Origin of the sequence: Streptomyces sp. NPDC058373 (genome assembly GCF_042723275.1) — a bacterium.
Lineage (GTDB): Bacteria > Actinomycetota > Actinomycetes > Streptomycetales > Streptomycetaceae > Streptomyces.
Genome location: NZ_JBHXJE010000042.1, coordinates 1 through 56,119, shown reverse-complemented (window position 1 = coordinate 56,119; position 56,119 = coordinate 1). Strand labels below are relative to the sequence as shown.

Genomic DNA, 56,119 nt, shown 5'->3' with positions numbered 1-56,119 from the left:
ACGATCGCCACCAGGACGATGATCGTGTACATCTCGGTGGTGAGGATGCCGAGCCGCAGCCCGACCATCGCGATGATCACCTCGATCACTCCGCGGGCGTTCATCCCCGCGCCGAGCGCCAGTCCCTCCCAGTGGCCGAGCCGGCCGGCCCTGGCCCCCGCGTACGCCCCGATGTACTTGCCCGCGATGGCGACGAAGAGCACGAGCAGGGCCGATCCGGCGACCTCGGGCCGGGCCATCGCCGTCAGGTCGATGCGCAGGCCCGCGGTGGCGAAGAACAGCGGGGCGAGGACCGAGACCGCGATCACCCGCAACGGCGCCAGTCGTTCGCGGGGCATCTCCCCGCAGTTGCTGATCACCAGGCCGACGAGGAAGGCGCCGATGATCGCCTCCATGTGGATCGCGTGGCTGGCGACCGAACCCAGGACGACCAGGACGACGCACAGGGCGGGGGTCGACTCGCCGCCGCCCGACCGGGCGGACCACCGCAGCAGGCGGCGGACCAGCGGGCGGCCGACGGACCAGGCGCACAGGACGAAGGCGAGCAGGGACAGCACGGTCCAGACGATGTCCGGGCCGTACACGCCGGTGGTGGCCATCGCCGAGACGACGGAGAGCAGGAGCCAGCCCGCGATGTCGTCCATCACGGACGCGCCGACGATCAGCTGTCCGATGTTGCGGTGCAGCAGGCCCATGTCCAGCAGGGTTTTGGCGATGACCGGCAGCGCGCTGACGCAGAGAGCCACACCGGTGAAGAGGGCGAAGACGGTGCGGTCGGAGCCCTCCGCGAGGAGGGCCGCCGGGATCACCGCGGCCACGGCCACCCCGCCGGCGAACGGCACCACGAGGCCGCCGGTGCTCACCAGGACGGCGGCCTTCCCCTTGCGGCGCACCAGCCCCAGGTCGATGTTCATGCCGGTGATGCCGACCAGCAGCAGCACCCCGACCTGCCCGACCGCGTCGAGCAGGTGCATGGACTCCGGCCCCTGGGGCATCAGCCAGGCCGCGAACCCGGGGGCGAGCGGGGCCAGCAGCGAGGGCCCCAGCACCACCCCCGCGCAGAGCTCGCCGACGACCGAGGGCATGCCGAGCCGCTGCGCCAAGCGGCCGAGCAGGACGGCCGCACCCAGCAGCAGACCGACCTGGAGCAGGAACATCAGCAGTTCGTGAGAGCCCAGGGGTGCGATGGGAGCCGCGGAAAGGACCACGTCACACGTCCTCGCGGTAGTACCAGGTCTCGGGGTTGATCATTCCGAACGGGTTGACCGGCCCGAATCCGCCGAGGTCGTTGGAGACTTCGAAGAGCCGGATGGGGAAGTTCGGGGTGAAGATGACCGGCACCTCCTCGGCGATGAAGTCCTGGTACGTGTAAAGCGCCTCCAGGTCGTCGGAGGTGACGGAGGCCTCGATGAGGCGGTCGGCCCTGGGGTCGCTGTAGTGGCCGAAGTTGCCGCCCGCGCCGGTCTGGAAGAGGATCTCGCCGCTCGGGTAGTGGTAGGCCCAGCCGCCGTTCCAGCAGGTCAGTTCCCACAGGCAGTCCGGTCCCGCCGCGCAGGGCGCGTCCTCGGCGACGAGCACCGAGCCGTAGACCTCCTCCATGCGCAGCTCGATGCCGGCGGCCGCGGCGTCCTTGCGGTACTTCTCCATCAGCCGGGTCAGCGCCGGGCGTCCCTCCACGTAGCGCAGCGAGAAGCTCAGCTTGGTGCCCAGCGGGATGCCCTCCCCGGCCTGGCCGGGGCCGGTCCCGGGGTTGACGCAGACCGCGGGCGTCGTGGTGGTGTCCCAGCCGTTGGCCGCCAGCAGCTCGCGGGCCCGGTCGACGTCGAAGGGCAGCGGCCAGGCGCCCTCGCGCTGCCGCGGCGAGACGAGGTCGGTCGCCGGCACCATCGGCACGGGGCCGTTCTGCCGGTAGGCGTAGCCCTGGTAGATGTCGCGGACGGCCGAGTCCTGGTCGAGGGTGGACTGGAGCGCCTGGCGGAAGTAGGTCTGCCGGAAGATCTTCCCGGCCACCGTCGGGTTGTTGTAGTTGAGGCAGAAGTAGCGGATGCAGAAGGCGGCCTGCGGTACCAGCGTGTAGTGCTGCGCCAGCGGGTTGGGCCCGCCCACGGTGGGGTCGGCGGCCGGCTCGGAGGCGAAGCTCAGCGGCAGGTAGCCGACCTGGATGGCGCCCTCGCCGCGCGGACCGGCCTTGAGCAGTTCGTACTCCTCGGCGTCCGAGAAGGTCGGCACCTGGCGGAACTCGTCCAGGTAGGGCTTGTCGGGCCCGGAGTACCGCTCGTTGGGCACGAAGGTGACGACGCCCTCCAGCGTGTAGCTCTTCAGCCGCCAGGGGCCGCTGACCACGCTCCAGACGGGGCTGTCCGCCCACCGGGTGCGGTGCTCGTTGCCCTCGTCGATGATGTCGCCCTGCTCCGCCATCAGGTAGTCGTAGACGGCCTGCACGTCGGCCACCCCGCCCGACGCGTCGGCGGGTCCCTCCGCCGTGCGGTCCCATGCCTTGGGCAGCGGGGTGATGGTGCTGAGCTGGTTCATCAGCACCCAGTTCTTCGAGTAGCGCTTGTCGAAGGTGAAGTAGACGGTGTCCTCGGCGAGCTTGCCGTAGGAGGTCAGGTTGTCCGGGAAGTACCCGGGGACGTACTCGCCGTAGCGGTCGCCCTTGACCTTCATGAGGTTGACCCAGAACAGCACGTTGTCCGCGCACAGCGTCTCGCCGTTGGACCACTTCCACGGCTTGACCTTCACGGTGACGGTGAGCCCGTCCTCACTCCACTCCGGCGGCTCGCCGATGCTCTGGTCGTAGTCCACGTCCGGGGTGCCCCGGCTGCCGAAGTAGTACAGCGGGCGGTACATGAGCATCTGGAACTCGTAGATGTTCCGGGTGCCCATCCGCTCGGCCGGCGTGAACGGGAAGATCACCGCGGGCGGGAAGCCCGGCGCGCACGCCCAGGTGACCGTGCCGCCTTTTCGGGGGGTGCCGGACGCCATCACTTGACCTCCTTCAGGTACGAGACGCCGCGCGACCCCTGGTCGCCGAAGCGCTCCCACTCCTCGCGCAGGTCCACGCCGCCGTCCTCCCGGAGTTCCGGGGTGCTGCGGCAGCGCCCGGAGACGACCTCGCCGTCGTCCAGGACCATGGAGTACGCGAAGTCCAGCGAGCCGTCGGCGGCGCAGACCCCGGTCAGCGAGCCGCGCCGGGCCCTGCCGCCGGAGAAGCTTCCCCAGAGCAGGTCGCCTTCCTGCCGGTAGACCGCCGTACGGCCCTCGGCCTCCGCCTCGGCCGGGCGAAACCGGCGCCCGTCGTAGTCGATCACGCCTCGGCCCCCCGCTCCCGGCCGCGGATCTCCAGCGTGCAGCACTTGGAGCTGCCGCCCGACTTCAGCAGCTCGGACAGGTCCACCCCGATCGGCACGAAGCCGCGGCTCCAGAGCGCGTCGATGAGGTGGGTGGCCTGCTCGGGCAGGAGCACGTGCCGGCCGTCGGAGACCGCGTTCAGCCCGAAGACCGCCGCGTCCTCCTCGGTCGCCCGGATCGCGTCCGGGTACAGCTCGCGCAGGGTCCGGCGGCTCTCGGGGGTGAAGGCCCCCGGGTAGTACATGACCTCCTCGTGGTCGAGCACGGCCAGCGCGGTGTCGAGGTGGTAGAAGCGGGGGTCGACCAGCTCCAGCGTCGTCACCGGGAGGCCGAGGAAGCGCTCCGCCTCGGCGTGCGAGCGCCGGTCGGTGCGGAAGCCGGTGCCGGCCAGGATGCGGTCGCCGGTGACGAGGTAGTCGCCCTCGCCCTCGTTGGTGTGGACGGCGTCGTGGACCTCGTAGCCGTTCTCGCGGAACCAGGCGGCGTAGGCCGGGCCCTCGTCGGCGCGCTCCGCGTGGCGGAACCGGGCCGACAGCACCTTGCCGCCGACGACGGTGGCGCCGTTGGCCGCGAAGACCATGTCCGGCAGCCCGGGGACCGGCTCGATCAGCTCGACCTGGTGGCCGAGGCCCAGGAAGAGGCTGCGCAGCCGCTCCCACTGGGCGACGGCGAGCGCGGTGTCGGTGGGCTTCGCCGGCTCCATCCAGGGGTTGATGGAGTAGACGACGTCGAAGTGGACCGGGGAGCACATCAGGTAGTGCCGGGGCCGCACCGTCCGGGACGGGCGGCCTCCCCCGGCGGCGGAGCTGCGCTGTGCGGGCGAGGCGTCTTGCTGCACGATCGTTTCTCCTTGTACTGAAGTGGGCGTGCCCACGTGCTGGGGCGGGCGTCGGTGGCAGGTGCGGGTCAGAGGCCCGCGGCGGGGCCCGGGGCCGCCGGCGCGGGCTCGCGGAACGTCACCTCGATCCGGGCGGCGAAGTCGTTCATGGTGCGGAACGCCTCCTCCTCGGAGCCGCCGGAGGTGCCCAGGAAGCCGAGGATGGTGTTGCCGTCCGGAGGCCGCCGGATCACGTCGCCCGGCCGGGCGGTGATCTTCAGCAGGAAGGTCTCCGCCGCGTCGGCCACCTCCGGCGGCACCTCCACGCGCTCGACCACACCGGCCTCGCTGATCAGGCACATCGCGGTGACGTGCAGCCCGTTGGGCCGGAAGTGCCGTACCTCGGGGCGGACTCCGCGCCCGATGTCCACCACGGCCCTGATCGGGTCGTGGTCGGCCGTCTTGCGCGCGATGAGGTCGAGGCCGCCCCCGCCGACGCGGGCGGCGATCTCCAGCAGGTGCGGCTCGCCTTCGTGGTACCTGACCTCGGCGTGCAGCACGCTGCGCCGCAGGCCCTGGGCGTGCGCCCCGGCCAGGACGACCTGGCGTACCTTCTCGACCTCCTCGGGCGGGAGCGAGGTGGGCGCGTGGTGGACGTCGTCGTCGAAGGTGCCGCCTTCGGCGGTGATCCGGTCGACCACCGACCCGAGGTAGAGCTCGTCGTCCCAGACGACGGCCTCCATCAGGTACTCGCGGCCGTCCAGGAAGGACTCGACGAGCAGCCCGTTCGGTCCCAGGTCGACGCCGAGCGCCTCGGAGTTGACCCAGAACAGGTCGCGGATGCCCTCGGCCGCCTGCGCGTACCGTTCGGCCATCTCCTCGGGGGTGTCGACCCGGAAGACGAAGTGGCTTCCGGCGCCCAGGGTCGGCTTCAGGATGACCGGGTAGCCGAATTCGGCCGCGGCCCCCAGCGCGTCGTCCACGCTCTTGACCAGCCGGAAGGCGGGGATGGGCGCGCCCACCCGCTGGTGGCCCTGCCGCATCAGGTACTTGTTCCTGCTGCACACAGCGGCCCGTACGTCGATTCCGGGCAGTCCCAGGGCCTCGGCCACAGCGGCGACGGTGATGACGGACGACTCGGAGAAGGTGATCACCCCGTCGAAGTGCTCCTCCGCGTGCCACTTCCGGGCCGTCGCGACGATGTCGCCGATCTCCCGGGAGCCGGCCGTCCGGTAGCGGTCGGCCCGCCAGAAGTCGTCGGTCCCCTGCCCGTTGAGCACGTGGAGATCGACACCCAGCTCCTCCACCTGCCGGTAGCGGCCGTGGTAGTAGTCCAGGTACTGCACGGTCTCCAGCGTCAGCAGCTTCATGCCGCCACCTCCGTACGGCCTGCGCCGGCCTGGTCCGCCCGCGGCAGCCGCGGCAGCGCGAACGGCGTGATCTTCTCGGGCTGTACGGCGTCCAGGGCCAGCTCCACCCCGGCCGCCGCCGCCTCGGCCGCGGTGTCGACGAGCAGCGGGGCGGCGCAGGCCAGCAGCGCCCGCACCTGGAGCAGCAGGTCACCCGCGAGGTGGCCGTCGGTGCCGCCGCTCGTCTCCTGGGCCGTCGCGGCCAGCCGGCCCACCGTCACCGCCAGGTGCTCCGCGGTGCGTCCCAGGCTGAACGACTCCACCTCGTAGGTGAGGCGGAACCGCTCGACGATCCCCGCGGCCCGGGCCCGGCCCGTCGCGGTGGTCGGCAGCGGGGTGGCGGAGCCGGGCGGGGCGAGGGCGTCGAGCGCGTCGGCGAGCAGGTTCCACGGCCCGGTCAGCCGCCGGGCCGTCACCTCGGTGAGGGCGGCGGTGCTGAAGTTGGTGCGCTGGAACTCCGGCGCGGTCAGCGCCAGGTAGAAGCGCACCAGGTCCCTGGGCACCTCGGCCAGCAGGTCGGCCGTCCAGATCAGGTGATCGCGGCTGGTGGAGAACTTCTCGCCCTCCAGGTCGTAGAACTCGTTGCTGATGTTGGCCTGGGGCAGGACGTAGCGGTCGCCGTGCGCCATGAGCATGACGAGGTCCAGCAGACCCCAGTGGTAGACGTTGTCGAAGCCGTGGAAGTAGACCAGCTCCGTCCCGCTCTCCGCCCGCCACAACGCGTCGACCTGCTCGGTGGTCTCGCCGCCCTGGGCCGCCGACCACCAGGTGCTGTACATGACGGCGGGCATGGCCTCGACCCAGGGGTAGAGGATCTGCCCGGGCGTCTCGGGGAAGGGCGCCGCGACGCCCCAGTCGCCGGGGACCGTCACCGGGATCTCCGGCAGCGGGCGGGCCAGCAGTTCGCGCACCAGCTGCGCGGCGTGCGGGCGCCAGCGCGGGAGCCGCTCGGCGAAGTAGGCGGTCAGCCGCTCCCGGTACTCCTCCATCGGCAGCACCAGGATGGCGACCTCGCGCGTGGTGACCGGGGAGTCGGGGTCGAGTACCGACCGCGCGCCGAGCAGTTCGTCGGCGTTGTTGGGGTGCCCGCACCCCTCGCACACGCCTCCGCTGCTGCCCGCCAGGCAGACCGGGCAGCCGCCGGCCATCAGGCCGTCGTAGAGGTACTGGCCGGTCTTCTCCGCGTACGGCAGGCGGACGGTGCGCTCGCGCAGGCGGTCCGTCTCGTGCAGCCGGGTGAAGAAGGCCAGCACGGCCTCGCGGTAGCGGTCGTCGACGGGCGGGAGCCCCCGCATCGACAGGCCCATGGCGGAGATGGTCCGCTCGATCTGCGCGGCGGAGGTGGCGCAGAGTTCCCCGGGCGGTACGCCGAGCCGGCGGGCGGTGGTGGTGACGTAGGTCTGGCTGTCGTCGGTGCAGGTCGTGTAGATCACGTCCCGGCCGTCGGCGGCCAGGTAGCGGCTGTACACGTCGCCCGCGAGGTACGGCCCTGCCATGTGGCCGATGTGCAGGTCGCCGTTGGGGGTGGGCGTCGCCGCGACGACGACGGCACGGCGCCGGACGTGCTCGCTCATGCCGTCTCCCCCTGGTGCCGGGCGCTGAACCGCTCCGCCAGCTCGGCGTCCCACCAGACGGCGTACATCTGGAAGTCGGCGTCCCCGCCGTTGACGACCTGGTGCCTGATGCCGGGCCGGAAGTGGACGACGTCACCGGCGGTGAACGGCACCTCCTCGCCCTCGCAGACGATCGAGGCCTCGCCGGTCATGGCGATCCACACCTCGTACTCGTGGTGGCTGTGCGGGCCGGACGACGCCCCGGGCGGCACGACGCACCAGGAACCCTCGAAGGGCGCGTTCAGGGCGGGCCAGGGGAACAGGCGCTGGGCGCGCAGTCCGTTGTCAGGGGCCAGGTTGTCCCGGTCGAGCTCTCTGATGTCCATCTCTGTCTCCTCTGCCGGTGGGTGCGCTGACGGCTTCGACAGGCCCTGTGTCACAGGGCCTTGGCGAGCAGGGCCTCGTCGGACGGCACGCCGCGGCCGGCCAGCAGGTCGGTCACGATGTCCTGGGAGCGGCTGGCGAGCACGCTGAGCAGGGAGTCGGCGATGCCGTGCGTGGCCTCGTTGACGCCCTGGAGGTAGCAGCTGGCGGTGTACGACTCGGGCAGCACCATCCGGTAGGTGCGGTCGACGGTGGCCTGTCCGGCGCCGGTCGCCGTGGCGAGGTCGCGCACCATGCCCGGCATGTCCCGGACGAAGCCGGTGCCGAGCAGCACGAGGTCGCAGCGGAGCTCCTCGCGGTCACCGGTCTTGCGGTCGACGGTGGTGAGGACGACCTCGTCGTCCTCCATGCGGGCCGCGGCCACGTCGGTGAGGGTCCGCATCCGCAGGCGCTCGGTGCCCTGCAGCCGCTCCTGGTACATCTCGCGGTAGAGCGTCTCCAGCATGTTGGGGGCGAGCCCCGCGTAGTTGGTGACGTGCATCTCGCGCAGCACCTGCAGGCGGGTCTCGGGCCGCGTCGCGAAGAAGTCGTCGATGAAGGACGGGTAGAACAGCTCGTTGGTGAACTTGCTGGACTGGTAGGCGTTCAGCCCGATCGAGCGCATCAGCATCGTGCACCGCGCCTCGGGAAAGCGCTGGTAGGCGGCCCACAGCAGCTCGGCGGCGCTCTGCGCCCCGCCGATCACCACGATCCGCTCCGCCTCCTTCGGATCGACCTGCTCGATCCGCTCGGAGAAGCGGGTGCTGTGGATGACGCGGTTCTCGGGCAGCGCGGCGAACTCGGCGGGCACGTACGCGTCCCGGCCCGCGCCGATCACCAGGCTCCGGCTGGAGATGACCGCGCCGTCGGCGGTACGGGCCAGCCAGTGGGTGACCTGTCCGTCCTGGACGGGTCCGGGCTCGATCGACACGCACCTGCGGCCGTACTCGATCTGCACCTCACGCAGCGAGGAGGCCACCCACTGCAGGTATCCGGAGATCTCGGAGCGGTACGGCGTGAAGGTGCCGAGGTTGATGAACTCGTCCAGCCGGCCGATCGAGTGCAGGTAGTTCACGAAGGAGAACTCACTGCGCGGGTTGCGCAGCGTCACCAGGTCCTTGAGGAAGGAGACCTGGCTCTGGGTCCAGGGCAGCAGCATGCCGCGCTGCCACAGGGTGTTGTCGTGCTGCTCGATGATGAGGGTGCCCGCGGCCAGCTCCTTGGGAGCCATCTCCTCCAGCGCGATACCGAGCGCCAGATTCGCCGGTCCGGCGCCTATGGCGAGGACTTCGACTTCCTGGTGACGCAATTGGTGCCTCCTTGAGTTCCTTGTGTCGGCCTTTTCACTCACGCGCGGGACTGATGTCCCGCCCGGTTCTTTTCGATCAGCGCCGCCATTTCGAAGATCGTGTAGGCGGCGTGGAAAGACCGCAGATCGAGACTTACCGAGAATTGCTTCTCCAGGCGCACCAGGGCTTCCATGGAATTCATGCTGTCCCAGCCGAGTGCCGCGAGGGCCGTGTCCGCGGGAATGTCCGCGGGGTCGGCTCCCAGCACGTCGGCGATGATCTCGGTCACCGCTTCCTCGGTCGAACCCGGTTCATTCATGCGCCAGTCCCTTTCCATTCGTCGAGCGTGATCCAGTCCGGGGTGATCCCCGCGGCCGCTGCCGCGTCGAGGGTGAAGACCTGGGTGTCTTCGGCATCCGCCGCCTCCTCGGCGGCCGGGGCGAATCCGGCCCCGGTCCAGAACTCCGCGGCCACGCCGTTGCGGTCCGAGCGCCGGAAGCGCCCCTCGATGACGCGGGCCCCGGCCTTCGCCGCCTCCTCGGCGAGCCGGCCGACGGCGGCCCGCTCCACGCCGCGGCTCAGCACCCGGCAGCTCAGGACGAGGTTCAGGACCCGCCAGACGTCCGGGGTGCGCTCCACCCACAGGGCGCCGACGATGCCCTCGTCACCGAACCGGTCGGCGACCGAGACGGAGAGCACCAGATGGCCGTCGTCCTCGCTCATCCGGTGGGTGGCGGCCTCGTCGTAGCGGATACCGGTCAGGTTGAACTGGTTGGTCCGCGCGGCGAGCTGGGAGACGCGGCTGACGGTGTACTCGTTCGCGGGCGCCACCCCCACGCGCAGTTCGAGCGCCCTGAGGAACTTCTCCGAGGAGCTGAACCCGGACGAGAAGTCCTGGCGCAGCGCGCGGTTGCGGTACAGCTCGGGCCGCTTGCGGTCGGTGTCGGTGAGCGCCACCACGTCGAACCAGCCGTGCCGGACCAGGGAGTCCACCAGGTGGGCGGGGTCGCCCGCCGCGGAGACGACCGCGACCTCCGGCAGCTCGTCCGCCACCTGCGCGCGCTCGAAGTCGGAGTCGTCCATGAAGACGAACGCCTCGGTCGACAGGGAGAGCGCCTCCGCCGCACGGCGCAGGTTGCCCGCCTTGGCGGCCCAGTCGACCATCCGTACCGAGAACGCCTCGGGCCGCAGCACCACGTCCGGGTGCCCGGTCAGGACCTGGTCCACCTGGTCCTGGTCGTTCTTGCTGGCCAGGACCAGGACGACGCCCTGTTCCCGCATCCGGGCCACGGTGCGCTGCAACTCCGTGAAGCAGTTGCCCGGGTACAGGCCGCCCAGCTGGAGTCCCTGCGCCCCGGCCTCCCCGAGCACGCCGCCCCACAGGGTGTTGTCGAGGTCGAGAGCCAGCACCTTGCGGGAGAGCCCCGCCCTGGCCTGGGCGACCCGGCGCACCAGCTGGGCCAGGCGCAGCAGGGCGTCGTCGGTGTAGGGCAGGTCGCCGTAGCGGTGCAGCCGTGCGTCGCGGGCCTGGACCGGGGCCTCGGCCAGTTCGCCGACCAGGTCGACCGCGACCACCTGGGCGTGCTCCTCCGCGAGCCCGAGCAGCTCCGCGTTGAGGCGGTACCAGGCCCGGACCACCTGGGCCCGGGCGCCCACACTGATGATGCCGTTCCGCACCTGCGCGGGCAGCGGGACGGTGTGCACGACGAAGGTGGCGGTGGTGTGCTCCAGAGCGCCGGCCAGCAGGGTGCGGAACTCCTCCAGCCGCGCCTCGACATGCTTCTCCAGCACGTCCGGCTCGGCCCCGCTCCACTCCCCCGGCAGGAAGTACCCGGCGTCCATCACCGTCGCGACCAGCCCGGGGCCGGCCTCCGCGGCGAACGACCCGGTGGCCAGCGCCATGTCGAAGGTGCCGTACTCCGCGGTGCGCAGGGTGGGCAGCAGTCCGGCGCCCACCAGCTGGGCGCGGAGCAGCGGTTCGAAGGGTCCGGCGGTGCAGGTGGCCAGTACGGCCACCTCGATCTCGCGGGCCCCTCGGTCCGGCACGTCCAGGGCCTTCAGAATCCGGCCGGCCTGCCGGGCGAAGGCCGGGTCGTCGCTCTCGAGGAGCGAGCGGCGGAGCGGGTGGTCGGGCATACGTCGTTCCCGTACGGCTTCGCGCAGGGCGGCTGCCGGGTTCTCGCTCACGGTGCGGTGCCTTCCTTCTCGGCGGGGGTCAGGCCCGGATGAGGGAGCAGTACCAGCGCATCCCGATGGAGATGCCGGTCAGCGCGACGAGGTCGCCGGGGACGATCACGCCCTTCTCGACCAGCTGGCCGAGTGCCGTGAGCTGGTCGGCGGAGCCCATGTGGCCGTGGTCCTTGGCCAGCTCGGCGCTGGTCTGCTCGAGCGGAAGGCCGAGCGGGCCGGCGAGGTCGGCGATGCCGTCGGGGTCGTTGATGTAGATCAGGTGCGTCACCTCGTCGCGGCCGACCCCGGCCCGCCTGCACGCCCCGTCGATGACGTCGAGGGTGCGGGTGACCGCCGCCTGGCCGAACTCGCGGAGCTTCGCCGGTTCCTTCCGGAAGTGCTCCTGCACCCGTACGTGTCCCGGTGGGGCGGTCCGGCTCGACCAGCCCTCCGGGGGCAGGGGCGCGACGGCGCCGCCGTAGTCGGTGCGGAACCAGTCGCACAGGTCGGGGACGGTGAACTGCTCGGTGGCCAGCCAGGTGTTGCGCTCGTGCCCGCGTCGCAGGACCGCGGCCACGGCGCCGTCGCTGTGCACCGCGTTGTTGACCGTCATGCGGTTGCGGTGGAACTCGCTGACCCGGTTCACCGCGACGAACAGCACGGTGTCGACCTCCGGCTGGACCGCGAGGGTGCCGGCCACCAGCCCGAGGCCGGTGACGCCCGAGGCGCATCCCTCGTTCAGCAGCAGGGTCTGGCGGTTCTCCATGCCCAGGGCGCGGCCCAGAGCCGCGGAGCCGTCCCAGTGCAGGTACTCGGGGTGCTCGGAGGTGGCGAGGACCAGCAGGTCCACGTCGTCCACGCCGAGCGAGGTACGGGCCAGGGCGTCGCGCGCGGCCTGTTCCGCCAGGTCGGTCGTGGTGACGTCGTCGGGTGCCCGGTGAAACGTCCGGTAACCCCATCTGGCAATCCGTTCCGGATCGGGGACATAGGTTCCCGCCACTTCTTCGACATTCTGGTCAACGCCGAACGCGTAACCGAAACCAGTAATTCCGAAGCCATGCGGAGGCTGTGGCACCGCTACCCCTCTCTCGCTGCGATCCCTGCGGGCGTTCGGAATCTTCGCGGGTCCGCATCGCGGAATCAACAGCGTTTGAAGACGGTCGAGTTGAACGGAAAACACCAGCCCGGACCGCCTCTGTGAACAAGTTGAACGGGGCCGGAAAAAGAAGTGCGGGCCGGGAAATGTCCCGGCCCGCACTCAGTGCCCTGCTACGAAATCGCCGACCCGCGGCGTTCAGTCCGACAGCGCCGCCGCCGCCTTCCTGCTCGCGGCGACCACGGTCTTGGCCGCGCCGCCGCTGCCGCCCGTGAAGGTGTGCAGCCCCCCGCCGAGGGAGCGCAGCTGCAGTCCCGCCGGGTCGTGGTAGCAGTCACTGGCGGCGACGGTGCGGCCCACGGCGACCTCGGTGCCGAAGACCCGCGCCGCACTGTCGGCCAGCCGCCGTGCCAGCCCCGCGTCCGGGGAGACCCCGTCCGGGTCGACGCCCCACCGGTCGGACGGGAGCCCGAGCAGGAAGGTGCCGTCCGCCCACGGCCGCCCGTAGAGACCGGAGTTCTCATCGACGAACGACCCGAGCCCGGCCAGCCGCGTCCTGCACAGGCTGTACTGGATGTGCTTGGTCCGCAGTCCTGCGGCGGCCACTCCGCTGCGGGCCAGCAGCCCCGGCGTCCAGGCGCCCGCCGCGACGACGACCCGGTCGTAGCGCAGGGTGCGCCCGTCCGCCGTCCGGACCCCGGGGTCCCGGGTCACTGCGGCGACCGCCGGCGTACGCACGGTCGCCCCCGCCTCGGCGGCGGCCCGCAGGGCCGCGGCGCGCAGCGCGTGCGGGGAGATGTGCCCGGCGTGCCGCTCCACCACGGCCACCGCGTCCTGCGGCAGTTCGCGGAAGGGGAAGGCGCGGCTCACCCACTCCCCGCCGACGACCTCGGCAGAGCCCGGCAGGTGCGCCTCGACCACGTCGACAGGCTCCCGCACGGCGGTCTTGCCGGGCAGGACGTACAGCGCCCCGGTCTCCCGGTACCGGGACCAGGCGCGGAGGGTGTCGCTGCCCCGGATCTCGGCGAGGCTCTCCGCCGCGGGACCGGCCGAGGCCGCGGTGGGCTCGAACCCGCGGACCAGCCCGCCCGAGACCCTGGAGGCGTCGGCCCGCTCCCCGGCGCCGTCGGTGAAGAGGTCCACCGAGGCTCCGCCCTGCGAGCCGGCGGCCCGCCAGGCGAGCAGCGCGCCCGCGACCCCGCCGCCGACGACCGCCAACCGCGCGGGGCGCCCCGCCGTCCGCGTCACTCCTCCTCCCCCCACGCCGTCCGTGCCGCGACCACGCGCCGCAGGTCGTGGGTGTGGTCCGGCACCCGGCGGCGCAGGGTGACGGGAAGCCCGTCCTGGGCGAGCATCCGCTCGGCCGCCGCCAGGGTCGCGGGGGTGGCTGCGTAGCGCGGGTAGAGGAAGCGGAGCAGGAGGTCCAGCACCAAGTCACCCCGGTCGCGTGCCACGGCGGGCAGCTCCGCGAAGAACCGCTCGACGTACGGCTCGGTCAGCGCCGTCTGCTCGGGCTGCCAGAACCCCTCGGCCAGGGCCCACAGTTCGTAGTTGGACAGGTCGGAGCCGTGGACGATCGCCTCCCACGCCTGCTCCTTGGCGACCGGGTCGGGCAGCGCGGCCCGGCACTTCGCCGCGAACTGCACGGCAGCGCTGACCGGTGCGGCCCCCAGCGCCGCGTCGATCGCGGCCGCGTCCAGACCACCGAGCACGGTGAGCCGGTACCGGACGCGCCAGCTCAGGTCGGTGTCGAGGGTCAGCCCGGCGGGCAGCCCCTCACCCGCCAGCCAGCCGGCCAGCTCCTCGGTGTCCGCGGTGAAGTCGACCAGCCCCCGGAAGAGCGTGATCAGGCGCTCGTCCGCCGGGTCGGTCCGGGCGAGCCTGCGGCGCAGGGCCGCCCCCACCCGGGCCGCCGCCGCGGGCCGCTCGCGCGGCGCGAGGAAGCGGTCGGCGACGTCGTTCCGGGCCTGTTCGAGCACCTCGGCCAGGATCGACAGCTCCGTCTCCTCCTGGACCATCGCGCTCACCAGGGCCAGGTGCGCCGAGGCCGGGTAGGTGCCGTCCTGCACACCGAGGAGCAGGGCGCACCAGACCATCGCCCGGTTCAGCGGCGAGAGCCGGGGCAGGGTCTTTGGCAGCGCGGCCAGCGAGGCGGGGTCGAACGCGATCTTGGCGTAGGTGAGGTCTCCGTCGTTGAGGAGGAGGAAGGCGGGCGCCGGACGGCCCACCAGCTCCGGCAGTTCGGTGCGCTCGCCGTCGATCCGCACCCGGACCGTCGTGCTGCCGTCCGGGTGGTAGAGGCCGACGTCCATGGTGTGCGTACGCAGCACCGGATGGCTCTCGGGGGCGCTCTGCCGCACCGCGGCGGCGGTGATCCGCCCCTCGGCCACGGTGATCTCGGGCGTCAGCGTGTTCACGTTGGCCGAGTGCAGCCAGGACTCGGCCCAGCCCGTCAGATCAGTGCCGGCCGCCTCACTCATCGCCGCGACGAAGTCCGCGACGGTCGCCGTGGAGTACGCGTGCCGGTCGAAGTAGGCGCGCAGACCGGCGCGCAGCGCCTCGTCCCCCACGTGCGCGGCGAGCTGGCGGAAGGCCGAGTGCCCCTTGAAGTACGAGATCCGGTCCAGCTCCAGCTGGACCGTGCGCACGTCCCGGCCCTCGATGCTGACCGGGTGGGTGGAGGGCCTCTGGTCGGGCAGATAGGCCTGGCCCTTGCGGCGGGCGGCGAAGGTCGTGGGCGGCCCGGGGAACCGGGTCACCTCGCTGGTGACGCGGTGCGCCATGTAGTCGGCGAGCGACTGGCCGAGCCACAGGTCGTTCCACCAGCGGTTGGTCACCAGTCCGGCGAGCCACAGCAGCGAGATGCCGTGCGCGAGGACGACGGCCCTCGTCTCGCGCTCGCTGTCGGTGGCGGCCGAGCTGAACAGGTACTGCTCACGCAGCAGCACGCACCCGGGGTGGTCCAGCGAGAGCACGCTGAACTCCGGCACGAAGACCTGATCGAGCTTGGCGAACGGATGCCCCACCCCGAAGAGTTCGGTGTACGCGTCCAGGCACTCCGCGGTGACCTCGAAGACCTCGTCGACGTCGGCTTTGAGGGAGTCCGCGAGCGAGGCCCGGCAGTGCAGCCCGAGGGGCGTGCCGTGATGCTCGGTCCGGAAGGAGGCGTACGGGCCGGCGACGAGCGCGGTCAGATAGGTGGCCAGGGCCGGCGACTCGGTCAGCTTCCAGCGGCCCGGCCCGGTCCGCACCGCCTCGCTGTTGCCGAGCACCTGCCAGTCGTCGGGCACCCGCAGCTCGAACTCGTACGGGGCCTTCAGGTCGGGCTGGTCGAAACAGGCGAAGACGCGTGGCGCGTTGTCGACGTAGACGAAGGAATACACGTAAGTCGCGCCGTCGGCCGGATCCACATAGCGGTGGAGCCCTTCGCAGTCATGGGAGTAGGCCATGTCGGCGACCACGACGACTTCGTTCTCCGCGGCGAGTCCCACGAGCGGGAACCTGCCCTCCCGCAATGCCGAAAGATCCAGTTCCCGGCCGTTCAGAGTGATCGAGTGAAGCTCCTTCGGGTCAAGGTCCAAGAACGTTTCCGTGCCGGATTCGGCGGCGTCGAAACGGATCTTCGTAGTCGACCGGAATGTGTCCGGCCCAGTGGTGAGATCGAGGTCGACACCATAGGAACGGACGAGAAGCAGGGCACTGCGCCCTCCTGCTTCCTCACGGGTCAGGCTGGGCATACGGATTCCTTTCGCGAGAGGCCAAGAAATCGTCGTACGCCCCGAGTTGATCGTCAAGGAGAGCCTATGTACAGCGGCGGCCGGGTACCGACTCGGTACCCGGCCGCCGGAATTTCCCTCACCTGCCGGTCATGCCTCTTCCCGTTGGCTTTCCAGCTCTCTGGCTATGTGGAGCCACAACTCCCCGCAGGAGCGCGCCACGGCGGCGATCTCCGTGCCCCAGTGCGGCGGCACCCCTTCCACCCCCGCCGCCACGTCCTGCGCGTTGATCGCGTGCATGTCGTACCAGCGGAACAGCGTCCTCCCCGACTCCGAGTACCTGAGCACGGGGTCCTGGAGGAGCTTGGTGCGCAGCGCCGACCAGTCGGCGGCGCCGATCACCGCCAGCTGGGGTCGCTCCGGCGGCTGCTCGCCGATCGCTCGGCGGGCGGCCGGGTCCTCCGCCTTGCCCTCCTTGCCCTGTTCGCCGTTCCGCCCGGCCAGGCGCAGCTTCGGCGGGAGCGGGTCGACGCCCCGCTGGACCCGCTGGCGGACGTCGCGCGCCGTGGCGACCGAGACCCCCGCCTGCCGCGCCACCTCCCGCAGCGGCATGTCCGGGTAAGCCGTGACCACCTCGCTGGCACGGAGCCGGCCCTGGCTGTAGTTGACCGGCCGGTACCGGCCGTCCTTGCCCAGGCGCACGTTCAACTGAGCCCCGTCGTCAGTTGAACGGCCGGCGAGCCGGCAACGCAGGGCGGCCACGGTCCTCGGCGCGAGCCCGGCCACCGCGGCGACCGCCCGGTCGGACCAGAGCGGCTGCGTGGTGAGCACCCGCCGTGCGGCCGCCTCCCGGTCCGTCCGGGAAAGCGGCAGACCGTGCGTGACATTCTCCCGGACGGCGATGAGGAAGGCCCAATCCTCGGGGCCGTCGAAGAACCTGACCTCGATCTTCTCCCGGCCTTTGATCAGCGCCGCCATGAGCCGGTGCGATCCGTCGATCACCCGCATCGACTGGCGATGCACGATGATCGGTGGAAGCGGATGCTCGACATCCGCGAGCGCCTGGGCATGCGAATAATCCTCACCCTCCAAGCGAGGAGAGTAACCGGGCTTTATCGAAATTATCGGAACGCAGTCCACCGGGCTGAGTTCCACCGATAACCCGTGACGCCCCCCGAGCTGCTCACCGGAAATATCCTGACTATTCTCTCGAACCTGTTCCACAGCAGGTACGCCCCCGGAGTAATGTTTCAAGATTCCCCGTGCGAGGAACCGCCAACGCTCCCACCTGCGCTATTCCTCAGAATTCCGGCCCCCACGCCGCACCACTTCCTTTTCCCACCCGGAAGCAGAACACCGACAAAGCCGATGGACTGCGGCGAAGATTACTGCCTCCTTGGCGCACTGTCGACGTATGGCGTGAAATTACCCACGCGTGACACACACCCGCTCGACGTGCTATGGGCCACACGCGTTCGCTTTCGCAACAGCAATCACGGCCGGAGCGATCCCCCACCCGACCCGTCCCCCCTCCCCCGGAGCACGGACACCCCCTACCGCACACGCCCCCAGGGCCAGGCGCCGCCCCAGACCCTCCGCCCACCCGCCGACGCGCCCCCGCCCCGTTGGCAGGCGGAAACGTTCCCCTCCCCGCACCCGCGACGCGGCGGGGCAGGCCGGCTCCGACGGGCCGGCCCCACTCGTCATGTTTCTGGTCCGGGGCGGCAGGGTGGTTCTTCGGAAGGTCCGGCGGGTTGGCCCGCCCGACCGGGAGGCGGAGGCGTCCGGCGGTGGGCCGTGCCCGCCCCGCGTCCCGTGCGCGGCGCGGGGCGGGCACGCGGGCGGTCAGAGCGTCGTCGGGAAGCGTTCCCAGACGCGGTGGGCACCGAGCAGGCCGGTCACCTCGTCCAGCACCTGGGTGGCGCCGTCCCCGGTGATCACGCCCGGGGCCGTCAGCGGGCAGCCGGCCGCCGTGAGGACCTGCTCGCCGCCGTTCCACGCGCCGATCGCCTTGCCGTGGCGGAATGCCTCCGAGACCAGCAGGAGCAGGCGGGGATCGCTGGTGGACGAAGCGTGGGCGTCCCCGGCCTTGGCGTCCCGCGCGCCGAGCGCGTCGGCGCCTTGGGCGGGGACCCCGGCCAGCACCACGGCGTCGAACTCCACGGAACGGGCGGTGGCGAAGGTCCGCTGCACCGTGACGGCCTCCGCGCCGGTGCCGAGCTTCCCGCCCGCCGGGGCGATGACCAGCGGCACCAGACCGTTCTCCAGCAGGGACTCGCGCAGCGACCGGACGCCCGCGAGGTCGGCGTCGGCGTCGGCGACGATGCCGACGATCCGGCCGTCCAGCGGCCAGGTCTGCCCGACCTGCGACAGGGCGGGGCTGGGGGAGGGGTCGGCGAGTGGTTCCTCGGCGGCGGGGGCGGGCAGTCCGAGGCCCGTCGCCACCTGCTCGCACAGTTCGGTGTCGATGCGGGCCAGCACCTTCAGCGCGCGCTCCTTGATGGCCTGCTCGTAGCACTTGCCCAGCTCGAAGGTGTACGCGGCGACGATGTGCTCCCGCTCGACCGGCGTCATGCTCAGCCAGAACAGCCGGGGCTGGGTGAAGTGGTCGTCGAACGAGGCGGGCGCCTCGCGGACCTTGCGGCCCGCCGCCACCTCGACCGGTACCTCGACATACGCTCCCGTGTCGGCGCCCGCCATGAACGGGCAGCCGCCGTCCAGCGAGTTGGGCCGGTAAGGAGCGACGCCGCGGTGCACGGCGGTCTGGTGCATGCCGTCGCGCAGCATGTCGTTGACGGGGGCATGGGTGCGGTTGATCGGCAGCTGGGCGAAGTTCGGCCCACCGAGCCGGGTGAGTTGCGTGTCGACGTAGGAGAACATCCGGCCCTGCAGGAGCGGGTCGTTGGTCACGTCGATGCCGGGGACGAGGTGGCCGGTGTGGAAGGCGACCTGCTCGGTCTCGGCGAAGTAGTTGGACGGGTTGGCGTTGAGGGTGAGCAGGCCGATCGGCTGGACGGGCGCCAGCTCCTCGGGGACGATCTTCGTCGGGTCGAGGAGGTCGATGCCCTCGAAGGTCTGCTCGGGGTTGTCCGGGAAGGTCTGGACCCCCAGTTCCCACTGCGGGAAGGCGCCCGCCTCGATGGCGTCGGCCAGGTCGCGGCGGTGGAAGTCGGGGTCCACCCCGCCGGTGATCTGCGCCTCCTCCCATACCTGGGAGTGGACGCCGAGCTTGGGCTTCCAGTGGAACTTCACCAGCGTGGTGCCGCCCTCGGCGTCGACCAGCCGGAAGGTGTGGACGCCGAAGCCCTCCATCATCCGGTAGGACCGCGGGATGCCCCGGTCCGACATGTTCCACAGCGTGTGGTGGGTCGCCTCGGAGTGCAGGGTGACGAAGTCCCAGAAGGTGTCGTGGGCACTCTGCGCCTGTGGGATCTCACGGTCCGGGTGCGGCTTGCCCGCGTGGATGACGTCGGGGAACTTGATGGCGTCCTGGATGAAGAAGACCGGGATGTTGTTGCCGACCAGGTCGAAGACGCCCTCGGAGGTGTAGAACTTCGTCGCGAAGCCCCGGGTGTCGCGCACCGTGTCGGCCGAACCCCGCGAGCCCAGCACGGTGGAGAAGCGCACGAAGACAGGCGTCTCGACATCCTTGCCCAGGAAGGCGGCCTTGCAGATCTGGGCAGCGGTGCCGTAGCCCCGGAAGACGCCGTGCGCGGCCGCGCCCCGGGCGTGGACGACCCGCTCGGGGATGCGCTCGTGGTCGAAGTGGGTGATCTTCTCGCGCAGGTGGTGGTCCTGGAGGAGGACCGGCCCCCGCGGGCCCGCTTTCAGCGAGTGGTCGGTGTCGTGGAGCCGGGTGCCCTGGGCGTTGGTCAGGTAGGCCCCGCCCTGCGCGACATCGCTCTGGCTCGCCCCGGTGGGCTGGCCGGTGGGGCTTACCGTCGCCGGGCCCGTCTGGTCGGGCTTGGGCGGAAGGGGTTCGCGCGGTGCGGTCGGTTCGGCCTCCTGCGGACTGGCGCTCGCGGGCTTGCCGGGTACGCCCTCCTCGGGCCCCTCGCGGCCGAGAACGGCCTCGGCCGCCTTCTCGGCCGCGGCCTTCAGAGGATTCTTGCTGTCACTCATGAATTGCTCCTGACGGTCCAGGGGGTGGTCTTCACATCCGTGCCCGCCCCTGCGCGTTCCGTGGTGGGCCACTCGGGGGAGATCCCGTGGCCCGGTGTACGGCTCTGTCCGCCGCCTGCCCGGAGACCACCCGGCTACCCGGGGGGGAGCCAGCTCCTCACCCGTCGCCCCGCCCGGGACCGGCCGTCCGCCCGGCCCGGCGCCGCCGCACGGCGGGCACGACGGCGAGCGCCGCCGCCACCGCCAGCACCACGGCCGTACGCAGCCATACCGCTGCCTCGACCTGTGTGGCGAGCAGGACGCAGGAGGCCGTGCCCAGGACGGGCAGCACGGCGGGGACGCGGAAGTGCCCGGGGGTGCCCTCCTCCCGGCGCAGGACGAGGACGGCGGTGTTGACGAGGAGGAAGACGACGAGGAGGAGCAGCACCAGGGTGGAGGCGAGGGTGGCGACGCTGCCGGTGAGGGCCAGCAGCAGGGCGGGCGCGGTGGTGGCGGCGATCGCGGCCCAAGGGGTGCGGCGGCGGGGCAGCACCCGGGTCAGCACGGTGGGCAGCAGCCCGTCGCGGGCCATGCCGTAGGCCAGGCGGGAGGCCATGATGCCGGTGAGCAGCGCCCCGTTGGCCACCGCGACCAGCGCCACGGCGCTGAACAGGCGCGGGGAGACTCCGCCGGCGGCGTGGACGACTTCCAGCAGCGGCCCGCTGGACCGGGCCAGCACACCGGTCGGCACGGCGGCCGAGGCGGCAGCGCCGACCAGGACGTAGACGACGCCCGCGGTGGCCAGGGCGCCGAAGAGGGCCCGCGGATAGGAGCGCCTGGGATCGCGGGTCTCCTCGGCGACGTTGACCGACGTCTCGAAACCGACGAACGAGTAGTAGGCGAGGACGGAGCCGCTGAGTACGGCCGCCGCCGCGCCCTTCTCGGGTGTGCCGAGCTGGGTGAGCCGTCCGGGGTCGCCGTCGCCGCGCAGCAGCAGCCACGCCCCCAGCACCACGATGACGGCGAGGCCGCCGACCTCGATCAGGGTGGCCACCACGTTGGCCCGGGTCGACTCCTTGACGCCGCGGGCGTTGACGAAAGCGAGCGCGACCAGGAAGACCACCGCGACCAGGGCGACGGGCAGCGTGACGAACGCCGACAGATAATCCCCGGCGAAGCCACGGGCCAGTGCGGCCACCGACACGATCCCGGCGGCGAGCATGCAGAACCCGGCGATGAACCCGGCCGTCGGGCCGAACGCCCGGGTGGCGTAGTGGGAAGCGCCGCCCGCCTGCGGATACTTGGTCGCCAGTTCCGCGTAGGACGCCGCCGTCAGCAGGGAGAGCAGCAAGGCTGCGAACAGGGGCACCCACACGGCCCCGCCAGACGCGGCCGCGACCTCCCCCACCAGCACGTACACCCCCGCCCCCAGGACGTCTCCGAGAATGAAGAAGTAGAGCAGACGGGTGGACAGGACGCGCCGCAGCCGCGGCTGTGAGGCGTCGTTCGAGGTGTTCTCGTCGGCATACGGCACGTCGCCACGGGTTCCCCCGAGTTCCGCCCTTACGCGTGGCATCCGGGGGTTCCCCGCGGACCTGCCCCGTTCGGCGTCACTTCCCCGTGCGGCCCGTGCCGACGAGCAGGGTGGCGAAGGGGGCGCGGTCGGCGGTGCGGCCGCCCCGGACCTGAGCGAGTACGTGGCCCTTGAGCGCGCTGGTACTCCCGTCAGAAATCGTCGCCCGAGCCGGCTGTTGTCGTTCTTCCGGGCATGGTGGGGAGGGACGAGGCCGGTTTGTGGGCGAGGGAGCCCGCTCAGTGCTCGATCACCACTACTCGCCCGTCCACCGCCCCGCGCTCTCGCTGCACGCCTGTCCACCGGTTGTCCACCGGCGGCGGCGACGGCGCCACGAACGGAGCTCTCCCCCGTCACAGACCTACTTGGAAGAACACGAAGGCCCAGGTCAGAACGGATCCGACCTGGGCCTCACCCGAGCCCCCTGTCGGATTCGAACCGACGACCTACGCATTACAAGTGCGTTGCTCTGGCCATCTGAGCTAAGGAGGCGTGCCCGTGCAGTGTACCCATCGCGCCGCGGGGGGCCGGGTGGGTTTCCGGGGGTGCGCCGTGGCTGCTCGTAGGCAGGATCGTTACCGGTCGGGCCATGATCATCGGGTTCCGGGTACTGACAGGACGCCCGCCCCCGGGGTAGCTTCCAGGGGTCCGCTCCGGTGGACTACACCAATCGCCGCCGCGGGCCCGTCCCGTGGCGGTACCCCGTCGTGGGAGTCCCCGCGGCGGTCACCTTCTTTACTCGGATCGTCCGGCACGTTCCTGCCGGTGAAGGGGGCCTGTCACCATGGCCACGGTTACGTTCGACAAGGCGACGCGCATCTACCCGGGCTCGGAGAAGCCCGCGGTGGACCAGCTGGAGATCGAGATCGCCGACGGGGAGTTCCTCGTCCTGGTCGGTCCCTCCGGCTGCGGGAAGTCCACCTCGCTGCGGATGCTCGCGGGGCTGGAGGACGTCAACGGCGGCGCCATCCGCATCGGCGACCGCGACGTCACGCACCTGCCGCCCAAGGACCGGGACATCGCCATGGTGTTCCAGAACTACGCGCTCTACCCGCACATGACGGTCGCCGACAACATGGGCTTCGCCCTGAAGATCGCCGGCGTCAACAAGAGCGAGATCCGCGCCAAGGTCGAGGAGGCGGCGAAGATCCTCGACCTCACGCCGTACCTGGACCGCAAGCCCAAGGCGCTCTCCGGCGGTCAGCGGCAGCGTGTGGCGATGGGCCGCGCCATCGTGCGTGAGCCGCAGGTCTTCCTCATGGACGAGCCGCTCTCCAACCTCGACGCCAAGCTCCGCGTCTCCACCCGTACCCAGATCGCCTCGCTCCAGCGGCGCCTGGGCATCACCACGGTCTACGTCACCCACGACCAGATCGAGGCCATGACGATGGGCGACCGGGTGGCCGTCCTCAAGGACGGGCTGCTCCAGCAGGTCGACTCGCCGCGCAACATGTACGACCGCCCGGCCAACCTCTTCGTCGCCGGGTTCATCGGCTCGCCCGCGATGAACCTCATCGAGGTGCCGATCACCGACGGCGGCGTGAAGTTCGGCAACTCCGTGGTGCCGGTCGGCCGGGACGCGCTGAAGGCCGCCGCCGACCGCGGCGACACCACCGTCACCGTGGGCGTGCGGCCCGAGCACTTCGACGTGGCCGAGCAGAACAGCGCCGCCACCGAGGCCCTCTCCAAGGCGAGCTCCGACGCCCCGGCCGGCCTCGCCGTCACTGTGAACGTGGTCGAGGAGACCGGCGCCGACGCGTACGTCTTCGGCAGCGTCGACCTGGACGGCGGGTCGAAGGACCTGGTCATCCGCGTCAGCAGCCGGGCCGTCCCGGAGAAGGGCTCCACCGTGCACGTCGTCCCGCGCCCGGGCGAGCTGCACGTCTTCGCCACCTCCACCGGCGAGCGCCTCAGCGACTGACCGCACGGCGGCACCTTTTCCGGCAGGGCCCGCTCCCCCGCGTACGCGGGCGGGGCGGGCCCTGCCGCCGTTCCCCACCCAACTGGCCCCCAAACCCTGGCAACCACGCCAAACTACGCGAACCCCCGCACACCCCATGCTTTTCCCACCTCCCGTCAACTTCACACCCGGGAAAACCCGAGCGCCACAACCCGATCGAGTGACTAAATGTCGCCAAATCATCACTTGCCGCTACTCTCAGGCGCGTGAACCACACCGCTCGCCGCATCGGCCGCTCCCTCGCGCTCGTCCTCCCCGTCGTCCTGGTGCTGTCCGGGACGTTCGCGGTCTCCCACGTCAACTGGTCGGGTGATCCGGCCGACTCCGTCCTCACCGCCTCGTCCGAGGACGCCTCCGTCCCCGCCAAGCCCCGCGCCGCCCACGACGTGCTGCGCGACAAGCTGCTCCTGGAGCTCCAGGAGAAGGATCCGGGGGAGGCGCTCACCTCGCTCCAGCGCGCCGTCGACCGCAAGCCCTCCCTCGCCAAGCACTGCGTCTCGCTCGCCCGCGCCCTCGGCAAGGCAGCCGTGAAGACGTACGGCGCCACCCGTGCCCAGTCCTTCGCCCGGCCCGTCTGCGACACCTCCTTCGCCTCCGGCGTCGCCCAGTTCGGGTGACCGCGCCGTCCCCCGCCCCGGCGGCACCCGCTGCGTAGAGTGCCGCCATGACCACCCCCGCCCCGCCCCCGCGGCCGACCGCCGCCGCGCCGGAGCCCCCGCCGGAGCGGCCCACACAGGCCGTCGTCCTCGCCGGGGGGCAGGGTTCGCGGCTGCGCCCGTACACCGACGACCGCCCCAAGCCGATGGTGGAGATCCCGGGCACGGGCACGCCGATCATCGGGCACCAGCTGGCCTGGCTCGCCGCGGAGGGCGTCACCGACGCCGTGATCTCCTGCGGACACCTGGCCGGGGTACTCCAGGAGTGGCTGGACACCGCCGACCTGCCGCTGCGCACCCTCACCGTCGTCGAACCGGAGCCGCTCGGCCGGGGCGGCGGCCTCAAGTACGCCGCCGCGCGCCTCCCGGACCCCGGCGCGCCCTGGTACGCCACCAACGGCGACATCTGGACCCGCTTCCCGCTCGGCGAGATGGCCGCCTTCCACACCGAGCGGGACGCCCTCGCGACCCTCGCGCTGGCCCGGCCGCGCATCCCGTGGGGCGCCGTGGAGACCGACGCCTTCGGGCACGTCACGGACTTCGTCGAGGCGCCCCCGTCGCCGTTCCACATCAACGCGGGCGTGTACGTCTTCGCCGCCGCCTTCACCGCGCTGCTCCCCGAACGCGGGGACCACGAGCGGACCACCTTCCCGCGCCTCGCCCGCGAGCGCCGCCTCGCCGGCTACCCGATCCCGCAGGGCGCCTACTGGCGGGCCATCGACACCGCCAAGGACCTCACCGAGGCCGCCGCCGAACTCTCCGCGCACCCCGGCCGCTGAAGCCCCGGCCACTCCCCCGGCCCCCGGTCCGCCCCGGGCCGCGTACAGCACACCACCGCTACCCGGCGCAACGACGCACACCACACGCCCGGCGGGAACGCCCCACCCGTCCCAGGCGTTGCCTGGGGACCCGACCCAGCTCACAAGGAGTGCACGTGTCCGCCAGTCCGACGGACCCCCCGGGGCACAGTCCCCGACCATCCCGCCCGCATCATCATGACCAAGGCACTCGGCGGGGTGGTGTTCGATGAGTGCCGCTCTGGGCCTGCTGGCCGTCGTCCTGCTCACCGCCGGGACCGGCTACTTCGTCGCCCAGGAATTCGCCTACGTCTCCGCCGACCGCCTCAAGCTGGCCCGCGAGGCCGAGCAGGGTGACCAGCGCGCGGAACGCGCCCTGAGAGTGCTGGAGCGCCTGTCGTTCATGCTCTCCGGCGCACAGCTCGGCATCACCGTCACCGGCCTGGTCGTCGGCTTCCTCGCCGAGCCGTCCGTCTCGGCGCTGCTGCGGCCCGTCCTGGAGGGCGTCGGCGTCCCCGGCGCCGCCGCCACCGGCATCTCCGTGGTGCTGGCCTTCGTCCTCGCCACCGTCGTCCAGATGGTGCTGGGCGAGCTGGCGCCCAAGAACCTCGCCCTGGCCGTCCCCGAGCGGCTCGCCAAGTCGCTCGCCTCCTCCACGCTCATGTACCTGAAGGTCGTCGGTCCCCTGGTGCGTGTCTTCGACGGCGCCGCCAACGGCCTGCTGCGCCGGATCGGCATCGAGCCGGTCGAGGAGCTGCACCACGGCGCGACCCTGGAGGAGCTCGGCCACCTCATCGGCGAGTCCCACCAGCGGGGCGAGCTGCCCGAGGACACCGCCCTCCTCCTCGACCACGCCCTGGAGTTCTCCGAGCGCCCCCTGAGGGAGGTGCTGGTGCCGCGCGCCGACACCGTCTTCGTGCGCCACGACGCGCCCGCCGGCGAGGCGGTCGACCTGATCGCCCGGTACGGCCACTCCACCTACCCGGTCCTCGGCGACCACCCCGACGACGTCACCGGCGTCGTCGGCGTGCGCGAGCTGACGCACCACTCGGAGGAGTCGCTGGCCGCGACGACCGCCGGGGGCGTGGCCCGCGAGCCGCTGCTGCTCCCCGAGACGCTGGCGCTGCCCGACGCGGTGGAGCGGATGCGGGAGGCCGACGACGAGTTCGCCGTCGTCCTGGACGAGCACGGCGGCGTCGCCGGGATCGTCACCTACGAGGACATCGCCGAGGAGCTGGTCGGCGACATCGCCGACGAGTCCGACCGGGTCACCGACCTGGCCGCGCCCGACGGCGCCGGCTGGCTGGTCGACGCGGGCCGCCGGGTGGACGAGGTGGCCGAGGCCACCGGTGTCCACCTGCCGGAGGACGAGGCGTACGAGACGGTCGCCGGGCTCATCGTGGACCGCCTCGGCCGCTTCCCGGCCGTCGGCGACCGGCTCTCCGTCGGCCTCGACGCGGGGCTGGAGGCCGTCCTGGTGGTCCGCACCCTGGACCGGCACGTCCCGGACCTGGTGCGGCTGGAGACCGCCCCGGTGGCCACCCCCGCCGAGGCCCGTGAGGAGGGGACGGCATGAGCTTCCCCATGGCCCTGTTCGTCACCGTGCTGCTGCTGATCGGCAGCGGCTTCTTCGTCGCCGCCGAGTTCGCGCTGGTCGCCGCCAGGCGCCACCGGATGGAGAAGGCCGCCGCCGAGGGCAGGCGGGGCGCGGGCGCGGCCCTCGCCGGGATGCGCGAGCTGTCGCTGATGCTGGCCGGTGCCCAACTGGGCATCACCATCTGCACGCTGGGCCTCGGCTCGGTGTCGAAGCCCGCGATCTCGCACGCCCTCGACCCGGTCCTGAAGAACCTGGGGCTGCCCGCCTCGCTCAGCTACGGCATCGCCTTCGCCGTCGCCATGGTCGTGGTGGTCTTCCTGCACATGGTCGTCGGCGAGATGGCGCCCAAGTCGTGGGCGATCGCCCACCCGGAGCGCTCGGCGATGCTGCTGGCACCGCCGTTCCGCGCGCTGGTGAGGCTGGTCCACCCGCTGATCCGGGTGCTCAACCGCGTCAGCAACGCCCTGGTACGGCTCTGCAAGGTCACCCCGCGCGACGAGATCACCGAGGTCCACAACCGCGAGCAGCTCACCCAGCTGGTCGCGGAGTCCCGGCGGCTCGGGTTGATCAGCGAGGACGACAGCGAGCTGATCACCAGCTCGCTCACCGAGCCGCTCGCCCCGGTCGGCGACCTCCAGATCCCGGCGGCCGAGATCGTCTCGGTCCCGGCCGACGCGGACGCCGAGACGGTGCTGGCCACCGCCGCCGCCCACGACCGCAGCCGCCTGCTGGTCCGCGACGGTGAGAGGTTCATCGGCTCGGTCCACGCCCGGGACGCGCTGATCGCCCGCTCCCGGGGCCGCGAGGTGACCGCCCGCAGGCTGGCCCGCCCCGTCCCGGCGCTCTCCGCCGACGACACGGTCGGCCAGGCCATCGAGGTGCTGCGCCAGCGCCGCGCCTCCCTGGCGGTCGTCCACGCCCCGGCCGACCCCGCGTACACCGTGACCGGTCTGGTCTCCCTGGACGACCTGCTGGCCCGCCTGCTGCACCCGCAGGAGGCGGGCTGACGGACCGTCCGGCCCCGGCGGGCCGGACAGGACACCGCGGACACGCGGAGGCCCCGGACACGTGAGTACGTGTCCGGGGCCTTCGCCCGTTCCCGGCGGGTGAGCCTCGCGGCCCGGTCAGCCGAAGAGGCCGCCGACCAGCTTCGGGCTCCCTCCGCCGCCGGAGCCGCCCTCGGCCGGGGCCTCGCCCGGCTCCTCGGCGCCGCCGTCGCCGGGTGCGGGGCCGCCGCCCGGCTCGCCGGAGCCGCCGGAGGAGTCGTCGCCCGGGCCCGCGCTGGTCTGCGGCGGGGGCTGCGGGGCGTTCTGCTGCGGCGGGGCCTGGCCGGGGCCCTGGGTCTCGGCGGGCGCGGTGGTGCCGGTGCCCGCGGTCTCCCGCTGCTCGGCGCCTTCGGCGCCGCTGGTGGTCTCGGAGGGGCCCTCGGTGGTGCCGCCCGACGGGGCCTGGCCCGGGGTGGTGGAGGCGCCGGGGTTGCCGGAGACCTGGCCGGACTCGCTGGGCAGCGGCATGCCGGGGACGCTGTTGCGCGGGGTCTCGCCGGGTCCGGGCACCACGACCCGGTCGGCGTCGCGGACGGCGCCGCCGAGCAGGGCGCCGACCAGCAGGGTCAGGCCGACGGCGACGGTGGCGACGACCATGCCGCGCTTGAACACCCAGCGCCGCAGCTCCCAGAGTCCGGCGCGCGGGCCGAGCTTGCGCCAGGCGTCGGCGGCGAGCTTGCCGTCGACCGACCAGACCGGGGCGCCCGCGATGATCAGCGGGCTCCAGGCGGCGAGGAAGATGACGTCGGACATGCCGTAGACCGGGGTGGCGCGCCAGCTGACGGTGACGAGCAGCGCCGCCGCGAGCAGCGCGCCGACCGAGGCGGCGAGCCGCTGCCACAGGCCGAGCACGGTCAGCACGCCGACCAGCACCTGGAGGAAGGCGACCAGCAGACCGGCGCCGACCGGGTGGTGGAGGGCGAAGCCGTGCAGCGGCTCGGCGATCCCCCACGGCTTCAGCGAGCCGAGCCAGTGGACCAGGGAGCCGCGCTCGCCGCCGTCGAAGTAGAGCGGGTCGCAGAGCTTGCTCATCCCCGCGTAGGTGGTGGCGAAGCCGAGCAGCAGGCGCAGCGGCAGCAGCACGACACCGAGGTTCATCCGCCGGTACGGGTAGTACGCGTGCCGTACCGCGGACCGCGCCTTGGGGCGGCCGTCCTGGTCGAGGTCGCTGCCGTCGCCGCCGTCGTGGCCCTCGCGGTCGTCGTCGGGGCCGTCACCGTCGTAGGCGGGGGTGCCGTGGCGCGGGGTGTAGGTGTCCTCGTCGTAGGTGCTGCCCGCCGAGCGCATGCGGGGCAGCAGCGGTTCGCCGGGGGTGTGGCCGGTGAGGGCGGGGATCTCGCCGGTGGGCGCCTCGTCCGGGTCGAGACGCGGGATGACCTGGGTGGCGCCGGGCGGGTCGTCGCCGTGCCGGACGCCGGAGGTGCGGACCGCCTGGAGCAGTCCGGTGGCGCCGCTGTCACCCGGCGCGGAGCGGCCGGACCAGACGAGGGGCGCGCGGCGGCGGGCGACGGTTCCGACGACGGGGATGCGCGCGGTGTCGGCCGGCGCACCGTCGGCGGGCCGCGAGATGCGCGGGGACTGCGCCTTCTGCGCGGAGGGGAGCTGTACGCGGAAACTCGCGTGGTTGACGATGACCTGCGCCGGGTCGCAGTGGACTTTCACCATGCTGAGCGGCGTGGGAGTTTCGTCGAACCCTGACGAGCGTCCCCCCGTGGGCGTGCGGGGCGTTCTGGTTTCCACGCTCATCTAACCGAGTGATGCGTGGTTTGGACACTGCCTTGACGCCACCGAATCTGTCCGGGCCCCGTCAAATGATCTTGGGGCCCGGACAGGAGGCGGGTCAGGCGCGGCGGCGGGCCGCCTCGTAGAGGACGATGCCCGCGGCGACACCGGCGTTGAGCGACTCGGCGCCACCCGGCATCGGGATGCGGACCCGCACGTCGCAGGTCTCGCCGACCAGCCGCGACAGGCCCTTGCCCTCGCTGCCGACGACGATGGCGACGGGGCCCTCCAGCGCCGGCAGGTCGGTGATGTCGGCCTCGCCGTCGGCGGCGAGGCCGACCACGATGACGCCTTCCTTCTTGTACGCCTCCAGGGTCCGCGTCAGGTTGGTGGCGCGGGCCACGGGGGTGCGGGCGGCGGCGCCCGCGGAGCTCTTCCAGGCACCGGCGGTCATCCCGGCGGCGCGCCGCTCGGGGACGACCACGCCGTGGCCGCCGAAGGCGGAGACGGAGCGGACGACGGCGCCGAGGTTGCGCGGGTCGGTGACGCCGTCGAGGACGACGACCAGCGGGTCCTGCCCGGCGTCGTAGGCGGCCGCCGTCAGGTCCTCGGCGTGCGCGTACTCGTACGGCGGGACCTGGAGGACCAGGCCCTGGTGGTTGAGGCCGTTGGTCATGCGGTCCAGCTCGGGGCGGGGGGCCTCCATGAGGTGGATGCCGCCGCGCTCGGCCGCGAGCGCCAGGGCGTCGCGGACCCGCTCGTCGTTGTCGATGAACTGCTGGACGTAGAGGGTCGAGGCGGGCACGCCGTCGCGCAGGGCCTCGTAGACCGGGTTGCGGCCGACGACCAGCTCGGAGGTGGAGCGGCCGCCGCGGCCCTTGACGGGGCGGCGGGCGGTCTGCCGGGCCTTGGCGTTGGCCACGCGGTTCTTCGCGTGCCCCTTGCGCATCTCGGCGGGCGGCGTCGGGCCCTTGCCTTCCAGGCCGCGGCGTCGCTTGCCGCCGCTGCCGATCTGCGCGCCCTTCTTACCGGACATGCGGCGGTTGTTCGCGGCCATGAGGTCTACCTGTTCCGTCGGGTACTGCGTCGGGTGGAGCGGGGTGGTGGCGCCCGGTGGTCCGGACACGCCGCCACCCAGTGTGCCGCCTCGCGGGCGGGGTGGCACACCGGGTGGGGTGGGGCTGGTCGGCCCCTGGGGCTCAGCGCGGGCCGAGCGTCCAGCGCGGGCCGGTGGGGCTGTCCTCGATGACCAGGCCGGACTGCTGGAGCTGGTCGCGGATGGCGTCGGCGGTCGCCCAGTCCTTGCGGGAGCGGGCGGCCTCGCGCTGGTCCAGGACGAGGCGGACGAGGGTGTCGACGGCGCCGTGCAGGTCCTCGCCGCGGTCCGCCTCCCCCGCCCAGTGCGGGTCGTACGGGTCGAGGCCGAGGACGCCGAGCATCGCGCGGACCTCGGCGAGGCGGGCGACGGCGGCTTCCTTGTCGTCGGCGGCGAGCGCGGAGTTGCCCTGGCGGACCGTGGTGTGGATCACGGCGAGGGCCTGCGGCACGCCCAGGTCGTCGTCCATCGCCTCGGCGAAGGCGGGCGGCACCTCGGCGGCCGGCGCGGGGGTCTCCCCGGCCTTCTCGGCGACGCGCTGCATGAAGCCCTCGATCCGCGCGAAGGCCGACTCGGCCTCGCGCAGCGCCTCCTCGCTGTACTCGATCATCGAGCGGTAGTGCGGGGTGCCGAGGTAGTAGCGCAGGACGATGGGACGCCAGTGCTTGACCATCTCCGAGACGAGGACGGAGTTCCCGAGCGACTTCGACATCTTCTCGCCGGCCATGGTGACCCAGGCGTTGTGCACCCAGTACGTGGCGAAGTCGTCGCCGTACGCCTTGGCCTGGGCGATCTCGTTCTCGTGGTGCGGGAAGACCAGGTCGAGGCCGCCGCCGTGGATGTCGAAGGCGGAGCCGAGGTACTTGTGGGCCATCGCCGAGCACTCCAGGTGCCAGCCGGGGCGGCCGCGGCCCCACGGCGTCTCCCAGTTCGGCTCGCCGGGCTTGGCCGCCTTCCACATGGCGAAGTCACGCGGGTCGCGCTTGCCCGTCTCGCCCTCGCCGGAGGGCTGGCGCAGCTCGTCGAGGTCCTGGTTGGAGAGCTCCAGGTACTCGGGGAAGGAGCGGACGTCGAAGTAGACGTTGCCGTCGGCCTCGTAGGCGTGGCCGCGCTCGATGAGGCCGCGCATCATCTCGATCATCTCCGGCACGTGGCCGGTGGCGCGGGGCTCGTAGGTGGGCGGCAGGCAGCCGAGGGCGCCGTAGCCGTCGTTGAACGCCCGCTCGTTCTCGTAGCCGATCGACCACCAGGGCCGGTCCTGCTCGGCCGACTTCTTGATGATCTTGTCGTCGATGTCCGTGACGTTCCTGATGAAGGTCACGTCGTATCCGCGGTAGGCGAACCAGCGGCGGAGGATGTCGAAGTTGAGCCCCGAGCGGATGTGCCCGATGTGCGGGGCCGACTGCACGGTGGCACCGCAGAGGTAGATCGAGACACAGCCCGGCGTCAGGGGGGCGAAGTCACGGATCTGCCGGGCGCTGGTGTCGTACAGCCGAATAGTCACGCCTCCCAGGGTAGTAGGCCCAGGGCAGTGCCCCGCCCCCAGTGCGCGAGGCGCGTCCACTTCGTGACCGAAGCGGGGGCGGGGCGGGACGGGCGCGGCTCAGAGGCGGCCGACGACCTTGTCCGGGGTGACGCGGACGACGACGCGGGCGGCGTCCTGGCCGGAGGCCGGGTTGAACTCGGCGTACGGCTTGCCGGTGTACTTCAGCGACAGCTCGTCGATCAGCTCCTGGCCGCCCTCCTCGGTGACGGTGGCCCGGCCGCGGATCTCGGCGTAGGTGTACGGCTCGTCGAAGGGCTGGACCTGCACGGTGACGCGCGGGTCGCGGCGCAGGTTCTTGGTCTTGCGCCGGTCGACGGTGGTGGAGAAGAGCACGTCGTTCCCGTCGCGCTTCACCCAGACCGGGGACAGCTGCGGGCTGCCGTCGGGCTGGATGGTGGCGACGGTGATGAAGACGGGGGTGTCCAGCTTCTCCTTGAGAGCGTCGCTGAGCTGCGAGGTGTCACTCATCGCGGAATGCCTCCTGGTGCGGATGGGGCGTACGGGGTCTCGGCCTCACCCCTACCCCGCCGCGCGGGCCTCCTCACCGGCGCCACGCCCGGACGGCAGCAGCCGCGCCGCCGCCGCGCCCGTCAGCGGTACGGCGGCCAGCGTGCCCCACAGCACCGGCGCGGGTGCCTGGAGCAGCAGCCCGCTCGCCGCGCTCCCGCCGAGCACCGCGAGCCCCGACACCGACGACAGCGCCCCGGTCGCGAGCCCGAGGTGCCGGTCGTCCACCAGATCCGGTACGAGGCCGCGGGCGGCCGGGACCAGCAGCATCTGCCCGCAGGTCAGCAGGGCGACCAGGACCGCGCCGGGGAGCAGTCCGCCCGGCCCGGCCGGGGTGGCGGGCACCAGGGCGAACCCGGCGGCGACCAGGGCGAGCCCGGCGGTCAGCGCGGTGCGCGGGGCGAGGCGGACGGCGGCGTGGCGGGTCAGCGGGATCTGGGCGGTGACGACCAGCAGGGAGGAGAGGGCGAAGAGCCAGCCGAGGGCGGCCTGGGAGCCGGTGGCGCGCTCCACCTCGGCCGGGAGTGCCAGGTAGAGCTGGTTGTAGGCGATCAGCCAGGTGCTGTAGGCGAGGCAGAGGACGAGGAAGCGCGGGTTGCCCAGGACGCGGCGTACGCCGCCGCGCGGCCGCTCCCGGTGGACGGCGGCCCGGCGCGGCATCAGCACGGCGTGTCCGGCGAACACCGCGACGAAGACGGCGACGCCCGCCCCGCAGGCGGCCCGGAATCCCCAGTCGCCCCCGACCGCGAGGAGCAGCGAGCCGAGCAGCGGCCCGATGAAGGCCCCGGCCTGCCCGGCGGCGGAGAAGACGGCGAGGGTGCGGGCGCGGGCGGTGCCGTCGGCCTGTTCGCGGTGGACGGCCTCGCGGGCGGTTTCGGATTCGACGGCCGGGGAGAACAGGGCGGCGGCGAAGCCGATCAGCAGCACGGCCGCGACGACGGTGGCGGTGGAGGCGGCGAAGGCGAGCCAGGCGAAGCCGGCGATGCGCAGCACGCAGCCGGCGAGGACGACGGGCCTCGGACCGTACCGGTCGGTGAGGGCGCCGCCGACGACGAAGAGGCCCTGCTGACTGAAGGTCCTCAGGCCCAGCACCAGTCCGACCAGCCATCCGGCCATGCCGAGGCCGTCGCCGAGATGGGTGGCGAGATAGGGCAGCACGGCGTAGAAGCCGGTGTTGAAGGCGAACTGGGTCCCGGCCAGGAGCCGCAGGTAGGGCGGGAGGCCGGTGACCTCGCGGAGGCTGGAGGGGGTGCGGCGGGCGCGGGCTTCGGTGGTCATGGGGTGGCCTCGCGGGCGGTGGGGGCGGCGGTCGCGGTGTCGGCGCCGGTACGGCCGCGTACGGCGGCGGCGGTGAGGACGGCCAGGGCGCCGAGGACGGCGAGCGAGGCGGCGGGGGCGAGGACCGCCCAGGGGGCGCGTTCGGCGTACGGCATGTTCTCCGAGAGCATCCGGCCCCACTCGGGCGCGGGCGGCTGGGTGCCGAGGCCGAGGAAGCCGAGGGCGGCGAGGGCGAGGGCGAGCGCGGGGACCCGGAGCAGGGCGTGCCGGGTGACCGGGGGCAGCACGGCGGGGAGCAGGTGGCGCCGGAGCAGGTGGGCGGGGCCCGCGCCCAGCGAGCGGGCGGCGGCGAGGTGGGGTGCGGCCCGCTCCTGGACGTACAGCGCCTCGGTGTGGGCGGCGAGCGGCGCCCAGGCGACGGCGGCGACGGCGGCGGCCGCGCCCCACGGTCCGGGCCCGGCGACGGCGGCGGTGAGCAGTCCGGCGAGGACGGCGGGGAGTGCGTTGACGGTCTCGGTGAGGGCGCCTGCCCGCAGGAACCCGGCGATCAGCCCGAGCAGCAGCGCGGCGGCGGCGACCGCGAGGGCGGTCAGCACGGTACGGGCGGCGCCGTGGCCGACGCGGGCCAGGACGTCGCGGCCGAGCGCGTCGGTGCCGAAGGGGTGCGCGGCGGACGGCGCCAGCAGCCGGGCGGCGGCGTCGACGTGCAGCGGGTCGCGGAGCAGCCCGGCCGCGACCACGGCGCAGAACAGCACGGCGAGGACGACGGCACCCACGGCCACCCCTCGGCGGGCGGGCAGCCGGGGCGCCACCAGCGCGGGCAGTGCCCGGTCGGTGAGGGCCGGACCGAGCAGCACCTGGGAGAGGAGGCGTACGGCGAGGGCGGCGACCAGGCCGGTCAGCAGCAGGACCAGCACGGCGGCCTGGAGGACGGGCAGGTCCTGGGCGAGGGCGCCGGCGAGGGCGGTGGAGCCGAGCCCGGGGATGGCGAAGAGGGTCTCGACGGCGACCGCGCTGCCGGTGAGGCCGACGACGACCAGGCCGCCCTGGGGCAGCAGGGCGGGCAGGGTGCGGCGCAGGGCGTGCCCGGCGATGCGGCGCGGGGGCAGCCCGGCGGCGGTGGCGGCCTTGGCCCAGGGCTCGGCGAAGGCGGCCGGGAGCGCGTCGTCGAGGAGGCGGCCGAGCAGGGCTCCGGCGGGGACGCCCATGGCGAGGGCGGGCAGCACGGCCTGGGCGGAGGTGCCCCAGCCGAGGGCCGGGAACCAGCCGAGGTGGACCGCGAAGACCGTCGCGACCACGGCGGCCAGCAGGAATTCGGGGAGCGCGGCGAGGACGGCGGCGAGGACCCCGGCGCGGGTGGTGGTGGTCTCGCGGTGGGCGCCTCGGCGCAGGGTGCGGGCGCTGAGGGCGAGGGCGAGCAGCACGGCGACGGCGAGCGAGGCGCCCATCAGCGACAGGGAGGTGGCGAGCGCGGCCCCGGTGTCCGGGCCGACGGGCTGCCCGGAGACCCAGGAGGTGCCGAGGTCGCCGTGGAGCAGCCCGCCGGCCCACTGGCCGAGGACGTGGCCGGGCCCGCCGTCGAGGCCGGTCTCCGCGCGGATGGCGTCGAGGACCTCAGGGGTGGGCTGCCGGTCGCTGTAGCGGGCGTGCAGGATCGTCAGCGCCGGGTCGGTCGTGGTCAGCCAGGGCAGCAGGCCGATCAGGGCGAGGACGGCGAGCAGGGTGAGGGCTCGCCCGGCGAGGTGTTTCACGTCGGTCGCGGTGGCGGGCCGGTCAGCGCAGCCGGGTGTCGGCGGTGATCAGGCGGCGCTCCATCGGGTCGAGGGCGACCCCGTCGACCTTCCCGGAGTCGAAGCCCTGCACGAACCGCTCGTGGACCAGCGGCACGGCGGCGTCGGCGCCGAGGATCTTCGCCTCGGCGTCCATCTCGGCGGTGTGCCGCGCTTCCAGCTCGTCGGTCCCGGCCGCCTTGGCCACGGCCCGGTCGACGCCCTGGTCGCAGAGCTGGGAGATGTTGAAGCTGCCGTCGCAGGTGAAGTCGGAGCCGAGGTAGGAGACCGGGTCGGCGGTGTCGAGCAGGGTGTTGCGGGCCTGGATGAAGGCGTCGTACTTGCCCGCCAGCGCGTCCGCCTCCATCTGCGCGTAGTCGCGGACGTACTGCCGGACGGTGAACCCGCGCGCCTCCAGCTGCTGCTGGACGGCGGAGGCGACCTCGGGCAGCTCGGGCCGGTTGGTGTACGTGGCGAGGACGATCTCCTTCGTCTTCGCCACCTCGCCCTTCCCGGCGGCCTTCGCCCGGCCCTCGGGCGCCTCGCGCGCCTCGGCGGCCCACGGCACACCGGGCCCGAGCAGCCCCTGCGCGGTGTCGGCCCGGCCCTCGTACACCCCGTCGACCAGCGCCTTGGAGTCGATGGCCGAGCGGGCGGCGGCACGGATCGCCGGGTCGGCGAAGGCGCCGCGCCCGGTGTTGAGGTACAGCGTGTTGGTGCGCGCGGTGGGCACCTCGTGGATCTGCTTCTCGTCCAGCAGCGAGGCCTGCGCGACGGGGACGTACTCGGCGATGTCGGCGGTGCCGGTCCGCAGGGCGTTGGCCCGCGCGGTCCCGTCGGCGACGAACTTCACGTCGACGCCCGGCGCCTTCGCCTTCCCGCCCCAGTACGTGTCGTTCCGCTCCAGCGTCGCGGAGACGGCGCCGTTGACCTTGGCCAGCGTGTAAGCCCCGGTGGCGTGCCCCGCCGGGTTCACCTTGGCGCCCTTGTCGCCCTTCCCGTACGCCGCCTCGGAGAGGATCGCGAGCGAGGGGTTGGCGAGGCGCTGGGGCAGCAGCGGGTCGGCCTCGTCGGTGGTGACGCGGACGGTCCGCTTCCCGTCGGCCTTCGCGGTGAGCTTCACGTCGCTGAGGACGCGCGGCTTGGGCGAGGCCTCCTGGGCGGCGGTCAGCGAGCGGACGACCGCCTCGGCGTCGACGGCGCCGCCGTCCTGGAAACGGGCGTCGCGCAGGGTGAACTCCCAGCCCTTGTCCCCGTCCCGCCGCCACTCGGTGGCGAGCGCGGGTTTGGCGGCGCCGTCCTCGTCGATCCGGGTCAGCCCCTCGATGACGGAGAGCCGGCTGAGGGTCACCGCGTCGTCGCCGTAGGGCGACATGGCCTGCGCGGGCGGGAAGGCCATGACGGCCCGCAGCCGCTGGTCGCCGCCGCCGGACGCGCCCCCGCCGGTGGAACCGCCGCAGGCGGCCACGGGGACGAGCAGCGCGGCGGCGCCGAGCGCGAGCAGGGGGCGGCGGGCGCCCGTCCGAAGGAGGTTCCGGCGGGCCGACGGCGTGGACGACTGGGACGACATGAGCGAGACCTTATATGAAAACGATTGTCATATGACAGGGGGGTATGGAGGCACGGGTCACACGAGGGCGGAATCCGGTCGGGCCAGCCCCGCCACCTCCACCTCGAAGTGCACGATCCCCTGCCCGCCGCCGGGGAGCGCCCGCTCGTCGCAGACCTCCTCGGCGGTGGCCCGCCAGAACGCCTCGGCGCCGGGCACCGACGGGTCGGTGTGCAGGTAGACCCGCTCGTACCCGCCGGCCCGCACCGCGAAGTCGCACAGCTCCCGCACCAGGCGCCGGGCCAGCCCGTGGCGCCGGTGCTCGGGTCGTACGTAGATCCGGCAGAGCTGGGCGGTGCTGCCCGAGGGGAAGCGGTCGGCGACCCACTGCGGATTGGGCGGCGCGGCCGGGCCCCGGTCGCGGACGGCGCCGGTCGCCACGATCTCCCCGTCCCGCTCGGCGACGAGCAGGGTGCACCGCTCGGGCGCCAGGTAGGCGCCGACCGGGTCGATGATGTCGGCGTGCCAGCGGGGCACGTACCCGGAGCGCAGATCCCGGTAGACCGTGTCGAGCATCACGGCCCGCGCCCCCGGCACATCGGCCTCCAGCGCGGTCCGCACCACGTACGCACCCGGCCCGGCCACTTCCCCGGCCGAGCCCCTGACCGCCGCTTCCACTCCGGCCATCACAGCCATCCCGCCTGCCACCAGCCCCTCGTCAGCCACACGAACCTGCCCCGCCAGCGTACGTGCAACCGATGCGCAGGAGCGGCGCCCCACTCTTCCGGAAGAAATCATTCCGCCCTGTCGGTGCCGCCTGCCACCCTGCCTCCCATGGACAGCGACGACGAGCGGCTCCTGCGCGGCCGCGTCTACGGCCACGACCCGGCCGCCCCCGAAGCCTCCCCCCTCCCCGGCCACCACTACGCCGAACTCGTCGGCGGCCCCTTGGACGGCCTCCTCCTCGACATCACGGCCGTCCCACCCGAGGACCGCCCCCAGGGCGCCGCCCTCCCCACCGCCCTGAGCACCCACGGCCCCGACGGCCGCTCCGTCTACCAGCCCCGCCCCACAGCCCCGTCCCGCTGGGACTGGAGGGGCGACACCCGCTGACCCGAACCCAGCCCGGCCGGCGCTTGAGGCCGTCAGTGACGGCGCGCAGCTCCGGGCCCCACCCGAACGACCAGAATCAGCCCGGCCGGCGCTTAAGGCCATCGGTAACGGCGCGCAGCTCCAAGCCCCACCCGAACGACCAGAATCAGCCCGGCCGGCGCTTGAGGCCATCGGTGGGCCGCACGCGAACGGACACCTCAGCCCACCCGGATCCAGCCCGGCCGGCGCTTGAGGCCAAAGAGCCCGGCCGGCGCTTGAGGCCACCCCCTCGCCCCAAGCCCGGCCGGGCAACCCCCAAGCCGTCAGCCGACCCGGTACACCAGGGCGGTGGCAATCGCCGCCAGCCCCTCCCCGCGCCCGGTGAGCCCGAGCCCGTCCGTCGTGGTCCCCGACACGGAAACAGGCGCCCCCACAGCCTGGGACAAGGCGGCCATGGCCGCATCCCGCCGCTTCCCCACCTTGGGCCGCACCCCGACGACCTGCACCGCCACGTTCCCGATCCCGAACCCCTCGGCCCGCACGATCCGCGCCGCCTCCCCGAGCAGGGTCACCCCGGCCGCCCCCGACCACTCCGGCCGCGAGGTCCCGAAGTGGGCCCCGAGGTCTCCGAGCCCGGCGGCCGAGAAGAGCGCGTCGCACGCCGCGTGCGCCGCCACATCCCCGTCGGAGTGCCCGGCGAGGCCGAACTCCTCACCTTCCCAGAGCAGCCCGGCGCACCACAGCTGACGTCCCCGCTCGAAGGCGTGCACATCGGTCCCGATCCCGACCAGCGGCATCGCGAACCCTGCCCCACCCTGAGACCGCGTCTCAGTACCCATCGTTGGCCCTCCTCCGTGCCAGAACCGCCTCGGCCAGCACCAGATCGAGCGGCCGCGTCACCTTGAACGCCTCCTCGTGGCCGGGTACGACCACCACGGGCAGCCCGAGCCGCTCGCAGAGCCCGGCGTCGTCGGTGGCGCCCTCGCCCTCGACGGGTCCCTGCCGGTGTGCCCGGTCGAGGCTCTCCCGGTCGAAGCCCTGCGGCGTCTGCACGGCGCGCAGCCGCGCCCGCTCGGGTGTCGCGACCACCGGCTCGCCGGGGCCGGAGGCGCCCTCGGCGAGCGGCCCGACCTCCTTGACGGTGTCGCTCAGCGGCAGCCCGGGGACGACGGCCGGGGCCCCGGCTCGTACCGCCTCCACGACGCCGTCCACGATCTCCACCGGCACCAGCGGCCGCGCGGCGTCGTGCACCAGCACGGCCGTCACGTCGTCGGGCAGCGCGTCGAGCCCGCGACGCACCGACTCCTGCCGGGTCTCGCCGCCGGCCACGACCCGGATGTCGGTCTCCTCGCCCGCCCGCGCGGGGGCGAAGGACGGCCCCTCGGTCGGATGCAGGTGGTCGTCGACCATGGCCTGGACCTCGGCGAGGCCGTCCGGCGGGGCGACCACCACGACCAGGGACACGGCGCGCGAGGCGGCCATGGCCCGGACGGCGTGGACGAGCATGGGGGTTCCGTGCAGCGCACGCAGGGCTTTCGGGGTTCCGGGGCCGAGCCGCACGCCGCGGCCGGCCGCCGGGATCACCACCGCCGTGCGGGGCGCCTGGGTTTCGTCAGTCATCGGTTCCGTTCAGGTTTGTACGCTCGGGCGTCCTGGGTATGGCCACCAACGTGCCGGGCGCGACGTCTGGACCGGACCCTTCCGTGACTTCCGGTCGAGCCTTTCGCCGGGGGCCCGGCACGTCCAGGAAGCGACACGCCGGGGGCCATTCCGACCACAGACGCGACACCACCGGGCGGCGAGCACGCCTCGCACCACCGCCCCACACCGCTTACGGCACACGGCACGCGTCGCTCAGTATCCCGGTACGCCAGAGGGGCACACCGGCAGGCGTGCCCCTCTTTTTCGCGCTCTTCCGCGGATGACGCCGCGGGCATGCCGAATCGCCCGGTGAAGGTGATCAACGGGCGATACGGCAGATGGACGTGACCGCTTCCCGTGTGCGCGACCCCGGCGGGGGAAGCGCTCACGCGACGCCGCTCCGCGAGGAGCGGGATGTCAGGAGGCGAGCACCTCGTCGAGGAGGGCCTCGGCCTTGTCCTCGTTGGTGTTCTCGGCCAGCGCCAGCTCGCTGACCAGGATCTGGCGTGCCTTCGCCAGCATGCGCTTCTCACCGGCGGACAGACCGCGCTCGCGCTCCCGGCGCCACAGGTCGCGCACGACCTCGGCGACGCGGATCACATCGCCCGACGCCAGCTTTTCCAGATTCGCCTTGTAGCGTCGGGACCAGTTGGTCGGCTCCTCGGCATACGGCGCTCGCAGCACCTCGAAGACCCGGTCCAGACCGTCCTGGCCCACTACGTCGCGCACGCCGACCAGCTCCGCGTTGTCCGCGGGCACACGCACCGTCAGGTCGCCTTGCGCGACCTTGAGAACCAGGTAGTTCTTGTCCACACCCTTGATCTGACGAGTTTCGATTGCCTCGATCAGCGCGGCCCCGTGATGGGGATAGACCACGGTGTCGCCAACCTTGAACGTCATGTGACAGGTACCCCTTCCGTGGCTATCAAGGGTAACACGAGAATCGGGACCCTTGAATGGCGTTTCCGCAGGTCAGGCCATATCTCGGGGCTTGACAACAACAACGCGAACGTGCTGCGAAGTGCCCGCGGAACGAGGTATTCGCAGGTCGGGGCAGCTCTCCGGGGAAAGAGAAACGCGTACGTTACAGGTGGTTGAAGCCGGAAAGACAGGGGCAGATGTCCCGTTTTGTCCGGTACGGCGACCCCCTGTGCGGCTCCGGCGTTCGAGGGACCCCGTCACACTTCCGGGCATTGCCGGAATTGATCACACCGGCCTCCCGGCACACCCGAGATCACCTTCCCCGCCACCCCCGGACGGCCCCGCCGCCGGCTCCCGCGGAAACGATTCACGGGATCACGGCGTGATCACGGGGCGATCACGCCGCAGAGCGCGGGCGAGAGGCCGGACCGCTCTGATCCTTTTCCCCGGACACCCATGCATTCCTTACCGAAAAACCAGGGAATCCCCCACGCCGGAGCCGCCCGCGCCATTTCCGGGATTGCCGAGGCCCGGCGCGTACGCCGCGTGCCCCTGCGGCCCGCCCGCCGTGGCCGCGTACGGCTGCCCGGGGGTGTCCGTGGTCCGGGAGGGGGCGGGTCGGGTGAATCCCGGTGGCGACGGCTCGGTAACCTGATCACGCTTGACCGGGACGGTCCCCAACCGCCCGCTTGTCCCGTACCGCCCTCGTTCCGTCCTCGTTCAAGGAGTTGCCCGCACCGTGAGCAGCAGCCTTCGACGCGGCGCCCTCGCCGCCGCCGCCATCGCGTTCTCGATCGCCTCGCTCGCCTCGTGCGCCGCAGGGAACAACGCGGAGACCAACCAGATCCGGCCGGACAACGCGGCGGCCTCGGTCGGTGACATCCACGTCCAGAACGCCACCATCGTGACCCAGCCCGACCGCGAGTCGACCGGCCCCGCGATCGTCGCCGCCACGATCTTCAACAGCGGCACCAAGGACCAGACCCTCGACTCGGTCGTGGTCGACGGTGTGAACAAGAAGGCCGAGCTGACCGCCGCCCAGGGCAACGGCCCGCTGACGATCCCGGCCGGCGGCCGCCTCGTCGTCGGCGGCGAGGACAACGCCTCGGCCGTCCTGCCCAGCAGCCGTACCGCCGTCCTCGACGGCAACGCCCAGGCCGTCACCTTCACCTTCAGCCGCACCGGCGACGTGAAGCTGAACACCCTGGTCGTCCCGGCCACCGGCTACTTCGAGAAGTGGGGCCCGAGCGACACGCCGAGCGCCCCCGCCTCGGGCAGCCCGTCCCCGAACGGCTCCGAGACCCCGGGTGAGGGCACCGAGACCCCGGCCGACGAGACGGAGTCCCCCGCCGCGGGCGCCGAGGGCGCGCAGGGCGAGGCGGACGGCGCGTCGCACGCCGGCCACTGAGACCACGCCCCCGCCCGGGTGGCGGGGAGCACGCGGAGGGCGGGACCCAGTCGGCCGGGTCCCGCCCTCCGCGTATGACCGGCCCGCCGGGGGCCGGGCCCTGTCAGGGCTCGAACTTGTAGCCCAGGCCGCGCACGGTGACCAGGTAGCGCGGGGCGCCCGGGTCCGGCTCGATCTTGGCGCGCAGGCGCTTGACGTGGACGTCGAGGGTCTTGGTGTCGCCCACGTAGTCGGCGCCCCAGACCCGGTCGATGAGCTGCATCCGGGTCAGCACCCGGCCCGCGTTGCGCAGCAACATCTCCAGCAGGTCGAACTCCTTCAGCGGCAGGTCGACCTTGCCGCCGGAGACGGTGACCACGTGCCGGTCGACGTCCATCCGCACCGGACCGGCCTCCAGCGCCTGCGGCACGGCCTCTTCCGGTTCGCCGCGGCGGCGCAGCACGGCGCGGATGCGGGCGACCAGCTCGCGCGAGGAGAAGGGCTTGGTGACGTAGTCGTCGGCCCCTATCTCCAGGCCGACGACCTTGTCGATCTCGCTGTCCTTGGCGGTGACCATGATCACCGGCACGTTGGAGCGGCCGCGGAGCTGGCGGCAGACCTCGGTGCCGGGGAGCCCGGGCAGCATCAGGTCGAGCAGGACCAGGTCGGCGCCGTTGCGCTCGAACTCGTCGAGTCCCTCGGGCCCGGTGGCCGCGATGGCGACCTCGAAGCCCTCCTTGCGAAGCATGTAGGACAGGGCGTCGCTGAAGGATTCCTCATCCTCGACGACGAGCACTCGGGTCACGGAAGGACCTCCGGGGCAGGAATGACGGATGGTGGGGCGGACGACGGCGCGGTGGACGCGGCGGGAGCGGCCGAGCGGGAGGCCGCCGAAGCGGGCGGCTCCCCGTGACCGTCCGCGGCGTCCGCGCCGCCGGGTACGTCGTCGGTGCGGGGGCGCCGGGTGGCGCCGGAGCCCTCGGCGGCGGTGCCGGGGGCGTGGCTGGTGGTCGTGGCGGGGCCGCCGGGGGCGTCCGGGGCGGTCTCGGGCCGGGGCCGGGTCTTCGGCCTCGTACGGCGGTCGCGGGTGGCGCCGGCCTCGGGGAGGCGGAGGGTGAAGGTCGAGCCCTGGCCCTCGGAGCTCCAGACGGTGACCTCACCGCCGTGCGAGGCGGCGACGTGCTTGACGATGGCGAGGCCGAGGCCGGTGCCGCCGGTGGCGCGGGAGCGGGCGGGGTCGACGCGGTAGAAGCGTTCGAAGACCCGCTCGCGGTCCTTCTCCGATATGCCGATGCCCTGGTCGGTGACGGTGATGTCGATGTAGTCGCCGTCCGGCTCGCTGACGCGGCGGGCCGCCACCCCGACCCGGGTGCGCGGCGGGCTGTAGTTGACGGCGTTCTCGACGAGGTTGCCCAGGGCGCCGACCAGCGCGCCCCGGCTGCCCCAGACGAAGAGGTCGATGTCGCCGCCCCAGGACATGGTGATCTGCTTGTGGGCGGCGGCCTGGCGGCTGCGGTCCATCGCCTCGGCGATCAGCTCGTCCACGTCGACGGGCTCGGCGTCCTCCATCGGGTCGTCGTTCTGGACCCGGGAGAGGTCGATCAGCTCCTGGACGAGGCTGGTGAGGCGGGTCGCCTCGATCTCCATCCGCCCGGCGAACCGCTCGACCGCCTCCGGGTCGTCGGCCGCGTCCCGGACCGCCTCGGAGAGCAGCGAGAGGGCGCCGACCGGAGTCTTCAGCTCGTGGCTGACGTTGGCGACGAAGTCGCGGCGTACCGCCTCGATGCGGCGGGCCTCGGTCAGGTCCTCGACCAGCAGCAGCACCAGGCGGGAGCCGAGCGGGGCGACCCGCGCGGAGACGGCGAGGCCGTCGCCGCGGCCGGCGCCCCGGCGGGGCAGGTCCAGCTCGGCCTGGCGTATCTCGCCGTCCCGCCGGGTGTCGCGGGCCATCTTCAGCATCGGCTCGACCGCCAGCTTGCCGCCCCGGACCAGCCCGAGGGCGTACGCGGCGGAGCTGGCCTTGACGACGCCGTCCCCCTCGTCGAGGACGACGGCGGAGGAGCGGAGTGCGGAGAGGACTGTGTCGACGCCCGGCGGCAGCACCGGGGTGCTGTGCAGGGAGGCGCGGGTGGGCCGCCGCAGCTCGCGTTCGCTCCAGCGGAACGCCAGCATCGCGATGACGCCGGTGCACAGTCCGGCGAGCGCGGCCACCGCGGCCACCGCCGTGTTCACGTCCATGTGACCAGGTTATGCGGGCACGAGCCCCCGCTCCCAGCGGCGGGAGTGCGGCCCGCACCACTCGTCGCCCAGAGTTCACCGTGGCGACGGGGCCGGTTCACCGGAGGTGCCGGATGCCGTCGCGCGGGCAGCCGATCGTGGGAGCGTGGGGCCAGGAGGCGCCTCCCCGGGCCTTCGTGGGCCCGCGGCGCCTGGCACGGCGCCTCGCCGCACGGCCGAGTCACCCGAGTACGTCCAGTACGAGGGAGACCCGGCCGCACGCCGAGGCACAGCACCAGACACCGCGGGCTGAACCGCGAAGACCGGGGAGACACCCCCAGAGTCCCCCGGAACCGGGAGAGAGGGAGCCCATGCGGGACGCGTACCACGAGGAACTGGACTCGATCGGCGACAGCCTGGTCGAGATGGCGCGGTTGGTCGGTTCGGCCATCGGACGCGCCACGACGGCGATACTCGACGCCGATCTGAATCTGGCGGAGAGCGTGATCGCCGGTGACCAGAAGATCGACGACCTCCAGCACGACCTGGAGGCGCGGGCCATCGCCCTGCTGGCCCGCCAGCAGCCGGTCGCGACCGATCTGCGGATCGTCGTGACCAGCCTGCGGATGAGCGCCGACCTGGAGCGCTCCGGCGACCTGGCGAAGCACGTGGCGAAGCAGGCGCGGCTGCGCTTCCCGGACTCGCCGGTCCCCCGGGACCTGCACGCGACGCTGCTGGAGATGGGGCAGCTGGCGCAGCGGCTGATGGCGAAGGCCGCCGAGGTGATCATCACCAAGGACGTCGACCTGGCGCTCCAGCTGGAGACCGACGACGACGAGATGGACCTGCTGCACCGCACGCTCTTCCAGCACCTGATGGACGACCGCTGGCAGCACGGCGTGGAGACGGCGGTCGACGTGACGCTGCTCGGCCGCTACTACGAGCGGTTCGCCGACCACGCCGTCTCGGTCGCCAACCGCGTCGTCTACCTGGTGACCGGCGAGCACGCCGACGACATCCAGTCGCCGGGGGTGCCGGTGGAAGGGGTGTAGCCGCCGCGAGCGCGCGAGGAGGAGGGGGCGGGGCGCCGACGGGCACCCCGCCCCCTCCCGTCACCTCCGCCCCCGCTCGCCCCTGCCGCCCCGGCCGTTCCGTGCGGGGGTGCGAGCGGGCGCATCGGCGTGCGGCCCCCTCGGCCCGCACGCCCATGTGCGCCGTTGATGCGCCCGCCGGTCGGGGCGTCCAATGGGAGGGCGGTACGGCTCCGAGCCGTACGCGGCGCCGTAGGTACGGCCCCGGCCGCACGGTCCTCCCGTGCGGCCCGGCCGTGTGGACCCGCCGTGCCGCACCGCCCGCCTGTCCGCGAGATCCGGACGCGTACCGCCGCCCGCGCCGCCGCCACCGAGCCGGCCCGGTCGCGTGCGCCGTCCGCTTGTGACCCGTGAAGGGAACGCCATGGCCCAGGCCCGCACACCCGAGACCTCCCAGGAACAGCGCGTCCGCCCCGACCTCCGCCGCGACCTGCCCCGGCTGCCCCTGCTGGGCGCCTGCGGCTGCGGTTCCAGCTGCGGCTGCGGCTGCCAGTCCGGCGGTTCGTGCCAGTGCGGGGGCGGCTGCGGCTGACCCCGGCCACCCCGCCGACGCCGACGGGCCCGCGTTTCCGGTGACATCCACCGGGGGCGCGGGCCCGCGAGCGTGGGGCGGGAAGCGCAGGCTGGAATAACTGGACAAACGTCCAGGTTGTTGCCGACCGGGGCGAGCGGGGCCTCCCTTCAGGAGGTACTCGGCGCACTCGACGCTGCACTCGACGACGTACTCGCACCACCCCGCGAACGGAACGGAGCATCACGATGACGTGGGTCCTGCTGGCGTGCGCGATCCTCGCCGAGGTGTCGGCGACGATCTCCCTGCGGCTCTCCGAGGGGTTCTCGAAGATCACGCCCTCGATCGTCGTGGTCGTCGGCTACGTCACCGCCTTCACCCTGCTCGCCCTCGTCCTCAAGCGCGGCATGGCCATCGGGGTCGCCTACGGCATCTGGGCCGCCGCCGGGGTCGCGCTGGTCGCGCTGATCGGCGCGGCGTTCCTCGGGGACAGCCTGACCCCGGTCCAGTACGGCGGCCTGGTGCTGGTCGCCGCCGGTGTGGTCGCGCTGGAGGCCGGCGGTGCCCACTGAGCCCCTGGCCCCCGGCCCCGGCCCGGGGGCGGACGGCCGCCGGGCGCGCGGCGAGGAGACCCGGCGGCGGCTGCTCGACGCGACGGTGCGGGTGATCGAGGGCGGCGGCGTCGCCGGGGTCACCCACCGGGCCGTCGCCGCCGAGGCGGGCGTCACCAAGTCCGCGGCCACGTACCACTATCCGGCCGTGGACGACCTCCTGACCGCCGCCCTCAGCGACTGCGCCGACACCTACGCCCGCGACCTCGCCGCCCGCCTCCCCGAGGGGTACGGCATCGGCGATCTCGCCGCCCACCTCACCGCCTACCAGGAGCAGAACCGCTCCCGCGCCCTCGCCGAGTACGAGCTGTACCTCCAGGCCGCCCGCCGCCCGGCCCTGCGCCCGGCCGCCGCCCGCTGGGGCGACCTCCTCGCCGAACTGGCCGCCCCCTTCACCACCGACCCCGCCACCGTCGCCACCCTCACCGCCACCCTGGACGGCCTCTGCCTCCAGGCCCTGCTGCGGGACGAGCCGCTGGACGCGGGGAAGGTGGAGTCGGTGCTGCGGCTGGTGCTGGCCGACCGCCCGGGGTAGGCAACGAGGGCCGGCCGGGTCTCAACCCGCTTACCCGGACCCGGTGTCCCAGTACCGCGGCCCGTCATCACCCGGCGCCTGGCGGTCGCTGCTCAGCACGGCGTCCGCCGCGAGGCCGGGCCGCTCGGCCTCGGCGTAGGCGTCCTCGGCGGGCATCCACTCCCCCGTCCACAGCGGCTCGGCCGCCGCGCCGTCACGCTCCAGGCCGCGCCGCAGGCGGGTCTCGCGGGCGGCGAGACAGAAGAGGCGGTGGTGGTAGAGGGGGCGGGCGGCCAGGTGGGTGCTGTAGACGCCCTCGACGATCAGCGGGGTGCGGGCGGGGACCGCGACCCGCTCCCCCAGCCGGTCGAGGCTCCAGTCGTACCGCTCGTAGACCACGCGCTCCCCGCGCGCGGCCGGGCCGAGGACCTGCGCGCGGAGGCGTCGGAGGTCGAAGCCGGGGCCGACCGGTGTGCCGGCGTGCGCGGGGCGGTCGGCGCTCGGCAGGTAGAAGTCGTCCACGTGGACGAGGTGGGCCTGCGGGAGGTGCCGGGCGAGCTGCCCGGCGAGGGTGCTCTTGCCGGAGGCGCCGGGGCCGTCGATCCCGAGCAGGAAGCGGCCGCCCCGGGCCTCGGCGCCTGCGCGGACGCGGGCCGCGTAGGCGGGGAGGTCGAAGGCAGGTCAGACACCCGCGCCCCTCGTCCTGCGCCGCACCATCTCGCGCGCCTCCTCGGGCAGCGCCTGGGCGGGCAGCAGCCGTGCCAGGAGCTCCGGTTCGCGGGTCAGGGCGCGGAAGGCGAGGGCCACCGTCACCTCGTGGCCGGGCCGGTGCACCACCTCCACCGGGTCCCCGGCGCGGATCTCCCCCTCCTCCACCACGCGCAGATACGCCCCGGGCTCGGCGGCCACGGTGAACTCCTTGACCCACCCCTCCCGCTCCAGCCACCCCTGGAACGTCCCGCAGGGCACCCGCGGCACCGCCACCTCCAGCACCACGTCCGCCCCGATCCGCCAACGCTCGCCGATCAGCGCGCCGTTGACGTCCACACCGCGCGTCGTCAGGTTCTCCCCGAACATCCCCCCGGCCAGCGGGCGCCCCAGCACGCCCTCCCACCGGTCCAGATCCTCGCGGGCGTAGGCGTACATCGCCTGGTCGGCGCCCCCGTGGTGCTTCACGTCGTACACCCGGTCCCCGGCCAGTCCGACCCGCCCGTCCCCCTTGGGCCCCGGCGCGGTCACCGCCACCGGCCCCTCGACGGGCCGCTTGTCGATCCCGGTGGTCGTCACGCCCTTCCACGGGTTGGGGCGGGGGCGGCCGACATTCACCGAGAGCAGTTCCATGCCCCGGACGCTATGCGCACCCCGCCCCCGCCGACCACAGGTTTACGCGCGCCCGCCGAGACCCCCGGCGGACGCGCGCACCCCGCCCCGGGCGCCTCAGCCCACGCCGACGGCCTGGTCAGCCGCCCGCACCGACGGCTTCCACCACGAGGTCACCGGCTCCCACACCTCGACGACCCGCCCGGCCCCCAACTCCCGCGCGGTGAACGTCCTCCCGTGGTGCGAGGGATCCCCGGCCACGGTCACCGTCCCCACCCGCCGTACATCGGCCGTCGGCTCCCCCACGGTCCGCACGGTCGCGTACGCCTTCTGCCCCGGCGCCAGCCGGTACGGCCCGCTCTCCCCGAGCGGCACGGGCAGCGCGGCCCCGTCGAGCTCCCCGAAGGTGACGGTGGGCAGCCGGTCCACGAGACAGGCCCGGGCGGCCCGGTTGGTCACGGTGATCCGTACGACGGTCGGGTCGGCCGCGTCAGCCTTGGCCCCGATCCCGGTCGCCGAGTCCCGGCAGGTGGGCAACGGAGCCCGCTCCCCGTCGGCGGCCCCGGCCTGCGGCGCGACGGAGACGAGCGCCGCGGCAGCGAAGGCGGGAGCGAGCAGTGGACGGACACGCATGGTGTACCCCCTGACGTCGAGTCACGCCCCGAGACGGTCGCCCGGGGCGTTTCTGGTCAGTTTGACCGGCTGGGGGCGGGCGGGGTTGTACCGGCGTGCCCGGTCCGGGGAACGACAACTGGCCCGCGGCCACGAAAACCGCGACCGGGGGCCAGTTCGGCGAGGAAGGCGGGCCCCAGCGGGTTCGGGCTAGACGAGTTTCACGCCGTCGTGGGCGCGAACGGCCGGCGGGGACGCCGCGTCGAGTGCGTCAAGGACGCGGATCGCGTAGGCCTCGTCGGTGAGTTCGATGACCTCTTCGCGGGTGGCCCAGCGCAGGGCGCGGGTCTCGGCCCCCGTGAGGGGAGCGCCAGAGGCCGCCCGGCAGCGGAAGACGAGGGAGACGATCAGACCCGTCATGTTCTTGTAGACGCCGGTGGGCGGTTCAAGGAAGGGGAGAAGCTGCCCTCCGAGGCGGAACTGGTCGAGCACTACGGCGTTTCCCGCATGACGGTCCGGAGCTCCCTCTCGGTCCTCCAGGGTGAGGGTCTGGCGCACGCCGAGCACGGCAAGGGTGTCTTCGTCCGGCCCCGGCCTCCGGTGCGCCGGCTCGCCTCGGACCGGTTCGCGCGGCGTCACCGCGAGCAGGGCAGGTCCGCGTTCATCGTGGAGGCAGACGCCGCCGGCAGTCATCCGGAGGTGGACAGCCTGGAGGTGAAGGAGGAGAAGGCCAGGCAGGACGTCTCCACTCGCCTCGGCTCCGTGCGGCGTGTGCTCACCCGGCGTCGCCGGTACCTGCTCGACGGCCGGCCCGTCGAATTCGCCACCTCGTACCTTCCGCTCGACATCGCCCGCGGGACGCGGATCGCCGAACCCGACTCGGGTCCGGGCGGCATCTACGCCCGCCTTGAAGAACTGGGCCACCACCTCGACCGTTTCGAGGAAGAGATCCGGGCCCGGATGCCCTCCCCAACCGAGGTCAAGACGCTTCAACTGGCCTCCGGAGTTCCGGTGATCCACCTGGTCCGTACCGCCTTCGACACTGCGGGGCGTGCCGTGGAGGTCTGCGACACGGTCATGGCGGCGGACGCCTACGTCCTCGCCTACCAGCTCCCTGCGACGTGATCAGCGGCGCGCGAGACCGCTCCGAGCGGCGACGGAGAAACCCCCCGCCCCCGCATTCCGGGGACAGGGGGCCTTCCGTACGCGCTGTACGTGCCTACTTCTTCTTGCCCTGGTTCTTCACAGCCTCGATGGCAGCCGCGGCTGCCTCCGGGTCCAGGTAGGTCCCCCCGGGGTTGAGCGGGCGGAAGTCTCCGTCCAGCTCGTAGGAGAGCGGGATGCCGGTCGGGATGTTGAGGCCCGGGATGTCGGCGTCGGAGACCTGGTCGAGGTGCTTGACCAGGGCGCGGAGGCTGTTGCCGTGGGCGGCTACGAGAACCGTGCGGTTCTCCAAAAGGTCCGGGACGATCGCGTCGTACCAGTACGGGAGCATGCGCTCGACGACCTGGAGGAGGGCCTCCGTGCGGGGGCGGGCCTCCGGGGGGATGACGGAGTAGCGGGCGTCGTCGAACTGGGACCACTCGGCGTCGGGGGCCAGCGGCGGGGGCGGGGTGTCGTAGGAGCGGCGCCAGAGCATGAACTGCTCCTCGCCGAACTCTTCGAGGGTCTGGGCCTTGTCCTTGCCCTGGAGGGCGCCGTAGTGGCGCTCGTTCAGCCGCCAGGAGCGGTGGACGGGGATCCAGAGGCGGTCGGCGGCCTCCAGGGAGAGCTGCGCCGTGCGGATGGCGCGCTTCTGGAGCGAGGTGTGTACGACGTCGGGGAGGAGTCCGGCGGCCTTCAGCAGCTCGCCGCCGCGTACAGCCTCCTTCTCGCCCTTCTCGGTGAGGTTGACGTCCACCCAGCCGGTGAACAGGTTCTTCGCGTTCCACTCGCTCTCGCCGTGGCGGAGGAGGATCAGCTTGTACGGTGCGTCGGCCATGTGCCCGAGCGTAATCCAAGGCCGGGGCGGTGGGCGCGGACGGCCCGTACAGCGAAATCGGATGGCTTTCGACGCCCGGGCGGACGTAACATGCGCTAGCCCAGTTCACCACTTACCGTACGCGGAGCCGCGATCATGCCCGTCCCGTCCCTGCCACCGCTGCCGTCGCTCTCCCCGGAAGCGGTGCGGGCGGCCGTACGGCGCAGCGTCTCGGGGCTGCCCCGGGAGTTCTGGTGGCTGTGGACGAGCACGCTCGTCAACCGGCTGGGCGGGTTCGTCGCCACCTTCATGGCGCTGTACCTGACGCTGGAGCGCGGCCACTCCGCCTCGTACGCGGGGCTGGTCGCGGCGTTGCACGGGCTCGGCGGGGTGATCTCCTCGCTGGTCGCGGGGGTTCTCACGGACCGGCTCGGGCGGCGGCCCACCATGCTGATCGCGCAGGTGTCGACGGCCCTTTCGGTGGCGCTGCTCGGCTTCATGACGCACCCGGTGGCGATCGCGGCCGTCGCCTTCCTGGTCGGCGCGTCGATGAACGCGAGCCGTCCCGCGGTGCAGGCGATGATGGCCGACATCGTGCGGCCCGAGGACCGGGTACGGGCGTTCTCGCTCAACTACTGGGCGATCAACCTCGGCTTCGCCGTCTCGGCGATGGCGGCCGGGTTCATCGCGCAGTACAGCTACCTCGCCGGGTTCCTCGGTGAGGCGGTGATGACGCTGACCTGCGCGATCCTCGTCTTCGTCAAGCTGCCGGAATCACGGCCGGAGCGGACGGCCGAGGAGCAGGGCGCCGAGGACGCGGTGAGTCTGGGGACGGTGCTGCGCGACGGCCGGTTCATGGGCGTGGTCGTGTTGTCGTTCCTCGCCGCGCTCGTCTTCCAGCAGGGGTCGGTGGGGCTGCCGGTGGCGATGGGGCGCGCGGGGTTCAGCCCGGCCGACTACGGGCTGGTCATCGCGGTCAACGGCGTGCTGATCGTGGCCCTCCAGATCCCGGTCACCCGGTTCATCGAACACCGGGACGCCGGACGGCTGCTGACACTCTCCACGCTGCTCGCCGGGTACGGCTTCGGGCTGACCGCCTTCGCCGGGTCGGTCGGGGTCTTCGCGCTGACCGTCTGCGTCTGGACCCTCGCCGAGATCATCAACGCGCCGACCCAGACCAGCCTGGTCGTCCGCCTCTCGCCGGTCCACGGACGCGGCCGCTACCAGGGCATGTACACGCTGTCCTGGGCGGTCGCCGCGATGGTGGCCCCGCTGATGTCCGGCATCGTCCTGGACCGCTGGGGCGCGGCCTGGCTGTGGGGCGCGTGCGCCGTCATCGGCACGGTCGCGGCCGCCGGATACTGGCTGCTCGTCCGCGGCCTGCCCGAGGAGACCCGCCCCACGCCCGCCGCCACCGGCTCCGTCCCGCTCACCCCGGAACCGGCGGTCGAGCTGCGGGCGCCGAAGCCGGACGGGGAGCGGGACGGGGAGCAGGACGCGCTGCGCAAGGCGGTCTGAGGGGCCGGGGTTTGCGCCCGGTCGGCCCGGTCAGGGCGCCACGATGCCCTCGCCGCCGACCGCGTTCGGCACGGTGGTGGTGCCGGTCCTGGTCAGGCCGCCGTCGGGGCCGATCCGGTAGGTCTCCAGGCCGCCCGTCTCGGCGGTCTGGACGTAGAGGTAGTCGCCCGCGGGCGAGACGGCCAGGTCGGTGGGGCCCGCGCCGGTGGCGGTGCGGCCGGCCGCGGTGAGGGCGCCGTCGGCGTCGACCCGGTAGGCGCTGAGGGCGTCGCTGCCGGAGTGGGAGACGTAGACGGTCGCGCCGTTGCGGGCGATGCGGCCGGTTCCCATCTCGCCGGTGTCGGCGGAGTCGGCGGGCTGCACGGTGTTGTCCTTCCACAGGGTGAAGGTGTCGACGGTGTTGGCGGCGTCGGCGACGACCAGGCGGCCGTCCTCGCCGGTGACGAAGGCGAACGGGGCGCTCGGCGATCGGTCGTTGGTGACCGGCTCTGCGGAGAGCAGGCCGTCGTCGTCCACGTCGAAGACCTGGAGGGAGCCGTTGGTCTTGGTGGTGACGATCAGCCGCGAGCCGTCGTCGGTGAAGCCGACCTGGCCGGGGGTGCGGGCGTACTGGAGCGGGCCCCGGTCGGTGGAGAGGCCCAGTTCGCGGCGGCTGCCCGCGATCGGCTCCAGGCGGGGGCCGTCGATGGTGAACCCCTGCACGGACCCGCCCGTCCCGGCGTTGAGGACGTACGCGATGCCGTCGTGCACGGCGATGCCGGCGGGGAAGCCGCCGCCGGAGGGGGTGACCTGGCGGAGGGTCAGGCGGACGCCGTCGACCTCGAAGACCGAGACGGTGCCGTTGCCGGAGTTGGCGGCGATGAGGATGCCCTCCTCCGGGTCGTACGCCAGGGCGCCCTGCGACGCCTGGTGGCCGTCGGACCCGGCGCCGGCCAGGCGGCCGCCCTCGCCGCCGGTGGCGTAGCTGCCCTCCTCGCGGAGGGTTCCCTCGGGGGTACGGGTGTAGGCGACGATCCGGTTGCCGTCCTCGGCGCCGGTCTGCACGAAGACCACGTCGTGCGGCCCGGCGGTCCCACCCGACTCGGTCTCCTCGCCCGGCGCGGGCTGCCGGGCCACCGTGCCGGCGGGCGCGGGGACGGCCGAGGCGAGGGCGGCCGGGGTGGCGGCGCAGGCGGTGACGGCGGAGAGGGAGACGGCGGCCGCCTTGGCCGCCGCCCGGGCGGGCTTGCTGGTGGGACGGAACATCGGTCGTCCTTTCCTACAGGGCCGACGGAACGGTCCCGCCGGGCGGCCGGACCTGCCCTCACCCTCGGTACGCCCCCGGTCACCCGCCACTCGATCGGCCCCGGCCGCGACCGCCCGGGCACCTCGGCGACCTGCGCGGACGCGGGGCGCCGCACGGGCAGCCGGGTGACGGCGCGAGGTGCGGACGCCCGGTCCGCCGGTTGGGCCTGACGGGTGAAAGAGGCGCGGCGGACCCATCCACCGGGCCACGGGCGCCGAAACCCACCCGGGACGGGGCCCGTCGCCGGACCCGGCCCGCCTGACCGAAAGGAGCGGGGCGCCGGGTCCCGCGCCCTCCGGCTCAGCGCGGGCCGCGCTCGATGAGGTGCTGGAACGCCTCCAGGTTCCGGGTGGGCTCGCCGCGCGCCACCCGCCAGTCGTACTCCTTGCGGATGGCGGAGGCGAAGCCCAGTTCCAGGAGGGTGTTGAAGGCGCCGTCGGAGGCTTCGAGGACGGCGCCGAGCAGCCGGTCGACCTCGTCGGGGGTGACGGCGGCCAGCGGGAGCTTGCCCGCCAGATAGATGTCGCCGAGGGAGTCGACGGCGTAGCCCACCCCGTACAGCTTGAGGTTCTTCTCCAGGAGCCAGCGGTAGACGGCCTCGTGGTTCTCGTCGGGGCGGCGGACGACGAAGGCGTTCACCGAGAGGGAGTGGCCGCCGAGGATGAGCGAGACCGTGGTCCAGAGCTTCCGGCTGCCGGGCAGCTTGACCACGTAATGGCCGCTCCTCGGGCTCTCCCACTCCAGCTCCGCGCTGTCGAACGCGCCCTCCAGGACGCGCCGGTGAGCGGCCGCGTCCGGGGTCTTGGGGGACTGGTGGGACGGGGTGTCAGCCATGGTGCGAGCGTACGCGACGGCGCTGGTCCTGCACGGCCGCCGTGTAGGCGTCCGCCGTCCCCGACGCCGCCGTGTCCCAGCCGAACGACTGGGCGTGCCGGGCGGCCGCCGCGCCCATCCGGTCGGCGAGCGCCGGGTCGTCGGCGAAGCGGGCGAGGCGGTGGGCGTAGTCCGCCGGGTCGTGGCCGTCGACGAGGAACCCCGTCACGTCGTCGCGTACGGCGACGGGCAGCCCGCCGACCCGGGCCGCGAGCACCGGGGTGCCGGTGGCCTGCGCCTCGATGGCGACCAGGCCGAACGACTCGCTGTACGAGGGCATCACCAGCAGCGACGCCGCCCGGAACCAGTCGGCCAGCTGCTCCTGCCCGACCGGCGGCCGGAACCGCACCACGTCCGAGACGCCCAGCCGCGCCGCCAGCTTCTGCAGCCGCTCCGGCTTGGCCATGCCGCTGCCGGACGGACCGCCGACCACCGGCACGACGATGCGCGACCGCAGTTCGGGCCGCTCGTCCAGCAGGACGGCGACGGCGCGCAGCAGCACGTCCGGCGCCTTCAGCGGCTGTATGCGCCCGGCGAAGAGCGGGATCAGCGCGTCCTGCGGCAGCCCGAGCCGCTGCCGGGCGGCCGCCCGGGCCTCGGGGACGGCACGGCCGTCGAAGGCGCCGGAGCGGCGGGGGTCGACGCGGAACAGGTCGAGATTGACGCCCGGGTGGACCACCGCGACCTTGGTCGGGTCGGCCGCGTAGTGGTGGATCAGCTCGTCGGCCTCGCCTGAGGTGTTGGCGATGAGGCGGTCGGCGGCGTCCACGATCTGCGTCTCGCCGATGACGCGGGCGGCCGGTTCGGGGGTGTCGCCCTCGGCGAGCGCCGCGTTCTTGACCTTGGCCATGGTGTGCATGGCGTGGACCAGCGGGACGCCCCACCGCTCGGCGGCCAGCCAGCCGACGTGGCCGGAGAGCCAGTAGTGGGAGTGGACCAGGTCGTAGTAGCCGGGCCGGTGGCCCGCCCACGCCTGCATCACGCCGTGGGTGAAGGCGCAGAGCTGGGCGGGCAGCTCCTCCTTGGCGAGCCCCTCGTACGGGCCCGCGTCGACGTGCCGGACGAGCACGCCGGGGGCCAGTTCCACGGTGGGCGGGAGGGTGCCGGTGGTGGCCCGGGTGAAGATCTCCACCTCGATGTTGATGGCGGCCAGCCGCTTCGCCAGCTCCACGATGTAGACGTTCATGCCGCCCGCGTCGCCGGTACCCGGCTGGTGCAGCGGCGAGGTGTGCACACTCAGCATGGCCACCCGCCGGGGCCTGCGCCCTCCACCCGGCAGCCGCAGCCTCGGCTGGGCGGCGCGGCGCGAGAGCCGGGACACGTACTGGGTCACCTGGCGATCCTCCTTGCAGTCCCGTCGGGACACACGGATGCCCCGACGGGAAAACAGCCAGGAGGGCCGAGGGCTTCCCGTTTTGCCGAAACGTTACTGGGACGGGGTCGGGTGGGGCGGGGCGGGGGCGAGCGCCCGCCCGGCGGGCGGGAGACCCCCCCCCCGCCCCCCGCGCCGAAACACAAAAACAACCCCAACAAACAACACAACAAC

At 73.1% G+C, this 56,119-nt stretch carries 50 protein-coding genes and 1 tRNA gene (1 of these 51 cut by a window edge); 13 read left to right on the top strand and 38 right to left on the bottom strand.

The genetic code is table 11. From position 1 onward, the window contains the following. The 17 genes from ACFWMZ_RS22120 to ACFWMZ_RS22040 form a co-directional block, all read right to left on the bottom strand. A protein-coding gene (locus tag ACFWMZ_RS22120; protein WP_383173197.1) for a cation:proton antiporter crosses the window boundary here: on the bottom strand, positions 1–1,208 show its 5' portion. 148 nt of this gene lie to the left of the window's left edge; the window shows 1,208 of its 1,356 coding nt (coding positions 1–1,208); the start codon lies at positions 1,206–1,208; its stop codon lies beyond the left edge, outside the window. A gap of 1 nt (position 1,209) precedes the next feature. Next, complete coding sequence (locus ACFWMZ_RS22115) at positions 1,210–2,985, bottom strand: ABC transporter substrate-binding protein (protein ID WP_383203610.1); 1,776 nt, start codon at positions 2,983–2,985, stop codon at positions 1,210–1,212. Further along, positions 2,985–3,311 (bottom strand): hypothetical protein, encoded by a 327-nt coding sequence (locus ACFWMZ_RS22110; protein ID WP_383173201.1) that lies wholly within the window; start codon positions 3,309–3,311, stop codon positions 2,985–2,987. The genes ACFWMZ_RS22115 and ACFWMZ_RS22110 overlap by 1 nt, the downstream gene beginning before the upstream one ends. Next, positions 3,308–4,189 (bottom strand): dimethylargininase, encoded by an 882-nt coding sequence (ddaH, locus tag ACFWMZ_RS22105; protein WP_383203607.1) that lies wholly within the window; start codon positions 4,187–4,189, stop codon positions 3,308–3,310. Before ddaH ends, ACFWMZ_RS22110 begins: the two co-directional genes overlap by 4 nt. A 68-nt stretch (positions 4,190–4,257) precedes the next feature. Continuing rightward, positions 4,258–5,538, bottom strand: coding sequence for an ATP-grasp domain-containing protein (locus tag ACFWMZ_RS22100; protein ID WP_383173205.1), 1,281 nt, complete (start codon positions 5,536–5,538; stop codon positions 4,258–4,260). Next, on the bottom strand, positions 5,535–7,151 hold the full coding sequence (locus ACFWMZ_RS22095; RefSeq protein WP_383203604.1) for a class I tRNA ligase family protein: 1,617 nt from the start codon (positions 7,149–7,151) through the stop codon (positions 5,535–5,537). The genes ACFWMZ_RS22100 and ACFWMZ_RS22095 overlap by 4 nt, the downstream gene beginning before the upstream one ends. Then, positions 7,148–7,516 carry a cupin domain-containing protein gene (locus ACFWMZ_RS22090; RefSeq protein WP_383173209.1) on the bottom strand — a complete coding sequence of 123 codons (369 nt, stop codon included), beginning with the start codon at positions 7,514–7,516 and terminating at the stop codon, positions 7,148–7,150. Before ACFWMZ_RS22090 ends, ACFWMZ_RS22095 begins: the two co-directional genes overlap by 4 nt. A 50-nt stretch (positions 7,517–7,566) precedes the next feature. After that, positions 7,567–8,862 (bottom strand): SidA/IucD/PvdA family monooxygenase, encoded by a 1,296-nt coding sequence (locus ACFWMZ_RS22085; RefSeq protein ID WP_383173211.1) that lies wholly within the window; start codon positions 8,860–8,862, stop codon positions 7,567–7,569. 38 nt (positions 8,863–8,900) lie between these two features. After that, the gene (locus ACFWMZ_RS22080; RefSeq protein ID WP_383203601.1) at positions 8,901–9,179 is read right to left on the bottom strand and encodes an acyl carrier protein; all 279 of its coding nucleotides are present in this window, start codon (positions 9,177–9,179) and stop codon (positions 8,901–8,903) included. Beyond that, positions 9,158–11,029, bottom strand: a complete 1,872-nt coding sequence (locus ACFWMZ_RS22075) for an HAD-IIIC family phosphatase (RefSeq protein WP_383173214.1) — start codon at positions 11,027–11,029, stop codon at positions 9,158–9,160. Before ACFWMZ_RS22075 ends, ACFWMZ_RS22080 begins: the two co-directional genes overlap by 22 nt. A gap of 28 nt (positions 11,030–11,057) precedes the next feature. Continuing rightward, positions 11,058–12,011, bottom strand: a complete 954-nt coding sequence (locus tag ACFWMZ_RS22070; protein WP_383173216.1) for a 3-oxoacyl-ACP synthase III family protein — start codon at positions 12,009–12,011, stop codon at positions 11,058–11,060. A 294-nt stretch (positions 12,012–12,305) separates the two neighbouring features. After that, positions 12,306–13,355: an FAD-dependent oxidoreductase gene (locus tag ACFWMZ_RS22065; RefSeq protein WP_383203598.1), complete on the bottom strand. Its 1,050-nt coding sequence runs from the start codon at positions 13,353–13,355 to the stop codon at positions 12,306–12,308. Beyond that, positions 13,352–15,844 (bottom strand): aminopeptidase N, encoded by a 2,493-nt coding sequence (pepN, locus tag ACFWMZ_RS22060; protein WP_383203595.1) that lies wholly within the window; start codon positions 15,842–15,844, stop codon positions 13,352–13,354. Before pepN ends, ACFWMZ_RS22065 begins: the two co-directional genes overlap by 4 nt. Before the next feature lie 129 nt (positions 15,845–15,973). Beyond that, the gene (locus tag ACFWMZ_RS22055) at positions 15,974–16,915 is read right to left on the bottom strand and encodes a ParB/RepB/Spo0J family partition protein (protein ID WP_383203592.1); all 942 of its coding nucleotides are present in this window, start codon (positions 16,913–16,915) and stop codon (positions 15,974–15,976) included. Positions 16,916–17,668: 753 nt separating this feature from the next. Beyond that, on the bottom strand, positions 17,669–19,945 hold the full coding sequence (locus ACFWMZ_RS22050; RefSeq protein WP_383203589.1) for a catalase: 2,277 nt from the start codon (positions 19,943–19,945) through the stop codon (positions 17,669–17,671). 157 nt (positions 19,946–20,102) lie between these two features. Further along, a complete protein-coding gene (locus ACFWMZ_RS22045; RefSeq protein WP_383173226.1) occupies positions 20,103–21,500 on the bottom strand; it encodes an APC family permease in 1,398 nt (465 codons plus the stop codon). A 415-nt stretch (positions 21,501–21,915) separates the two neighbouring features. Next, positions 21,916–21,989: transfer RNA gene (locus ACFWMZ_RS22040), tRNA-Thr, on the bottom strand. Between the two features lie 292 nt (positions 21,990–22,281). Between ACFWMZ_RS22040 and ACFWMZ_RS22035 the strand changes: the two genes are divergently transcribed. From ACFWMZ_RS22035 to ACFWMZ_RS22015, 5 genes are all read left to right on the top strand, one after another. Then, positions 22,282–23,418, top strand: a complete 1,137-nt coding sequence (locus ACFWMZ_RS22035) for an ABC transporter ATP-binding protein (protein WP_383173253.1) — start codon at positions 22,282–22,284, stop codon at positions 23,416–23,418. 245 nt (positions 23,419–23,663) lie between these two features. After that, positions 23,664–24,074, top strand: coding sequence for a hypothetical protein (locus ACFWMZ_RS22030; protein WP_383173257.1), 411 nt, complete (start codon positions 23,664–23,666; stop codon positions 24,072–24,074). Positions 24,075–24,121: 47 nt separating this feature from the next. Then, positions 24,122–24,892 carry an NDP-sugar synthase gene (locus ACFWMZ_RS22025; RefSeq protein WP_383173259.1) on the top strand — a complete coding sequence of 257 codons (771 nt, stop codon included), beginning with the start codon at positions 24,122–24,124 and terminating at the stop codon, positions 24,890–24,892. A 247-nt stretch (positions 24,893–25,139) separates the two neighbouring features. Continuing rightward, on the top strand, positions 25,140–26,486 hold the full coding sequence (locus ACFWMZ_RS22020; RefSeq protein WP_383173261.1) for a hemolysin family protein: 1,347 nt from the start codon (positions 25,140–25,142) through the stop codon (positions 26,484–26,486). Then, positions 26,483–27,514, top strand: a complete 1,032-nt coding sequence (locus ACFWMZ_RS22015; RefSeq protein ID WP_383173263.1) for a hemolysin family protein — start codon at positions 26,483–26,485, stop codon at positions 27,512–27,514. Before ACFWMZ_RS22020 ends, ACFWMZ_RS22015 begins: the two co-directional genes overlap by 4 nt. Positions 27,515–27,631: 117 nt before the next feature. On the opposite strand, the gene ACFWMZ_RS22010 is transcribed toward ACFWMZ_RS22015, so the two are convergent. From ACFWMZ_RS22010 to ACFWMZ_RS21975, 8 genes are all read right to left on the bottom strand, one after another. Continuing rightward, a complete protein-coding gene (locus ACFWMZ_RS22010) occupies positions 27,632–29,218 on the bottom strand; it encodes a DoxX family membrane protein (protein ID WP_383203586.1) in 1,587 nt (528 codons plus the stop codon). 175 nt (positions 29,219–29,393) lie between these two features. Then, entirely contained in the window at positions 29,394–30,332 is a 939-nt protein-coding gene (gene rlmB / locus ACFWMZ_RS22005; RefSeq protein WP_383173369.1) for a 23S rRNA (guanosine(2251)-2'-O)-methyltransferase RlmB, read from the bottom strand. Positions 30,333–30,474: 142 nt separating this feature from the next. Further along, positions 30,475–31,875 carry a cysteine--tRNA ligase gene (gene cysS, locus ACFWMZ_RS22000; RefSeq protein WP_383203583.1) on the bottom strand — a complete coding sequence of 467 codons (1,401 nt, stop codon included), beginning with the start codon at positions 31,873–31,875 and terminating at the stop codon, positions 30,475–30,477. Positions 31,876–31,974: 99 nt separating this feature from the next. Then, a complete protein-coding gene (locus tag ACFWMZ_RS21995; protein ID WP_383173269.1) occupies positions 31,975–32,385 on the bottom strand; it encodes a PPOX class F420-dependent oxidoreductase in 411 nt (136 codons plus the stop codon). A 51-nt stretch (positions 32,386–32,436) separates the two neighbouring features. After that, positions 32,437–33,702 carry an MDR family MFS transporter gene (locus tag ACFWMZ_RS21990; protein ID WP_383203580.1) on the bottom strand — a complete coding sequence of 422 codons (1,266 nt, stop codon included), beginning with the start codon at positions 33,700–33,702 and terminating at the stop codon, positions 32,437–32,439. Beyond that, entirely contained in the window at positions 33,699–35,453 is a 1,755-nt protein-coding gene (locus tag ACFWMZ_RS21985; RefSeq protein WP_383203577.1) for an ABC transporter permease subunit, read from the bottom strand. The genes ACFWMZ_RS21990 and ACFWMZ_RS21985 overlap by 4 nt, the downstream gene beginning before the upstream one ends. Before the next feature lie 22 nt (positions 35,454–35,475). Next, complete coding sequence (locus ACFWMZ_RS21980) at positions 35,476–37,041, bottom strand: ABC transporter substrate-binding protein (protein ID WP_383203574.1); 1,566 nt, start codon at positions 37,039–37,041, stop codon at positions 35,476–35,478. Positions 37,042–37,098: 57 nt separating this feature from the next. Then, positions 37,099–37,716, bottom strand: a complete 618-nt coding sequence (locus ACFWMZ_RS21975; RefSeq protein WP_383173371.1) for a GNAT family N-acetyltransferase — start codon at positions 37,714–37,716, stop codon at positions 37,099–37,101. A gap of 138 nt (positions 37,717–37,854) precedes the next feature. Here ACFWMZ_RS21975 and ACFWMZ_RS21970 point away from each other — a divergent pair, with 138 nt between their 5' ends. Beyond that, positions 37,855–38,133 carry a hypothetical protein gene (locus tag ACFWMZ_RS21970; protein ID WP_383173277.1) on the top strand — a complete coding sequence of 93 codons (279 nt, stop codon included), beginning with the start codon at positions 37,855–37,857 and terminating at the stop codon, positions 38,131–38,133. A 302-nt stretch (positions 38,134–38,435) separates the two neighbouring features. On the opposite strand, the gene ispF is transcribed toward ACFWMZ_RS21970, so the two are convergent. The 3 genes from ispF to ACFWMZ_RS21955 all read right to left on the bottom strand — a co-directional run bounded on the left by ispF (position 38,436) and on the right by ACFWMZ_RS21955 (position 40,653). Further along, on the bottom strand, positions 38,436–38,951 hold the full coding sequence (gene ispF / locus ACFWMZ_RS21965; protein ID WP_383203571.1) for a 2-C-methyl-D-erythritol 2,4-cyclodiphosphate synthase: 516 nt from the start codon (positions 38,949–38,951) through the stop codon (positions 38,436–38,438). Further along, complete coding sequence (gene ispD, locus ACFWMZ_RS21960; RefSeq protein ID WP_383173280.1) at positions 38,941–39,732, bottom strand: 2-C-methyl-D-erythritol 4-phosphate cytidylyltransferase; 792 nt, start codon at positions 39,730–39,732, stop codon at positions 38,941–38,943. Before ispD ends, ispF begins: the two co-directional genes overlap by 11 nt. A 438-nt stretch (positions 39,733–40,170) precedes the next feature. Then, positions 40,171–40,653, bottom strand: coding sequence for a CarD family transcriptional regulator (locus ACFWMZ_RS21955; RefSeq protein ID WP_003949795.1), 483 nt, complete (start codon positions 40,651–40,653; stop codon positions 40,171–40,173). Between the two features lie 760 nt (positions 40,654–41,413). Here ACFWMZ_RS21955 and ACFWMZ_RS21950 point away from each other — a divergent pair. Next, entirely contained in the window at positions 41,414–42,082 is a 669-nt protein-coding gene (locus tag ACFWMZ_RS21950; protein WP_383173282.1) for a DUF461 domain-containing protein, read from the top strand. Positions 42,083–42,185: 103 nt separating this feature from the next. Here the strand turns inward: ACFWMZ_RS21950 and ACFWMZ_RS21945 are convergent, their stop codons facing one another. Both ACFWMZ_RS21945 and ACFWMZ_RS21940 read right to left on the bottom strand, forming a co-directional pair. Next, entirely contained in the window at positions 42,186–42,866 is a 681-nt protein-coding gene (locus ACFWMZ_RS21945) for a response regulator transcription factor (RefSeq protein WP_008410337.1), read from the bottom strand. Then, a complete protein-coding gene (locus tag ACFWMZ_RS21940; RefSeq protein WP_383203568.1) occupies positions 42,863–44,299 on the bottom strand; it encodes a sensor histidine kinase in 1,437 nt (478 codons plus the stop codon). Before ACFWMZ_RS21940 ends, ACFWMZ_RS21945 begins: the two co-directional genes overlap by 4 nt. Before the next feature lie 350 nt (positions 44,300–44,649). Here ACFWMZ_RS21940 and phoU point away from each other — a divergent pair, with 350 nt between their 5' ends. From phoU to ACFWMZ_RS21920, 4 genes are all read left to right on the top strand, one after another. Next, complete coding sequence (gene phoU / locus ACFWMZ_RS21935) at positions 44,650–45,330, top strand: phosphate signaling complex protein PhoU (protein WP_383173288.1); 681 nt, start codon at positions 44,650–44,652, stop codon at positions 45,328–45,330. Between the two features lie 403 nt (positions 45,331–45,733). Continuing rightward, a complete protein-coding gene (locus ACFWMZ_RS21930) occupies positions 45,734–45,901 on the top strand; it encodes a hypothetical protein (RefSeq protein ID WP_383173290.1) in 168 nt (55 codons plus the stop codon). A gap of 227 nt (positions 45,902–46,128) precedes the next feature. Next, positions 46,129–46,452: a DMT family transporter gene (locus ACFWMZ_RS21925; RefSeq protein ID WP_383173292.1), complete on the top strand. Its 324-nt coding sequence runs from the start codon at positions 46,129–46,131 to the stop codon at positions 46,450–46,452. After that, complete coding sequence (locus tag ACFWMZ_RS21920; RefSeq protein ID WP_383173294.1) at positions 46,442–47,026, top strand: TetR/AcrR family transcriptional regulator; 585 nt, start codon at positions 46,442–46,444, stop codon at positions 47,024–47,026. The genes ACFWMZ_RS21925 and ACFWMZ_RS21920 overlap by 11 nt, the downstream gene beginning before the upstream one ends. A gap of 30 nt (positions 47,027–47,056) precedes the next feature. On the opposite strand, the gene ACFWMZ_RS21915 is transcribed toward ACFWMZ_RS21920, so the two are convergent. The 4 genes from ACFWMZ_RS21915 to ACFWMZ_RS21900 form a co-directional block, all read right to left on the bottom strand. Further along, complete coding sequence (locus ACFWMZ_RS21915; RefSeq protein ID WP_383203565.1) at positions 47,057–47,527, bottom strand: hypothetical protein; 471 nt, start codon at positions 47,525–47,527, stop codon at positions 47,057–47,059. A 159-nt stretch (positions 47,528–47,686) separates the two neighbouring features. After that, positions 47,687–48,346 (bottom strand): MOSC domain-containing protein, encoded by a 660-nt coding sequence (locus ACFWMZ_RS21910; RefSeq protein ID WP_383203562.1) that lies wholly within the window; start codon positions 48,344–48,346, stop codon positions 47,687–47,689. A 96-nt stretch (positions 48,347–48,442) separates the two neighbouring features. Then, positions 48,443–48,958: a DUF4232 domain-containing protein gene (locus ACFWMZ_RS21905; RefSeq protein ID WP_383203559.1), complete on the bottom strand. Its 516-nt coding sequence runs from the start codon at positions 48,956–48,958 to the stop codon at positions 48,443–48,445. A 189-nt stretch (positions 48,959–49,147) separates the two neighbouring features. Continuing rightward, a complete protein-coding gene (locus ACFWMZ_RS21900) occupies positions 49,148–49,495 on the bottom strand; it encodes a hypothetical protein (protein ID WP_383203622.1) in 348 nt (115 codons plus the stop codon). Here ACFWMZ_RS21900 and ACFWMZ_RS21895 point away from each other — a divergent pair. Continuing rightward, positions 49,400–50,062 (top strand): GntR family transcriptional regulator, encoded by a 663-nt coding sequence (locus tag ACFWMZ_RS21895; protein WP_383203619.1) that lies wholly within the window; start codon positions 49,400–49,402, stop codon positions 50,060–50,062. The two genes, ACFWMZ_RS21900 and ACFWMZ_RS21895, sit on opposite strands and share 96 nt — an antisense overlap. A 94-nt stretch (positions 50,063–50,156) precedes the next feature. Here ACFWMZ_RS21895 and ACFWMZ_RS21890 read toward each other — a convergent pair whose 3' ends face one another. Continuing rightward, positions 50,157–50,918 carry a phosphoglyceromutase gene (locus ACFWMZ_RS21890; protein ID WP_383173310.1) on the bottom strand — a complete coding sequence of 254 codons (762 nt, stop codon included), beginning with the start codon at positions 50,916–50,918 and terminating at the stop codon, positions 50,157–50,159. A 135-nt stretch (positions 50,919–51,053) separates the two neighbouring features. Here ACFWMZ_RS21890 and ACFWMZ_RS21885 point away from each other — a divergent pair, with 135 nt between their 5' ends. After that, positions 51,054–52,415 (top strand): MDR family MFS transporter, encoded by a 1,362-nt coding sequence (locus ACFWMZ_RS21885; RefSeq protein WP_383173314.1) that lies wholly within the window; start codon positions 51,054–51,056, stop codon positions 52,413–52,415. 30 nt (positions 52,416–52,445) lie between these two features. Here ACFWMZ_RS21885 and ACFWMZ_RS21880 read toward each other — a convergent pair whose 3' ends face one another. From ACFWMZ_RS21880 to mshA, 3 genes are all read right to left on the bottom strand, one after another. Continuing rightward, positions 52,446–53,660, bottom strand: a complete 1,215-nt coding sequence (locus ACFWMZ_RS21880) for a lactonase family protein (protein ID WP_383173318.1) — start codon at positions 53,658–53,660, stop codon at positions 52,446–52,448. 340 nt (positions 53,661–54,000) lie between these two features. Continuing rightward, the gene (locus ACFWMZ_RS21875) at positions 54,001–54,534 is read right to left on the bottom strand and encodes a YbjN domain-containing protein (protein ID WP_383203556.1); all 534 of its coding nucleotides are present in this window, start codon (positions 54,532–54,534) and stop codon (positions 54,001–54,003) included. Beyond that, a complete protein-coding gene (gene mshA, locus ACFWMZ_RS21870) occupies positions 54,527–55,906 on the bottom strand; it encodes a D-inositol-3-phosphate glycosyltransferase (RefSeq protein ID WP_383173322.1) in 1,380 nt (459 codons plus the stop codon). The genes ACFWMZ_RS21875 and mshA overlap by 8 nt, the downstream gene beginning before the upstream one ends. Positions 55,907–56,119 lie beyond the last annotated feature (213 nt).

What these genes read in the sequence shown, in the direction of transcription:
- ACFWMZ_RS21975 (WP_383173371.1), bottom strand. Translation starts at nt 37,716, where the DNA reads ATGGCTGTGATGGCCGGAGTGGAAGCGGCGGTCAGGGGCTCGGCCGGG.
- ACFWMZ_RS21880 (WP_383173318.1), bottom strand. Translation starts at nt 53,660, where the DNA reads ATGTTCCGTCCCACCAGCAAGCCCGCCCGGGCGGCGGCCAAGGCGGCC.
- ACFWMZ_RS21980 (WP_383203574.1), bottom strand. Translation starts at nt 37,041, where the DNA reads ATGTCGTCCCAGTCGTCCACGCCGTCGGCCCGCCGGAACCTCCTTCGG.
- ACFWMZ_RS21930 (WP_383173290.1), top strand. Translation starts at nt 45,734, where the DNA reads ATGGCCCAGGCCCGCACACCCGAGACCTCCCAGGAACAGCGCGTCCGC.
- ACFWMZ_RS21925 (WP_383173292.1), top strand. Translation starts at nt 46,129, where the DNA reads ATGACGTGGGTCCTGCTGGCGTGCGCGATCCTCGCCGAGGTGTCGGCG.
- ACFWMZ_RS22045 (WP_383173226.1), bottom strand. Translation starts at nt 21,500, where the DNA reads ATGCCACGCGTAAGGGCGGAACTCGGGGGAACCCGTGGCGACGTGCCG.
- ACFWMZ_RS22035 (WP_383173253.1), top strand. Translation starts at nt 22,282, where the DNA reads ATGGCCACGGTTACGTTCGACAAGGCGACGCGCATCTACCCGGGCTCG.
- ACFWMZ_RS21990 (WP_383203580.1), bottom strand. Translation starts at nt 33,702, where the DNA reads ATGACCACCGAAGCCCGCGCCCGCCGCACCCCCTCCAGCCTCCGCGAG.
- ispF (WP_383203571.1), bottom strand. Translation starts at nt 38,951, where the DNA reads ATGGGTACTGAGACGCGGTCTCAGGGTGGGGCAGGGTTCGCGATGCCG.
- ACFWMZ_RS22100 (WP_383173205.1), bottom strand. Translation starts at nt 5,538, where the DNA reads ATGAAGCTGCTGACGCTGGAGACCGTGCAGTACCTGGACTACTACCAC.
- ACFWMZ_RS21875 (WP_383203556.1), bottom strand. Translation starts at nt 54,534, where the DNA reads ATGGCTGACACCCCGTCCCACCAGTCCCCCAAGACCCCGGACGCGGCC.
- ACFWMZ_RS22090 (WP_383173209.1), bottom strand. Translation starts at nt 7,516, where the DNA reads ATGGACATCAGAGAGCTCGACCGGGACAACCTGGCCCCTGACAACGGA.
- ACFWMZ_RS22015 (WP_383173263.1), top strand. Translation starts at nt 26,483, where the DNA reads ATGAGCTTCCCCATGGCCCTGTTCGTCACCGTGCTGCTGCTGATCGGC.
- ACFWMZ_RS22050 (WP_383203589.1), bottom strand. Translation starts at nt 19,945, where the DNA reads ATGAGTGACAGCAAGAATCCTCTGAAGGCCGCGGCCGAGAAGGCGGCC.
- pepN (WP_383203595.1), bottom strand. Translation starts at nt 15,844, where the DNA reads ATGCCCAGCCTGACCCGTGAGGAAGCAGGAGGGCGCAGTGCCCTGCTT.
- ACFWMZ_RS22025 (WP_383173259.1), top strand. Translation starts at nt 24,122, where the DNA reads ATGACCACCCCCGCCCCGCCCCCGCGGCCGACCGCCGCCGCGCCGGAG.
- ACFWMZ_RS22115 (WP_383203610.1), bottom strand. Translation starts at nt 2,985, where the DNA reads ATGGCGTCCGGCACCCCCCGAAAAGGCGGCACGGTCACCTGGGCGTGC.
- ACFWMZ_RS21940 (WP_383203568.1), bottom strand. Translation starts at nt 44,299, where the DNA reads ATGGACGTGAACACGGCGGTGGCCGCGGTGGCCGCGCTCGCCGGACTG.
- ACFWMZ_RS21905 (WP_383203559.1), bottom strand. Translation starts at nt 48,958, where the DNA reads ATGCGTGTCCGTCCACTGCTCGCTCCCGCCTTCGCTGCCGCGGCGCTC.
- ACFWMZ_RS21890 (WP_383173310.1), bottom strand. Translation starts at nt 50,918, where the DNA reads ATGGCCGACGCACCGTACAAGCTGATCCTCCTCCGCCACGGCGAGAGC.
- ACFWMZ_RS21995 (WP_383173269.1), bottom strand. Translation starts at nt 32,385, where the DNA reads ATGAGTGACACCTCGCAGCTCAGCGACGCTCTCAAGGAGAAGCTGGAC.
- ACFWMZ_RS22095 (WP_383203604.1), bottom strand. Translation starts at nt 7,151, where the DNA reads ATGAGCGAGCACGTCCGGCGCCGTGCCGTCGTCGTCGCGGCGACGCCC.
- ACFWMZ_RS21885 (WP_383173314.1), top strand. Translation starts at nt 51,054, where the DNA reads ATGCCCGTCCCGTCCCTGCCACCGCTGCCGTCGCTCTCCCCGGAAGCG.
- ACFWMZ_RS21955 (WP_003949795.1), bottom strand. Translation starts at nt 40,653, where the DNA reads ATGACGTTCAAGGTTGGCGACACCGTGGTCTATCCCCATCACGGGGCC.
- ACFWMZ_RS22020 (WP_383173261.1), top strand. Translation starts at nt 25,140, where the DNA reads ATGAGTGCCGCTCTGGGCCTGCTGGCCGTCGTCCTGCTCACCGCCGGG.
- phoU (WP_383173288.1), top strand. Translation starts at nt 44,650, where the DNA reads ATGCGGGACGCGTACCACGAGGAACTGGACTCGATCGGCGACAGCCTG.
- rlmB (WP_383173369.1), bottom strand. Translation starts at nt 30,332, where the DNA reads ATGGCCGCGAACAACCGCCGCATGTCCGGTAAGAAGGGCGCGCAGATC.
- ACFWMZ_RS22010 (WP_383203586.1), bottom strand. Translation starts at nt 29,218, where the DNA reads ATGGTGAAAGTCCACTGCGACCCGGCGCAGGTCATCGTCAACCACGCG.
- ACFWMZ_RS21910 (WP_383203562.1), bottom strand. Translation starts at nt 48,346, where the DNA reads ATGGAACTGCTCTCGGTGAATGTCGGCCGCCCCCGCCCCAACCCGTGG.
- ispD (WP_383173280.1), bottom strand. Translation starts at nt 39,732, where the DNA reads ATGACTGACGAAACCCAGGCGCCCCGCACGGCGGTGGTGATCCCGGCG.
- ACFWMZ_RS22080 (WP_383203601.1), bottom strand. Translation starts at nt 9,179, where the DNA reads ATGGAAAGGGACTGGCGCATGAATGAACCGGGTTCGACCGAGGAAGCG.
- ACFWMZ_RS21970 (WP_383173277.1), top strand. Translation starts at nt 37,855, where the DNA reads ATGGACAGCGACGACGAGCGGCTCCTGCGCGGCCGCGTCTACGGCCAC.